The following is a 52,625-nucleotide window of genomic DNA, read 5'->3' on the forward strand; positions in this document are numbered from 1 at the left end:
GTAATTACCCCCACTATTCCCAGGGGATGATACTGTTCGTACATGCGGTGATTCTTCCTTTCAGAATGGGTGGTCATTCCATACAGCATACGGGATAATCCGGTGGCATAATCACAAATGTCAATCATTTCCTGAACCTCCCCCAGACCTTCCTGAAGAATTTTGCCCATTTCATATGAAACAAGCCTGCCGAGAACCTCTTTCTTTTCTCTCAAGGCGAGCCCTATCTGCCGAACAATTTCTCCCCTCTGAGGAGCAGGTACATTTCGCCATTGCCTGAATGCTTCATGCGCCTTGCTCACCACCATGTCATAATCTTCCCTGCTGGCCTGTTTAACGGAGGCTATCACTGCCCCGTCATTGGGAGAAACGGATGGGAGGATTTCTCCGTGGGCTTCTGCGAACCTTGTTCCCAGACTGACCCCGTGGTTGATGGCTTCAATACCCAGTTCCCTGAGAATTGAGGGTATGCCGTAAGCGGAAGAATTACTCATAGGTGTGTCCATTTAAATTAGGAAGGTTTACAGTCAGTATCCTCAACAACAAAACCTGAACAAGATATACCCCTAAGTTGAAATGTAAAACTGTATTTTACAACATATTTCAGAGCATAATAATTAAATAGTTGAAAAACAAATTATTGTAAATACATATGTGTTGTAAAATATATTTCAGGAGAAGAAAAATCATTCTTTCTTAGCGGGAGTATATAGAATTTTGGTGAAGAATAAATTTACACGATATGGCACTTGGATTTTTTAAAGTTCCGCAACCGGTCAATGAACCGGTATATGAATACAAACCGGGTTCGGTTGAACGTTCCCTGCTGAAGAAGGCCATTGCCTCCATGCGGTCGGAAGAGATTGAAATACCCATGATAATAGGAGGGGAGGAGGTAAAAACAGGAAATCTGGTAAGGATTCATCCCCCGCATGATATTGGGCATACGCTGGGGTATTATCATAAAGGAGACAGTCGTCATGTTCAGATGGCGATTGATGCGGCACTTAAGGCCAAACCTGCCTGGGAGAGGATGCCCTGGGAGAGCCGTGCGGCAATATTTCTTAAGGCGGCTGAACTTCTGGCGGGTCCGTATCGGGCAAAAATCAATGCAGCCACCATGCTGGGCCAGTCAAAAAATGCCTTTCAGGCCGAGATTGATGGAGCCTGCGAGCTGATTGATTTCTGGCGCTTTAATGTGTACTACATGGCGCAGATTTATGGCAACCAGCCGGCTTCATCAAAAGGATTCTGGAACAGAATGGAACACAGGCCTCTGGAAGGTTTTGTGTTTGCTCTCACACCGTTCAATTTTACAGCCATTGCGGGGAATTTGCCTACCGCTCCTGCCATGCTGGGCAATGTGGCCGTATGGAAACCTTCCAATACCCAGATTTACTCGGCCCGGGTGATCATGGAAGTGCTTAAGGAAGCCGGTTTACCCGACGGGGTTATCAACCTTGTGTATGTTTCAGGGCCTGAAGCAGGAAAGGTCATCTTTTCCCACCCCGATTTTGCCGGGTTTCATTTTACCGGATCCACGGCAGTGTTCCAGAACATCTGGAAAACCATCGGGAACAATATCCATTTGTACAAATCCTACCCCCGTATTGTTGGAGAAACAGGAGGCAAGGATTTTGTGATGGTGCATGCTTCGGCTGCCGTTAAGCCTGTTATCACTGCACTTGCACGGGGTGCCTTTGAATACCAGGGGCAAAAATGCTCGGCGGCTTCCCGGGCTTACATTCCACAGTCCCTGTGGCCTGCCATAAAGGAAGGGTTGCTGGCCGACATGGCTACCTTCAGAATGGGCGGTACCGAGGATTTCAGGAATTTTATCAATGCGGTAATCGATGAAGCGGCATTCGATTCCATCGTGTCGTATATTGAGAAAGCACGAAAGGATGCCGGAGTGGCAAAAATACTTGCCGGAGGAGGGTATGACAAGTCAAAGGGCTATTTCATTGAACCAACAGTAATAGAGGTAAATGATCCTTCCTATGTGACCATGAGGGAGGAAATTTTCGGGCCGGTGCTGTCTGTATATGTTTATCCTGATGAAAAGTACGATGAAATCCTGATGCTGTGTGACAAGACCTCGGTGTACGGGCTTACCGGATCCATTTTTGCAACCGACAGGACTGCAATTGACAAAGCTGTGGATATGCTGAGGCATGCTGCCGGGAATTTCTATATCAACGACAAACCAACCGGAGCGGTTGTTGGTCAGCAGCCCTTTGGCGGAGCCAGAGGTTCCGGTACAAACGACAAGTCAGGGTCCATCATGAACATGATGCGGTGGGTTTCACCCCGTTCCATGAAGGAAACGTTCCTTCCTCCTGCCGACTACCGTTATCCGTTTATGGAGGAAGAATAAGCGATATTGCCGTGCTCACCTCAGAAGGGTATTATACACTTTCAGTCCGAGAAGGCGGTCGTAATTCCGCGTTTCATCAGTATAGTACAGCAGAAAGAGGTATTCATTCCCCGTTTCCGAATGACTTCCGTTCAGTGTATAGGAGGGAGCTCTTTTTTTAGGCTTGAGGATATATTCGTAATTATAGTATCCCTGCTTGAGCAGAAGGCTGATTTCGTACCTGCGGGAACGGAAATTATACTGCATCCGGTACCTGTCGGCCAGATTCCTGTTGGTAAGTGCTCCGTAAAGGTAAACATCTTCATCAACGAACGGCTGACCGGCATTCAGCGAAAAGTGTATATACATATAATCCGCTTCATTCCGATCCTCTGTCGTTTCATTGTTTTCCACCAGAAAGTTTCCGTTGATATCTTCCGTAAAAAAATACGGGCTGTATGAATCAACCTTGTCGTCGTAAAGGTAAATGTGATAATACGGGGCTTTGAACTCCATTTCTTTAATGCGGGGTGACTGATAACGACGGCTTTTGGTGTCGAAGTTCATGTATTCGTTACCTCCCTCAAAAACACACTCTCCCGGAAGGCAAGAGGCAAAAGATTTTTTGCCGGAAGATCGTGCTTCAGGGAGTTCTTTCTCAAACTGCCAGCGAAGATTTTGAAGGACAAACAGGTAAAAATGATCAGGATTGACGTTCTTTTGTGCCGGAGCCTCCCAGCTGATTCCGAAACTCTGGCCTCCGGCTGATGGTTCGTCGGCCGGTTTGTAAAATACTTCGGGAACTGAAGAATTCTCGGATACAAAAAACCGTTTGGTCAGGACAGTCTGTTCGGGATGATCAGTAAAATATATGCGCAATACATAATTCCCCGACAGAAGAATCTGCATGTTTTCTGCCGGGAAAATAAGCCTGAAATTGCGGTACGAAACCGTTGTGTTGGATGAGGTCTTTATGTCGTAAATCCGGGTATCGGGAAATCCTTCCATGTATTCCTGCTGTGAAAGTGCTTCTTCCTCCCAGAACCGGTTGCAGTAAATCAGTTGCCATGAGAAATCGCGCTGAAGGGGAGAAAGATCATCAAACATCAGTTCAAGGTGTTCGTCAGAAGAAAGATAGATGAAAGGAATACTGAGCGGAAAACCCTCCCTGTGGAAAGAAACTGAAAAAATCTGATCATCGGCAATGGTGTCTTTTATGCAGCTTTTCCGGCTTTGGGCTCCGGCAGAGAAAACGGAAAGCCAGGCGGCAAAAAAAACTATCCGGTGAACCTGTTTACAACGCATTTGCTTATAATCCATCCAATTGTACAATTTTTTTTCGGGTTACATATAAATATATAAATATAGAGAATAGTTGATATATTTGCCGTGTTGTTATAATAAAAACAGAGATTGTAAATTTGAGTATTTTCTGAAAAATAAACGTAGTTACATGTCAGATGTTGTAAAATTACGTAAGGGGTTGAACATCAGATTGAAAGGAAAGCCGGAGCAACGGTTTTTCCCTTCTGATCCGGCCTCATTGTATGCTGTAAAACCTCCTGATTTTTACGGTCTTGTTCCCAAACTGGTTGTGCAGCCGGGAGACTCTGTCAAAGCAGGGACGCCCCTGTTTTTTGATAAGAGCAATCCGGATATTGTTTTTGTTTCGCCGGTTAGTGGCAAGGTCAATGCGGTGCGTCGCGGTGAACGAAGGGCAATCCTTGAAGTGGTTGTGGAAGCAGACGGGAATCAGGAATATGTATCCTTTCCGACGGGAGATCCTCTGGCAATGGACAGGGAGCAGATCATAAACCAGCTTCTGAAGGCCGGCTGCTGGCCATTCATCCGTCAGAGGCCTTATGGAATTATTGCCAATCCGGCTGATACTCCAAAGTCAGTTTTTGTTTCGGGTTTTGATACGGCTCCTCTGGCTCCGGATTATACCTTTGTGTTGAAGGAGTTTCAGCAGGAATTCCAGACCGGGCTGAATGCCTTGAGCAAACTCTCCCGCGGCGGGGTTTATCTGAATGTTCCCGACCCTCTTCCGGAAGATTCGGTTTACAGCAAGATTGCCAATGTGCGGATAACCCGTTTCAGGGGGCCCCATCCGGCGGGGAATGTGGGAATACAGATTCACCATCTTGATCCCATCAACAAAGGCGATATAGTTTGGTATGTCAATCCCCAGGATGTGGTAATCCTTGGCCGTTTGTTTCTTACCGGACGTTTTGATGCCACCAGAACGGTAGCTGTTACCGGCTCGGAAATACAGAAACCGGGATACTACCGCACCATACTGGGTGCAAGCATAAAGCCTCTGGTGGAAAAGAATGTGCAGGAAGGGGAGAAGCGGTATATTTCAGGGAATGTTCTTACCGGCAGTCGCATTGGTCAGGAAGGCTATATCGGATTTTATGATTCCCAGATAACGGTGATTCCCGAAGGAAAGCATTTTGAGTTTCTCGGATGGGCTCTTCCCGGTTGGAACAAATTCAGCATGTCGCGTTCTTTCTTTTCCTGGCTGCAGCCGGGGCGGGAATACCGGATCGATACCAATCTGAATGGCGGCCGGAGAGCCTATGTAATGACCGGGCAATATGAAAAGGTTCTTCCCATGGACATTTATCCGGTGCATCTGGTGAAGGCCATCATCATAGAAGATATTGATCTGATGGAGAAACTTGGCATTTATGAAGTGTCGGAGGAAGATTTTGCCCTCTGCGAATTTGTATGCACTTCAAAGACCGAGGTTCAGCAGATTATCCGGAAAGGACTTGACCTGATCAGAAAAGAAATGAGTTAAATAAAAAGACAGTAAAACAAATACGAGTAATGAACGCTCTGAGAAGATATCTCGACAAGATCAAACCTCAGTTTCAGAAGGGGGGGCGATTTGAGAAACTTGAAAGCACATTTGACGCTTTTGAAACCTTTCTCTTTGTTCCTGACAAGGTAACCACACAGGGAAGCCACATTCGTGATGCCATCGACATGAAGCGCACCATGACGGTGGTTATCATAGCGCTTCTGCCGGCTTTGCTGTTTGGCATGTGGAACATTGGCTATCAGTACCATCTTTCAATAGGTGTGCAGGCCGGCCTCTGGCAGAACTTCTGGTTTGGATTTCTGAAGATGTTGCCGCTTATTGTTGTTTCCTATGTTGTAGGACTGGGAATTGAATTTGCTTTTGCTCAGGCGCGCGGCCATGAAGTAAACGAAGGATACCTGGTAACCGGGCTTCTGATACCCCTGATCATTCCCGTAAATACTCCTTTATGGACACTTGCCCTGGCAGTTGTTTTTGCTGTGATCATCGGGAAGGAAGTTTTCGGAGGAACCGGAATGAACATCCTTAATCCTGCGCTGACAGCCCGTGCCTTTCTGTTTTTTGCCTATCCGGGCGAAATGACAGGGGACAAGGTCTGGGTGTACGGTCTGAAAAATAATCCGAATGTTGCCGACGGATTTTCCGGAGCCACCATTCTCGGAAATTTCGCCACCGGAACAACAGGACATAATCCTTCGGTGCACGATCTTTTCTTTGGCTTTATTCCGGGAAGCATTGGCGAAACGTCCAAGCTGGCTATCCTGATTGGTGCATTTATTTTGATTTACACCGGAATTGGAAGCTGGAAAATCATGCTTTCTATGGTACTCGGAGGCCTGCTGATGGGTCTTACGCTGAATGCATTTGCTGTAAATGATTACATGCGTTTTCCGGCATGGGAGCACCTTATTGCCGGGTCATTCCTTTTTGGAACGGTATTCATGGCAACAGATCCTGTAACAGCTTCACAGACCGAAACCGGCAAATGGATTTATGGTTTTCTGTGCGGGGTTCTTGCCATTCTCATCAGGGTTCTTAATCCGGCTTATCCTGAAGGAGTTATGCTGGCCATCCTGCTGATGAATGTTTTTGCTCCCCTCATTGACCATTATATTGTTGAGGCAAATATTAACCGTCGTATGAAACGGTTAAAGAAAGTAGCACAGACCGTTTAACTGATTTAACTAACTTCCGGTTATGGACGTTCAGAAAAATTCCTATACGTTTATTTATTCCACCATTATCGTGGTGATCGTAGCAACGCTTCTGACGATTGCTGCCGTTTCGCTGCAACCCGTGCAGGAAAAGAATGTGGAGATCGAAAAGAAACAGAATATTCTGGCTTCACTGCATGTACCTTCAACTCCAAAGAATGCCGAAGAACTTTATTCACGGTATATTACGGGAACAAAAGTTGTTAATGAAGCAGGTGAAATTGTGAGCGGAGTGGATGCCTTTACGCTGAACATGCGGGAAGACCTCAAACTGCCGCGAAATCAGCGGCATCTGGCAATATATGAAGCCCGCAAGGGGGATAGTGCCTTTATCGTAATACCTCTTTACGGAAAAGGATTGTGGGGCCCCATCTGGGGTTACATTTCCTTTCTGCGTGACACTTCGGCAGGAAACGAGAAACCCGAATTCAACACCGTGTACGGAGCGGTTTTTGACCATAAAGGCGAAACCCCCGGCCTGGGCGCTGAAATCAATCAGCCATGGTTCCAGAAACCTTTCCGTGGAAAGAAGATATTCAATGATCAGGGACAGTTTGTCTCCATTGAAGTTGTCAAGGGAGGAGGAACACAGAATGAACCTAACAAGGTGGATGCCATTTCAGGCGGGACCATTACCAGCAAAGGTCTGCAGGCTATGCTTGATACCTGCCTCTCTGTTTATCAGAACTATTTTAAACAACCTAAATAATTTACAGGTATGGCTTCGAGGTATTTGAAGTTACTTACAAAACCACTGAATGATGAAAATCCCATTACAGTGCAGGTTCTGGGGATTTGTTCGGCTCTGGCCGTCACAGTCCAGCTGAAACCCGCCATCGTAATGGCTTTGTCGGTTACCATTGTTACGGGGTTTTCGAATCTGATCATTGCTTCCATAAGGAATACAATTCCTCCAAGAATCCGTATTATCATTCAGCTTGTGGTCATTGCCACCCTGGTTATTCTTGTTGATCAGGTTCTGAAGGCATATATGTATGATGTAAGCAAGAAGCTGTCGGTATTTGTGGGGTTGATTATTACCAACTGCATTCTGATGGGCCGTCTGGAGGCATTTGCCATGGCGAATAAACCGTGGGACTCCTTTATTGACGGTATAGGAAATGGAATCGGATACGGGATGATTCTCGTTCTGCTGGGATTCTTCCGGGAGTTGTTCGGTTCAGGTACACTCTTTGGCTACCGGGTCATTCCTGAATCCCTGTATGCTGCAGGCTATATCAATAACGGGCTGATGATCCTGCCTCCCATGGCATTGATTACGGTTGGTGTTATTATCTGGATTCAGAGAAGCATCAACAAAAAGCTGATTGAAAAATAAGAAAAACCAACAGTGAAAAGCATTATTCATGGAAAATCTTTTTGACCTGTTTGTCCGGAACGTCTTCCTCGAGAACATGATTTTTGCCTACTTTCTCGGGATGTGTTCCTATCTGGCGGTATCAAAGACCGTAAAAACAGCCACAGGGCTTGGTATTGCTGTTCTGTTCGTTCTGGCAATTACCGTGCCTGTTAACTATCTGATTGATAATTATCTCCTGAAGAAAGGGGCATTGCAGTGGTTGGGAGAATCTTTTGCCAGTGTTGACCTGAGTTATCTGAGCTTTCTCCTGTTCATTGCAGTAATTGCCGCAATGGTTCAGCTGATTGAAATGGTGGTTGAGAAATTTTTTCCTGCCTTATACAATGCGCTTGGGATTTTCCTTCCTTTGATTGCAGTTAACTGCGCCATTCTGGGAGGTTCACTTTTTATGCAGGAGCGTGAATACGGATCTCTTGTCGAAGCATCGGTATATGGTCTGGGGGCGGGAACGGGATGGGCCCTGGCTATTATGGTACTGGCCGCTATCCGGGAAAAAACACGCTACTCGCAGATACCGGCTCCGTTGAAAGGACTGGGGATTGCTTTTATCATGACCGGTTTGCTGGCAATTGCCTTTATGGGTTTAATGGGGATCAAACTTTAACTGAACGATAAATCATTTCCTATGGGTTTAACGCAACTTATTGTACTTAGCCTGATTGTTTTTCTGAGTATCATTCTGCTTCTTGTAAGTATTTTGTTATATGCCAAATCAAAGCTTACAGCTACAGGTCCTGTAAAAATCCGCATAAATGGTGAAAAAGAACTGGTAGTGAATGCAGGAAACAGTTTGCTGGCAACTCTTTCTCAGCAGAAGCTGTTCCTTCCTTCTGCCTGCGGAGGAGGTGGTACATGCGGTTTGTGCAAATGCCAGGTGCTCGAAGGCGGAGGTTCAATTTTGCCTACCGAAGTTGGTTTCTTTACCCGAAAGCAGATTAATGAGCACTGGCGGCTGGGTTGCCAGGTAAAGGTACGAAGCGATATGGAGATTGTTGTTCCGGAGGAAGTTCTCGGTATCAAAAAGTGGGAATGCGAAGTCGTATCCAACAGGAATGTGGCTACCTTCATCAAAGAGTTTGTGGTAAAACTTCCTGAAGGTGAGCAGTTGAAGTTTAAACCGGGAGGATACATCCAGATTGATGTGCCCAGGATTGAAGTAGATTTTGCCAAAGACATCTACGTGGAGGAAGAATACCGCGACGAATGGGACAAGTACGATATGTGGTCGCTGAAGATGAAGAATACCGAGGAGACATTCAGAGCCTACTCTATGGCCAACCATCCTGCCGAAGGAAATATCATTAAACTGAACGTTCGTATTGCAACTCCTCCCTGGGACCGTGCCAGGGGAACCTTTATGAAGGTGAACCCCGGTGTATGTTCCAGCTACATTTTCTCAAGAAAACCGGGTGATAAGGTCATGATTTCAGGCCCGTACGGTGAGTTCTTCATCAAAAACACCAACCGTGAAATGATCTACATAGGGGGAGGCGCCGGAATGGCACCCCTTCGCTCCCATATTTTCCATCTGTTCCATACAGAAAAAACAAACCGCAAGGTTTCCTACTGGTACGGAGCACGGTCCAAACGGGAAGTCTTTTACGAAGAAGAATTCCGTGAAATTGAAAAAACCTTCCCGAATTTCACCTTCAACCTTGCTCTTTCGGAACCTAAGCCGGAAGATAACTGGACAGGCTATACCGGATTCATCCACCAGGTTCTCTTCAATGAATATCTGAGCAAACATCCCGAGCCGGAGGAAGTTGAATACTACCTTTGCGGCCCTCCCATGATGATTGATGCGGTGCTGAAAATGCTCTATGATCTGGGTGTTCCTGACGAAATGATTGCCTTTGATGATTTCGGAGGATAAAACCATGAGAGGTACCTGCCGAAACCGATGGCTTTTCATCATTTCACTGCTCGTTATGCTGACGGGTTGCCGACGGGGCAGGGAATACCGTTTTCTGGAAGGCTATACCCAGGGAACCACCTACCATATTACCTATTATGATCCTCAGGGAAGAAACCTTGTAAGCCAGGTCGATTCCATTCTGGAAGGATTTGAACAGAGCCTTTCCATATATCGTCCCCAGTCATTGATCAGCAGAATCAACAACAATGATTCTTCTGCTGTGGCTGATTACCTGTTTACAGAGGTATTCAACAAGGCCTCAGAGGTTTCGGAAGCAACAGGTGGCGCTTTTGATATAACAGTCGGTCCACTGGTCAATGCCTGGGGGTTCGGGAAGGATACTCTTCCCCGCATAGACAGCTCGCGGATTGACAGCCTGTTAAAGTTTGTAGGTTATAAAAAAGTACGGTTGATCAATGGGAGGATTGTAAAAGAAGACCCTCGGATTTTTATTGACGTTAATGCCATAGCCCAGGGATATACCTGTGATATTGTTGCCCGCTATTTTGAGCAACTTGGCATAAAAAATTATATGGTTGAAATCGGGGGAGAGGTACGTGCCCGCGGGAAAAATCCTAACGGACGGACATGGAGAATAGGGATCGACAAGCCGCTGACAGGCAACTATGTTCCGGGGTACGAACTGCAGGCTATTGTTCCCCTGCGGAATGCAGCACTTGCTACCTCGGGCAATTACCGGAAATTTCATGTAATTAACGGGGTTCGCTTTGCCCATACCATTGACCCCCATACCGGATATCCGGTGATGAGCAATTTGCTGAGTGCCTCCATAATTGCTGCTGACGGAATTACTGCAGATGCTTATGCCACCGCCTGTATGGTAATGGGGCTTGACCGGAGCAAGCAGTTTCTTGAGAAGAGGAAGGACCTGCTGGGGTATCTGATTTACAGCGATTCGGCCGGAAATTTCAGGATCTGGCACAGCGCCCGTTTTCCGTTGGAAGAATAAGGTTCACCTTTTAATGTAAATGTTCTATGAAATACCGTTTTTTTGGCAAATCAGGAATTCAGGTTTCCGAAATTGGTTTCGGGGGCTGGGCTATTGGCGGCAGCTGGGGACCTCAGCAGGATGCCGACTCACTGGCTGCTTTGCACCACGCTATCGACCTTGGAGTGAATTTTATTGATACTGCGGCAGGTTACGGGAACGGCCGGAGCGAAAAAATTATCGGACAGGTTATCAGGGAAAGAAAAGAGCGGATTTATGTATCCACAAAAACTCCGCCTCTACCCGGTGACTGGCCTCCTTCACCTTATGATAAGGCAGAGGAAAGGTATCCTGAAAAGTACCTGAGGGAGAATGTCGAAGAACGGTTGAAGAATCTCGGAGTCGAAACCTTGGACATTCTTTTGCTGCATACATGGACCAGGGCATGGAACCGCGATCCCAAACCGCTTCGCGTGCTTCATAAAATGAAGGAAGAAGGATTGATCAGAATGGTGGGTATTTCCACTCCGGAACATGACCAGAATTCGCTTGTTGGACTTATGCAGGAAGGATGGCTGGATGCTGTACAGGTAATTTACAATATTTTCGAACAGGAACCGGCCGCTGAATTTCTTCCTGTGGCCGAATCAAAAGGTGTTGGCGTGATCGTCAGGGTGCCTTTTGATGAAGGAGTGCTGGGGGGAAAGTATACTGAAAAGACCCGGTTCAGTGAAGATGATTTCCGGAGCAGGTATTTTGCCGGAGACCGGCTTCAGAGAGCCATTGAACGCGCCCGGCGCATTGAACATGACATTCAGGGAACCGGCTGGACCTTGCCGCGGATCGCCCTCAAATTTTCCCTTTCCCATCCGGCTGTCAGCACGGTAATACCCGGAATACGAAACGTATGGCAGGCTGAAGAGAATACCAGAGTATCCGATATGCCCGACATTGATCCATCGCTGATGGAGAGACTCCGGAAGCACCGATGGAACAGGGCTTTCTGGTATGAAGGCAAATGAAAAAATGCTAAAAACCCTTGAACAAAAGGGATTACTTCTGTTCCTTCAGTTTGGCTGCTTTCTTGCGGGCTACATTCCTTTTCGAGAGCCTTCTAACACCTGAGGTGCCTTTTACAATCTTCCCGCGACGTGAGCGTTTATCTCCTTTTCCCATATTCTTTTTATTTACTGTTTATTGAGGCGCAAAAATAATAAAACTTCCATTGAACTCAAGCCCAATAAAACAGAAATTCTTTCCGGAAGACAAAAATATCGTTCCGGTGATGAAACCTTATTGCGCATCAAAACAGCGCAAGGTGGGCCAAAAACTACTCTGATGCAACCAGCGATAGTTTTTGCTTTCCTTACATTGTTCTGCAGCACATAGGCCCACCACTGCATGTGTCAGTATCCAACGGTATGTGATGTTCGCTCTTTTTGGTATCGGAATATTTTCCGGTACTGCAGCAGCTGCTTTCAACCGTCACTTCTTTTCGGAAAAACAGACGCACCGAAAGGAGCAGCAAAGCCAGCGCTAAAATAAGGAGAGCAGTAATCAGCAGAGTTATAACAGGTGTATTCATGGTTTTTAAATTAAGATAAAAAGATATAAAAGTATGTAAATATAGGACAAATTTTTAAAATTTTAAAAAAATACAGGGATTAATCTACTCATGGCATTAAAAAAATTTTAGTGCCATACGATTAAGAAGAATCAAGCTTTTTAATTCGCTGGCGCTGAATTAAAAAACTAATTTTTCTCTGTAAGGATTAAAAATTGAGTGTCTGATTCAGGCCACATCCTGCACATCCGGAAGTGCCTTTATGGCAGGAAATTTCTTCCTGTCTTGCACAGATAATGCCTTGTTTGCGAAGGTGGGGATTGGACTCAACATGCGAGTGCCGGTAGAAATGCAGGCGGTTCATCAGAAAGGAAAGCCCGAGCCCTGCAATCGCCAGCAGAACAATAATCAGGGCAGGAATGAGCAGTTTTATCATACTTAAAAAAATATGTGGCAAAAGTAATGCTTTTTTCCAGTTAGTTTGATTCAGAAACGGAACAAAACCAGACGGAGATTGTTTGCATCAGATACGATGTGAAGGAATTGAAAAAAGGTTGTATTTTTATTTGGTCAATGTGTTAAACAAGGTGACAGATTACAACAAAATCAGCTTTCCTGAATTCAGAAAAAGGGTACTGGACGATTATTACACTGCCTGTTTAAGCCGGCAGATGAGCATTCTTGGACGGAAGGAAGTTTTGTCAGGGAAGGCGAAATTCGGAATATTCGGCGACGGGAAGGAGATTGCACAGATCGCCATGGCGCATCAGTTCAGGGAAGGTGACTGGCGTTCAGGCTATTATCGTGATCAGACCTTTATGCTTGCTGCCGGAATGACGACACCGGAAGCCTTTTTTGCCCAGTTGTACGGCGACACGGACATTGATCACAATCCCGACAATGGCGGGCGTTCGATGGTTTGTCATTATGCCACCCGGTATGTCAATCCCGACGGAAGCTGGAAAGATCTCACCACCATAAAAATCACGGCGGCTGATCTTTCTCCGACCTCCGGCCAGTTGCCACGCTTGCTCGGTCTTGCATATGCTTCTAAGTTGTTCCGTCAGAATGTTCAGCTGCATCAGTATACCCATCTTTCACGGAAAGGGAATGAAGTTGCTTTCGGTACCATTGGTGATGCTGCTACCAGCGAAGGTCATTTTTTTGAAATGATGAATGCAGCTGGGGTTTTGCAGGTGCCGCTTGCCATAGCGGTATGGGATGACGGCTACGGCATCTCTGTTCCCGTTGGTTTGCAAACCACCAAAGGCAGTATATCGGATCTGCTGAAAGGTTTTGAGGCCGATGACAGTCATCCCGGAATTGCCATTTATAAGGGGAAGGGATGGGATTATCCCGGTTTATGCCGGTTGTTCGAGGAAGGAATAAGGTTGTGCAGGGATCATCATGTGCCTGTATTATTTCACATTCAGGAAATGACGCAGCCTCTGGGGCATTCTACCTCCGGTTCACATGAACGGTACAAGCCGCCGGAACGCTTGAAATTTGAAGCGGAGTTTGACCCGATCCGCAGGATGCGGCAGTGGATTCTTGCTACGCGCATTGCCAGCCAGCAGGAACTTGACCGGATAGAAACGGAAGCTGAAGTGCGTGCGCGAAAAGCCAGGGATGCGGCATGGGAAGCTTATCAGAGGCCAATACTCGAAGAAAGGGAAAGCCTGCTGCAGATTATTGAAAGGAAGAGCTGTGTCTGCCGCCGCGAGCATATTGATAAGATTTCGCTTATTGCAGGTGAACTGCGCAAGTTGGAAATTCCTCTCTTCCGCGACAGCTTTAGTTCTGCACGAAGGATTCTGCGCTATATATGTCCGGATTGCCCTACCCGGAGTGAGTTGCAGGAGAAACTGCAGGAATGGATCTCACAAATGTCGAGGAAAATGGCCGGGCGGTACCAGAGTCATTTGTATAACGAAACCCGTCGGTCTGCCCTATTTGTTGAACCGGTTGCCCCTGTGTATGATGAACCTCCTGTTTATATTCCCGGGAGGGAAATACTCAGGGAAAATTTCGATGCTCTGTTTGCTGCCAATCCCCTGCTGGTTACCTTTGGCGAAGACACGGGCTCTCTGGGAGACGTGAACCAGTGCCTGGAAGGCCTGCAGGCAAAATATGGCCCCCTGCGCATTACCGATACCGGAATCCGGGAGACTACCATCATAGGTCAGGGTATAGGAATGGCCATGCGCGGATTGCGACCCATAGCCGAAATACAGTATTTCGACTACATTTTATATTGCCTGCAGACCCTGAGTGACGATCTGGCAAGTCTGCGGTGGCGCACAGCCGGTGGCCAGTCAGCACCTCTGATTATCCGTACCCGGGGGCACAGGCTGGAGGGGATCTGGCATTCCGGTTCCCCCATGAGCATGATCATCAACAGTATCCGGGGGATTTATGTTTGTGTACCCCGCAATCTGACGCAGGCGGCCGGCTTTTATAACACCCTGCTTGAAGCTGATGATCCGGCCCTGATAGTGGAACCATTGAACGCCTATCGCCTGAAAGAACCCAGACCTGCCAATCCCGGCAAATACCGGATTCCTCTGGGAGTGCCTGAAATACTGCGCGAAGGCAGGGATGCCACACTGGTGACCTACGGTGCCTGTGTGCGGATTGCCATGGATGCCGCCAAACAACTGTCGGAAAAGGGAATTGAAATTGAAGTTATTGATGTGCAAACACTTATTCCTTTTGACCTTCCCGGCCTTGTACTGAAATCCCTGCAAAAAACAAACCGGGTTGTATTTCTGGATGAAGACGTACCGGGCGGAGCAACCGCCTATATGGCTGACCGCATTCTTTGTGCAAGCGGAGGTTTTGAATGGCTGGATTATGAACCTGTTATGATTACAGCAAGGGAACATCGCCCTGCCTATTCATCGGACGGGGATTATTTTTCAAACCCCAATGCTGAAGACGTTTTCGACGCCATTTACCGGATGATGCATAATCTTTATCCGCAGCGTTTCCCACAGTTATCCTGATACGATTTTTGATCAGTTTAACGTTAATTTTAAGGTACGATTTTTGCGGAATGTTTTTCAGGGGAAAGCATTATGGCAAAGAACCTTAACATAGATTTTTTCCGGATCGAGGGAAGCACCCTTCAGCCGCAAAAAGGCAGAATCCTCATTGCCGAGCCTTTTCTGAACGACAATTATTTCAAACGTTCAGTGGTTCTGCTGACGGAACATGGAAAGGAAGGCACAGTAGGATTCGTGCTCAACAAACCTATTGATGTGGCGGTTCCGGATATCATTGAGGGTTTCCCTTCCATCGATGCCAGTGTTTCCATCGGAGGACCTGTTCAGACCAACACCGTTCATTATATTCACACACTGGGAGATCTGATTCCCAACAGCATTCCTGTTCTGGAAGGGATTTACTGGGGAGGAGATTTTGATGTTCTGAAGGAACTTGTTATAACGGGAGCCTGTACAGGAAGCCAGATCCGCTTTTTTGTCGGATATTCCGGCTGGAGACCAAAGCAACTGGAGGGCGAACTGGAGCAAAATGCCTGGGTGGTGGCTGATATCAGGCCCGAACTGATTATGAAATATACCTCCGAAAGCGTGTGGAAAAAAACTCTTGAAAAACTCGGCGAAAAATACAGAATCTGGATTAACACCCCTGAAAATCCCGGATTAAATTAGCCTGAGTTAAATTGTCAGGTAAAAATCGGCAGATACTTCATGAGGTTTTCATTGGGTTCGGTTTTTACCGGCTTTATTCCTGCCTTAATGGCAGCTTGGATGTCACTTTCGCGGTCTCCGATAAAAAAAGATGTATCCGGGTTGATATGAAAACGGGCAAGGGCTTTTTCAATCAGGAGGCTCTCCGGTTTGCGGCACAGACATTTCCCATAGTCGGGATGATGAGGGCAATAGTAAATTTCCGTTATATGGACCCCGTATGATTCCAGCTGGTGAAGCATTTTCCGGTGGATCTCCTCCAGGGTTTGGTGGGTATACAATCCTTTGGCAATTCCCCCCTGATTGGTAATGATGATCAGCAAATAGCCTGCGTCCTGAAGTCTTCTCAGGAATTCCCCTATGCCCTCATTGAGTATAAACTGGTCGGGGTGTGTGACATAATATAAATCCTTGTCGGAATTAATAACCCCGTCACGGTCAAGAAAGACAGCCCTGGTGGATCCGGCATGCATTAGTTGAGTCCTTTTCGTATCTGATCCGCAAAGTGAAAGATCAGTCCCGGATCCATAAACAGAGGAAAAACGAGGCCATACAGGGCGCCGATAAAATGGGCGTCATGATTGATGTTATCGTTGCTGCGCATGCTCATATACTGGGAATAAATCAGGTAGATGATTCCGAAAAGAATACCCGGCATGGGAATGATTGCGTAGAAATAGATTTTCTGAATCGGGAAAAAGAAAATGGTAAGGAACACAACGGTTGAAACAGCTCCGGATGCTCCTACGGAGGCGTAAGGAATGTTGTCTTTTTCCTTTATGAGGGTAAAGATGGAGGAGATTGCAATGGAGCTTATGTACATCAGGATGTAAACGAGTTTCGGGTGGGAAATGATGCCCTGGTCAAAGAGCTCGTCAAATACCGATTCGGCAACGATTCCGAAAGAATACAGCACAATCATGTTGACGATCAGATGAAGCCAGTCGGCGTGAATAAAACCATGGGTAAAAAGCCGGTACCATTGGCGCCTGTATACTACCATAAAAGGGCTCAGCTGCAGCTTGTTGAAGAGTCTGGGATTTTGAAAAACGTAAACTGATACTGCGGAAGTGATGATAATCAGGAGAATAGTCATAGTATGCTGGCTAATGGAGAATTTTAAAAAGAAGTTCTTTCATGAGATCGGCAGGTTCGGCTGATACATTTCCCATGCCTTTGGATTTAAGGTCATATTCGCGCAGGAGGGCAATGATGTTGCGTGCTTTGGACGGTGAATAATTGCGGGCTGCCTGGCGGTATTCTTCAACAAAGAAAGGGTTAACACGCAGGGCAGCTGCAACGGAATTTTTATCTGATTTATCGGGTATTGAATGAAAAAGGAGGACTTTGGAAAACAGATTGTACATCGAAGGGATAGCCGCAACCAGAAGTTTGTTGTCGGCCAGATACTTTCCTATCCGGTATGCTTTTACAACCTGCTTATAAGCAAGGGCTTTATTGAGTTCGAATGCATTGAAATCCTTGCTTATGCCAATGTACTTTTCAATGAGGGAAGCAGTAATGGTACGTTTATTTTCGGGTAAAATAATCAGCAGTTTTTCAAGCTCATTGACGATTTTAGACAGATCGTCACCAACAAATTCGGTCAGCAGAACGGCGGCCTCGGGATCAATGGATGCTTTGCGGGAATTCAGGTACTGTCCGATCCATTTCGGAATCTTATCTTCATAGAGTTTCGGAAAATCGGCAACGTATCCTTTCTCGTTGAGTATCTTGTAGAGCGATGTTCTTTTGTCGAGGGATTTGTACTTATAGTTAATAACCAGAATCGTACTGAGGAGAGGGGCTTTAAGATAAAGGGAAAGTTCATCGATGCTTTTAAGTGCCTGGGCTTCTTTTACGATGACCAGAAGGTAATTTGACATCATCGGATACCTGCGGGCTGTATTGATGACTGTTGCAATATCTGTATCCCGGCCATAAAAAACAAAAAGATTAAATGCTTTCTGGGCTTCATCAAGCACCGTGTTCTGCAGGTAATCGGTAATCTGATCGATAAACCATGGCTCTTCTCCCTGAAGAAAATAGACAGGCCTGTAGATCTTATTGCGGAGTTCTTCTATGATCTCCTCATACGTAAGGCCTGTTTTTTTGATTGCCATATTCTCTTCCTGAACATTTCAGCAGAATGCAAAAGTAAGGAATATTGTGTATGTTTTTTACTTTTACGCTGATGGATATGAAAAGCTTTTCAGCCTTCGAATTCAGGTTCCGCCAGAAAGACGGGAAAAAGTGGATTTTTGACCGTTTCCGCAGGAAATATGTTGTACTGACCCCGGAGGAATGGGTGCGGCAGAATTTTCTTACCTGGCTTACTACAGAAAAGGCGTACCCGGTTTCATTGCTCCGGGTTGAATCGAATCTGATGCTCGGGAAATCGATGTGGCGTTTTGATGCGGTATTTTTCCGAAAAGACGGAAGGCCGGCTGTTATAATTGAATGCAAGGCACCGGATGTACTCATAGGTCCGGAAAGCTTTGAACAGATTGCCCGATATAATCAGTTGCTGAAAGCAGATTATTTAATGGTGACAAACGGAGAAAGGCATTATTGCTGCAAAATGGATTACCATACCCGTTCGTGGGTTTTTCTTCAGGATATTCCTGACTGGAAAACCATCAGTGAATCTGCTTCTGATTGATCAATTGCAGGAAATATTCGTCTTCCCAACCGTCAGCATTGCGGTTCCATTCTTTTCGTATGCCAATAACAGAAAAGCCGGCTTTGGTAAACAGCTTCAGGCTGATCTGGTTCGAAAGGGCAATATTGCAATAAACCTGATGAAGGCAAAGAATATCAAAAGCATAGGCAATAAGAACCCTGAGGGCGTTTTCGGCATAGCCTTTTCTTCTTTCTGAGGTGTCACCTATCAGGATGCCTATGCCGGCGCGAAGGTGAAAAGGGTCAAAATCATACAGTTCAATGGTTCCAACGGGCTTATGCTCTTTTATTGTCTCGATGATGAGCCTGAGCTGGCGGACTTCGAAAAGGTCTCTGGATGCGGTATCGATAAACTGCTGAAGCATGTACCTGGAAACCGGGGCAATCGTGTTCGAAACTTTCCAGGTTGAGGGATTGTTCTCCCAGGCGTACAACAATTCAAGATCCGAAGGCTCAGGTGCACGCAAACGAACAATTTCATTAGCCAGCTGATCAGACCAGAGAAGCGGTTTGGTTGTCACAGCCATTATTGGTTCTGGAGATCTTTTAACTGGTCACCGCTCAGAATGGTAACCCGGAAAATATCCATCATATCCGAATCGTCTTTTTTTCTGGTAATATATCCGGATGTTCCGTTTCCGACAGGGAAATAGAATTTATTATCGCCTGTAGTATTGATCGGGAAGCCAATATTAACTGCCGGTGACCACTTATTATTGTCGAGTTTGGAGTAGAAGATGTCAAATCCTCCCATATTCTGGTGCCCCTGAGAAGCAAAGAAGAGTACACGTCCGGTGGAAGAGAGAAAAGGGGCGATTTCATCTGATTTGGTGTTGATATTGGGGCCGAGGTTTTCCGCCTTGCCCCAGTCTCCGTTTATTTTTTCCGAGCGCCAGATATCAAAGCCGCCAAGTCCGCCCCGTCGGTTGCTGGAAAAATAGAGATATTTTCCATCGGGAGACAGGCAGGCATAGACTTCTGATTTGGAGGAATTAATATTACTGTTAAGAGGTTGCATGATCGACCATTTGCCATTTTCCCAGCGGCTTACATAAATATGGCTGCTGCTTTTGATTTTCTTCACCAGGTAAAGCTCTGTGCCATCGGCTGAGATGCAGGTGGGATAGGATTCACCGTCAGAGCCAACCTGTGGTGTAATGTTTTCCGGTTCAGTCCACTGCCCGTCAACTTTTCGTGACATAAAAATGGCATTATAAAATTTCAGGCTGGTCATATAAATGATGACCGATTCATCGGGTGTAAGAACCGGGTCGTAATTATTGGAAGGTGTATTAATGGGCTCTCCGAGGTTATGGAGGTCAATTTCTATGGGTTTGTCCTGAATCACCTTAGCCCTTTTGCAGGCCTCAATTTCGGCATTCACTACGCCTACATTATAATTTCCTTCAAAATATCGTGAAGAGGTAAATTTATCGAGCATTTCCAGGGCCTTATCAAGCTGGTTGTTGATCCGGTATGCCTGTGCAAGGTAAAAGTAGGTATGAAACGGTGCTTTTGATTCTTCAAAAGTGCTTTTCTTGTATTGAATGGAGGCTTTTTCAATGGCCTGTTCAAAATATGGTATGGCTTTGTATTCTTCTCCGGGCATATTCAGGTAGCACATACCGATATGGTAATTGATATTTCCGTTTTTCGGATTATAGTCATGCAGTTTCAGAAAATAGTAAACAGCTTCTTTGTAGTCTTCTGATTCAAAGAAAAACATTCCGTTACTGAAAAGCTCCTTTCTTTCGGCGAGAGTCTGGCTTTTGAGCGGGAGTAGTGAGGCAAAAATAAGAATCAGGAGAATTAGCGATCCCTTTGAAAGGGATAATGCCGGTAATCTTTTCTTCATGGCTCCTGAGTTGTAAATTTCAGTATTGACCAAAATTAACAAATTGCTGTGAAATTACAAGACAAAAAACGAAAGATCCCGGAACTGGGTTTAATGGCCAGAAAAGAGGTCTGTAAAATCAGCAACTGCTCACTTTTTTAGTGAAGCTGGTATCTGCAATGGTTCGATGATGAGCATGCCATTATCACCGGCAATAATTCTGAAATCAGCCCTTCGGTTATATTTTCTGCCTTCAGGATTATCTGACCCGTCGGGATTATTATTGATAGCCACCGGCTGGCGCTCGCCCATAGAGGAAGTGGTGATTCTGGACGGGGCTATATGCCGGTTGGTCAGATACAGCTTAACCATTTCAGCTCTCTTTTTTCCGAGGTTCATATTGTATTCATCCGATCCTATGGCATCGGTGTGGCCAATAATTTCTATCCTCAGGTCGCTGTTTTGCTGCATGGCTTTTACAAGCAGGTCGAGCACGTTTCGGGTGTCTCCGGTAATCAATGCCTGGTTAAATCCGAATAAAACGGCATGAACAATAATTTTTTCCGGCAGAGCAGGAGGTATCACAACGGGGGGTTTTTCCGGCTTTCTGGCGGTATCAGGCAGAGGAACAACGGCTTTTTCTGCTTCGGCAGGTACAACCGGCGCGATTTTTTCTTCTTTTGTTTCCGGCACAAATTCAATCCGGTAAATATCATCGTCACCCAGTCCTCCTTCTTCGTAAAGGGCCATATAACCTGCTTTGCCATCCTGTACCGGATAGAAGAAAAGATCATCGTCGGTGGTATTCAGAGGATAGCCAAGGTTCTGCGGAGTATCCCATGTTCCGTCATCTTTCAGCCGGGAACAAAAGATATCGAACCCGCCCATGGTAGTATGGCCCTGCGAGCTGAAGAAAAGTTTCTTACCGTCAGGAGTGATAAAAGGACAATCTTCGTTGAGGGAAGTGTTAATTACCGCTCCGAGATTAACCGGTGGCCCCCAGTCACCGTTGGGGAGTTTGTCAGACCGGAAAATATCCATTCCGCCCAGCCCTCCGCTCCGGTTACTGGCAAAGTACATATGATTGCCATCGGCTGTAACACTGGCATGCGATTCCCAGAACTTGGAATTGATGCTTTTACCTACAGGCCGGGAACGGTTCCATTTGTCTTTCTCAAAACTGCTTGTATATACATCACTGTTGAACTGGTCTTCTTTTGTCAGGTAAAGTTGTGTCCCGTCAGGCGTAAGGTAGCAGGGAAACTGATCTCCGTCAGACTGAAGCTGTTCGGTGATGTTTTCAGGTGCCGACCATTTTCCGTTTATTTTCCGGCTCATGTAAATGGCATCATAAAATTTCAGCCGGTTCACATAAATCAGAACCGATTCATCCTGTGAGACAACGGGTTTGTAATTGGCTTCTGCAGAATTTACAGGTTTTCCAAGATTGACTTTCGATATAGTTACGGGATGTTTTTGCATCTCTGCCGCATTTTTGCAAGCGTTGATCTGCTGAAGCGCAAATTGCGTCATTTCATTCGACTCGTTCTTCATGAGCTCCAAATACTTTTCGTACGCTTTTATCGCATTGTCAAGCTGGTTGTCAATGCGATACGCATTTCCGAGGAAGAGGAACACGTCGTACGGGGCCCTGGTCTCTTTTATGTTGCCTTCTTTGTAAACAGGTGTAAGATTTTGCGATGCTTTCTGAAGGTAAGGAATAGCTTCCTTTTTCTGGCCGGGAATGTTCAGGTAGCAGATACCAATTCTGTAGTTGATGCTTGCGTTATCGGCGAACCCTCTTTTATATACTTTCATGTACTCGGGGAGTGCATCAGCGTAATATTCCTGCATGAAAAAGTACTCAGCATCATTAAAAACTTCCTTAAGGGCTTCGCCGGCAGCTTGCGGGTAAGCTTCAAACGTAACAAACAAAAGGAAGAAAAAGATACCGGAAATTTGTTTCCTCATGAGACATTGAATTTGAATCGATTAAAGAAACTATCACTTCCGGAAGGTTCAAAACCACTAACCACCTGAATACTATACAGTTCTTCCGGCAGGGTAAGCAAATTTAAAAATAAAATTTAACTTATCCGATAGGGGTTGAATTTTCCGTCTTCTTTTTTCTTTTCTTTTTTTCTGCAATTAAGAGCAGGATGATAAGAACAATGAGGAGCAGTGCTCCCAAAGCCGGAACTACAGGGAATGGCTTATGCTGCATACGTTCCGTTGCGGAAATGCGGGCAAGAAGATCCTGCAGCATATCATTGATAATTCGAACCAGCAGGTGCACAACGTCTTCCCGGCTGTATCCGTTGGCAGGGGCGTTCGTGTAAAGCCATTCGATCAGTTCATAAACATTTTTGAAGGGGTGGCCTGACCGGATCAGATGGTCAATTGTATTTTTGAGAGCACCTTCGGCATAGACAGACAGTTTTTCCTTGAACCAGGCAAGTTCTGTTTCATCATGGAATGCGAAGACGAATTGATTAATTTCTTCCGTTGTCAGCCCCAGTGCTTGTTTATTGCCAAGAATGCTGAGCAACAGTTCCTGGATGCTTTCAGTTTTTTCTTCCTTGAGTTCGAGAGGTTTTCCACTGGTTTGCTTTACAAAAAGCCTGAAGTTTTCCGCGATGTTTTCAGCCAGCATTCGCTCGTGAATCCGTCCGATCAGGATTCCAATATCCCTGTTTTCAAATTGCTGTCCGGTTGATACCTTAAACAATGATTCCAGAAGATCGGTTCTTGAATCAAAGGCTAATTTTTTTCTTCCGTTAGCTGATAAATAACCTTTCAGCGAGGGATCGGCCAGATCCTGCATTTCAGTGAACAGGTCGCCGGCTTCCTGGGAAGCAACAGCCTTCAGGAACAGATTAAAAACTTCGCCGGTGGTACTTTTCCCCCAGCGTTTGCTTTCAATTATATTTCCGGGGAAAGAAGGTGCAAGAAACAGTTTTTTGGTTTGCGCTGATTGCAAAAGGGTTTTAATGGAGCCAGTGCTCAGGGAGAGCATTTTGTCATATACGGCTGCCGGTTCCAGCTTGTCCGATAGAGCCATGGCGATGGCCTTTCTGACAGCATCGGATTTTTCGGCCGGGAGGGCTTCCGTAATGTAATTGAAATAATCGCTGCGGGCGAATTTCTTAATTATTTCATAATCGTTTTCCCTGATAAAATCAGCCAGGGTATCATCGGCCTGGAATACCATTTCATTCCAGGCACGTTCCAGCATCAGCCGGTCATCAGTTTTTTTCAGGGCCTGCAGCAATTCATCTTCACTATATCCTCCTGAAGGAGCCTGTTTGAACAGATGGTCAACCAGTGCCGGTACAGAAGCCAACCCGAGCTTATACGGATCGGTTTTTTCGAGCTGATACCGGAGATTTCCGTTTGTCAGAGGAATCATTTTCCTGAGGTACATTTCCACCTGACGGGAAGCAAGGTAATTGGCCGCCGTCTGATTGACCGTGGCGGGATTCAATCTTACAGGACTTTTCTTTGAGCCAATGAACCGCATGAGTTCCTCAAGAGAGGAAATACCGTGTTTCTGCAAATCGACCGAAAGAAGTTTTCCGGCGGTATCGGCGGGAAACATCATAGCCATCCGGTAAAGATGGTCTTCCGGATCGCCTTCAAATGCTGCAGCGGTAAGCATTCTCAGGAATTCTGATTCCGAATAACCGTTCAAAGGAGCCAGGCGCAATAGCGTGTCGGCGTACCCCTGGTTTGTATGGATTCCTGACTTGACCGGATCGAGTTTACTGATGGTGGTATGCAGGCTGTTGGTGGAATAGTGGAGAAGGACTTCACGGAATGCTGCCACATTGTTTTGCTCGCTCGTGGCCGCTCCTGTAAACATTTCCAGCAGATCGCCGGTAGTGTATTTTCCTTCGCCGGTATGATCGAGGAGATACCTGACCAGTTGTTCCGGAGAATAGAGTTTCTTTTCAAGGGAAGGCACGTTTGTGATGAATCTGCGGAGATTGCCTCCCGCATAGGGGATCAGAATCTCCAGCCATTCGTTCATCGGGTAGGTAGAAGCAGCCCTTACAAGAATCATCTGCAGATCTGACTCCGGAATTCCGCTTGCTTTTGCCTGTTCAAAAAGGTAATCAGTGATGGAAGGAATGGTTTTCAGGGACGAGGGAATCTGCAGGTTGTGCAGAAAGGCATAGCTGTTTCCTGATGCGAAGGCAGAAAGCTTTTCAATAAACTGCTGCCCCGGCACCACGTCGGAAGCAGCCACCATGGCAAGTGAATGGAGGACATCCTGCTTGGTAAATCCTTTTTCGGCAGCATGTTCGATGAGGTAATTTATCAGCTGGGTTCCTTCCGATATACCGAGTTGTGCAGGATCCATCTTTTGCAGTTCCTGTCTGAGAGCACCGGTTGAATTGGCCTGCATGCGCCTGATGAGTTCGTCAAGAGGAATGTGGGCCGACAGATAGGCCAGGCTGATGAGAAATTCTTCCTGCGAAAAACCAAGAGAATCAGCATGCATGAACAAATATCCGGCCAGTTCTCTGGCGGATGGATTCCCCATTTTCTCGGGCCGTATGTTTTGAAGGGCTTTGCGGATGTTTTCAGTTCCTGACTGGTTCAATTGATCCAGTAAGTTTTTTCCTCCGGGAGTGAACAATTGTTTATGAACATCCTTCTGCTGAACTGGTATCTGAAGGTCGATGAATACCGTATCGGAGGCTTTCTGCATGCCGGCGCCTGTGGCCGTGAGCACTACCACATTCAGGCCCGGTTCGGGATAATAGACGTAGGTAAAACGTTTCTTTTCAATGGGTATCAGATCGGATCGGACAGGTTGGTTGTCGACAAATGCATTGACTTCAAGTGTATTGGCATTTTCTGTTGTAATGGTAATGCGGACCGGCCCGGGCTGTTTCAGCGAGAATGAATTCTGGCGCACGGAAAGCTTTGGCGGTTCCGATGTGATTCTGGTTTCCGGAGCGATTGTTTTTTCTTCCGGCGGAAGTTTCAGCTGGGAAGACAATACGATATCTCCTTCTTTATAGTCTTTTGGCACAAGAAGACGCTGGATATGAGGAAGATAACCCGGCAATTTAACCAGGAGATCGTATTCACCTGCAGGAACTGTAATACTGTATTCACCGGCAGGGTTTGCGGTGGTTTTGTAAACAGTATCCCTTGTCAGGATCTGAAGAGCGTAAACGTTGGCTGTTTTAGTGCCTGCTTCCACCTTTCCGGGAAGAGCAACAATGCCCCTGATGGTGAATTTGCGGGGATGAACTCCTGAGTAAATTTCAAATCGGAAAATATCAGCGCGCCCAAGTGTGTTATTTTCCAGGTATCTTGATATGTAGGCAAATGTTCCGTTTTTGACAGGAACAAAAAACTGGTCATTGTCGGTTGTATTGATCGGATATCCTGCATTTACGGGTACTGCCCATGAACCGTCATCCAGCAGGGTGGTGTAGTTTATGTCATATCCTCCCATGTTCAGGTGACCGTAACTGCTGAAATACAATGTTTTGCCATCTTCGGTGATAAAAGGGGTGTCCTCATTGTATTTGGTATTGACTACCGGGCCGAGATTCACTGCAGGGCCCCAGTCTCCGTTGGGGGTACGGACCGATTTGTAAATGTCGAGGCCGCCAAATCCTCCTTTTCGGTTACTGGTAAAATACAGGGTGGTTCCGTCGGCTGAAATGCAGGCATGGGATTCCCAGTACTTGGTGTTGATGTTGGAGTTCAGAGCCCGCACTTTGGTCCATTTCCCGTTTACCAGTTTGCTGGTGAAGATGGTGCCAAGATAATTGTCGTTGCTGTAGAAAAATGCTTCCGTGCCATCGGCTGAAAGGGAGCAGGGGTACATATCTCCGTCCACACCGAGGTCGAACATAATATTCTCTGGCTCAGTCCATTGACCATTTACTTTTTTCGAGTAAAAAACCGCATCGTAGAACTGGAGTTTCCTGATAAAAAGCATGGAGGTTTCGTCGTGAGTTACCACCGGATTTGTTTCAGCGAAGCGGCTGTTAATGGGTTCGCCCAGGTTGACAAAGTCCAGATCAATAGGTTTTTTCATGAGTTTAATGGCGTTCCGGCATGCTTCTATCTGTTCATCAACAAGGGTAGCATCATATATTTTGGGATCAAGGATTTTTCTGAAATGGGAGTAAGCCTCTATGGCCTCATCAATCCGGTTATTGACGAGATAGGCTTTGCCAAGGTAAAACCAGGCATCCAGGGGAGCCCGGGTTTCCTTAAAGCTGTTTTCCTTATAATCTTTGGATACATTTTTTGTGGCCTGCTCAAGGTATCCGATGCTTTCTTCCTTCTGATACGGGTCATTCAGCAGGCAAACACCGATACGGTATTTCAGGTTGTCATTTTCGGGAAACAATTTTAAAAGCCGCATATAAATGGGCAGAGCTTCCTGGTATTCTTCAAAAAGAAAGTAGGATTCTGCTTCGAGGAAAGATTCCCTGGGATCAGGTTTCCGCGTTCTCTGGTCGGCTTTTTGCCCCTGAATATTCCCTGAAATCAGGAATAAAAGCAGGGATGCTACAGTCAAATATTTCATATCTTAACTGAAGGTGAATTCTCCGGTTAAAATTAATTTAATTCGTTTATTTGCCAATGATTTCAGGTATTATTTTGACATAATAAGCGAAATAAAAGACCAATAGAGAATTGGAGAAAACCAGGGCCAATACCGCCATATTTTTTGTCCGGCACAGCTTAAACAGGTATATGATTTGCAACACCTGTAATCACATCATATGGGTCGGTCGGGTGAAGCTTCTTCGAGCATTCGTGCAACTTCCCGGAGAAATTTTCCTCCCAGGGCTCCGTCAATAACACGGTGGTCGTAGGAAAGAGAAAACACACAAAGGCTTCGTATTCCTATGGACTCTTTTCCTTCCCACAGAACAACGGCCGGTTTTCTCCGGATTGCACCTATGGCAAGAATGGCCGATTCAGGCTGGTTGATGATGGGAGTACCTGTGAGGCTTTCGGCCATTCCGAGGTTGGTGATGGTGAAAGTGCCTCCGCTGGTTTCAGATGGGAGAAGCGCCCCCTGTCTTGCTCTTGCAACAAGGTCATTCAACCTAATGGCAATGCCGGAAAGGTTCAGCAGATTGGCTTTATGGAGTACCGGCACAATCAGGTTTCCGTCAGCCAAAGCAGTGGCAACCCCAATATTGATGTTCTTTTTTCTGAGGATTGTTTCTCCTTCTACCGAAACATTGATGCCGGGGAAATGGGCAAGGGTCTGAGCGACAGCTTCAATAAACAATGCGGTGAAGGTAAGAGGAACACCATATTTTGCTTCAAAGTCTTTTTTGCGGGATTCTCTCCAGTTGACCAGGGTGGTGAGGTCGGCTTCGTAAAATGAAGTCACATGCGGGGCGGTAAATTTTGACTTCACCATATTCCGGGCAATGATTTTGCGAACCCGGTCCATTGGAATTACTTCCGTATCTTCATCGCCGGGTATAGCCGCGGAAGGTTTTTCCTGATCAGCAGATATAGGGGCCTGGCCGGGGGGCATTTCTGCCGATAAATTCTCATGGCCCAGTTGCCGTGCTTTCAGGAAAGCATACAGGTCTTCCCGCGTTATTCTGCCTTCATGTCCTGTTCCTTTTATGGAGGCAAGTGATTCCATTCCGATGCCAAGCTCCTGAACGACCTTCCGTAAAAAAGGGGAAAGAAAGAAGCCCGGACCGTGATCTTTTGCAGGAGGGTACGGTTCAGAAGGGATCTTTTCTGTCGGAGTGTTTTGCGGTCGGGGGGAGAGTATTTCTGTTTCTTTTTCCGGCATCTGTTCGGAGGGAGGAGTGATTTCCCGGTCGGGAGCAGATATGTCTTCCAGAGTTCCTTCCGGTTGAAACAGGGCAATGGTTTCGCCCACCTTTGCAATATCCCCTTCTTTCTTAACAATTTTGCGGATTTTCCCTTTATGAGGTGCAAAGATTTCACTGTCAACCTTATCAGTAGCTATTTCTACCAGCGGGGTGTCCTGTTCGACCGTGCTTCCCTCACCTACCAGCCAGCGTATAATGGAAGCCTCAATGATGCCTTCTCCCATAGAGGGGATTCTTATTTCGGTAAGAGTTGCCATATTGGATGGTTATCGGCCAAGTTTTCTGAATGCTTTTGCAATTATATAAAGGTCACGGGTAATCCGGTAATCGCGGGCGTAATTTATGTTCAGCGTATCGGCAAGTTCGGCGGAAAGTTTTCCGCTTTCGTACAGATCAGCAGGGGAGAGGATTCCGGGGCGCAGGGGGGGCAGTTGGTAGGCTGAATCAGGGATTCCGGAAAAATACCCCACCCAGGTATTTTTACCTGCCAAAACACGGAATATATTTCTGAGCAGGCGGAATGGCCGTGGGATGATCCAGGCGATGAAAGGAAAAACAAGCAGAAGGAGGAAAGCTATGCCGGAATCCATCAGTCTCTTGATTCGCCGAACCGAAGGACGAGCTATCAGGTTATAGCGCAGGGTGTAGATTGCTCCCGGGGAATCAATGCTGCTGCTGCCGATAACAGATACGCCTTCTTCCGGAGCAATTTTGAATTCTGTTCGTGTTTCGCTCAGGCGGAGCATGTTTTCAATTACTTTACCTGAAGGGATATCCCGGGCACAGAAAATTATTTCGTCAACGGCATGCACTCTGATAATTTCGGGAAGCTGTTCAGGTGTTCCGAGGTAATCTGTTTTTGCATTATCGGTTCGTTTTTCAGAGACATATCCCGCCAGTTCAAAGGGCAGACCTGTTTCGTTGAGGAGGGAAGTAACCCGCTGAACTTCATCATATGACCCGGCAACAACAATTCTTTTCTTTTTCGGGAAGCTGAGGGCATTTTCTTTCCAGCCGGCCAACCGCATGATGATCCTTTCGAGAGGAAGGGCAATCAGTGTCCATAGGGTTCCCAGCAGGATAAGCGCCCTGGAAAACCGGAGTGAAGCGGGAAGAAGGGCATACACCACCAGAATGAAAAGGCTTCCTGCCAGTATTCCCCGGATAATTCTCCAGAGCCTGACCGGCGGTTCATAGCCTCCGGAATAGAACACTGTAACCAGCCATACAAAAACATAGGCCGGAACGACAAACTGCATGTATTCAGGGGGATAATAGTTCTTCTGCCCGAATTTGAATTCTTCCCAGAAAGGCCTGATCAGCATGTAGCCAAGATATATTACTGCAGCATCGGCTACCGGCAGGCTGATGCGGAAAAGAATCCGCTGCAGTGCCGAAAATCCTGCCCTGATCCAGATTGCCATGTGGATCAGCAGGGAGAAAAACCGGAAACTGCCTGAAGAAAAGTGCTTCCGGGCGAAAATCATCATGGCATTGTAAAAAGTATACACATAATTCAGGCTTCCCTTTTTGGTGCTTTCTCCCTTGTAATGAATGATAGTTGTTTCAGGAAAATAATAATTTTCATAGCCCGCCTGTTTTATCCTCCAGGAAAGATCAATGTCTTCGCCATACATAAAGAATTCCTCATCGAGCAGTCCGGTTTTTTCCAGAGCCTCTTTACGGATAAACATAAAAGCACCGGGCAGAATGTCAATGGAATGAATCTGATCCGAAGGCAGGTGGCCGAGGTAGTATCGCCCAAAAATACGTGAACGGGGAAATAAAGAGGTCAGACCTGTGATTTTCCAGAAAGAAACCATAGGAGTGGGGAATCCTCTTTTTGATTCCGGCAGAAAATTTCCTTTTCCATCGATCATTTTGACACCCATTGCTCCGGCATCCGGATGGGATTCCATGAACCGGAAACATTTTTCAAGTGTGTCTTCTTCGATAACCGTATCGGGATTGAGCAAAAGAATGTATTTGCCTGAGGCAATTCTGATGCCCTGATTGTTGGCCCTGGAAAAGCCGACGTTTTGCTGATTTTCAATCAACCTGACCATGGGGAATTTCTCCCTTACCATGTGGCATGATCCGTCAACCGAGGCATTGTCAACAACAATTATCTCTGTTGAGAGGGAATGTGATGCCTTTAATACCGAATTAAGGCATTGCTCAAGAAAATGCCGAACGTTGTAATTGACAATGATAACAGAAATATCGGTCACCGCCTGCATCGTGGTTTAGCCAGGTGAAGGTACGAAAAAAAAAGTTGCCGTCCTTTTCTCCTGCGCTTCACATTCTGATGGCCAATGGCTCGGGTTTATCCTGTTTTCTCCTCTTTCTTCAGGACGTTTTCTTTCGGGTCGAAAGCATAAAGAATTTGATTTCTGAGCAGGTCGTCGAGGGTTTCCCTCCGGGTGATGAGATAATCTTTTCCCCGATACAGCATTACTTCGGCCGGTCTGAGCCTGCTGTTGTAATTCGACGACATGCTGTAGCAATATGCTCCTGCATTGAGGAAGCAGAGAAAATCCCCCTCATGAATTTCCGGAATACGCCGGTTCCAAGCAAAGGTGTCGGTTTCGCATATATAACCTACCACAGTGTAGAGGCGTGGCTTTTTTTGCGGGCGCGATATATTGAGGATGTGATGATAAGCATCGTAAAACATGGGGCGAATCAGGTGGTTGAATCCGGAATCAACACCGGCAAAAACGGTGGAAGTTGTTTGCTTGATGACGTTCACCTTGACAAAAAAGAAGCCTGCTTCGCTGACGAGAAATTTTCCGGGTTCAAAAATCAGTTCGAGTTTGCGGCCGTATTCCTTGCTGAATTGCCGGAAACGCTTTGATAGTACCTGGCCGAACGACTGAATGTCAGTGAAATAATCATCGGGTTTATAGGGAACCTTAAAACCACTTCCGAAGTCGATATATTCCAGATCAGGAAACTGGCGGGCTGTTTCAAGCAGGATTTCGGCTCCTCTCATAAACACATCCGGATCAAGGATGTCTGAGCCGGTGTGCATGTGAATGCCATGAATCCGGATGTTATAGGCGTCTGCAATCCGGTGCACATGGGCAATCTGATGAACGGATATCCCAAATTTTGAATCAATATGGCCGGTAGATATTTTATCATGTCCGCCTGCCATAATGTGAGGGTTGATTCTGATTCCGACAGGAACGCCGGAGCCGTAGGCATCACCGAACTGTTCCAGAATGGACAGGTTGTCGATATTCACCCGTACTCCTTTTTCAACCGCTGATTTGATTTCGTCAAACGAAACACCGTTGGGTGTAAACATGATATCCTGGGGGGCAAACCCGGCCATAATTCCCAGTTCAACCTCCTGAAGGGATACCGCATCAAGGCCGGCTCCGAGCTGGTTAAAAAACCGCAATACATTCAGGTTGCTCAGCGCTTTGCAGGCATAATGAATGCGCAGAGGGCAGGTCTTGAATGCTTCAGCCAGTGCATTGTACTGGCGCTGCATGATGGAGGTGTCATAGACAAAAAGGGGGGTTCCGTATTTTTTGCACAATTCTGCGGCAGGAATCCCGTCAATTTCGTATCGGTTATTCACCAGTTCGAGTGCCATCGGCTAATTTTTTGTTAAGGTTCATAAATCAACAGGGGCAAAGATAGATAAATATGTTATACAGCATATCCCGCTGCAGGGATTAACCAGAAGGAATGTGAAAAGAGAGGAGAATGTTACTGGTTTCCTGCCTGAAAGGGCGTCCGGTTGATAATAGAGCGGGCCAGGGTGACTTCATCCGTATATTCAAGATCTCCTCCTGCCGGAATTCCTCGGGCTAGGGTGGTCATGGTTACATGGAATTCCTGAAAACGACGGTACAGATAAAATCCGGTTGTATCGCCTTCCACAGTCGCCGGAAGCGCCAGGATGATTTCTTTTATTTTCCCCTGCTGAAGCTTGTTTTCAAGAGAGCTCAGCTGCATGTCGGAAGGTCCAATCCCTTCCATGGGAGAGATAATACAGCCCAATACGTGATAGATTCCATGGTATTGCCGGGTGTTTTCTATGGCCAGCACATCCCGTACATTTTCAACCAGGCAGACTGTGGAATGATCCCGGCCGGGATCAGAGCAGATCGGGCATATTTCTTCTTCAGAAATGTTGTTACAGGATGCGCAGTAATGAATTTTTTCGCCCAGGTCAATCAGCGTCTGGCCAAGATTTTTCAGTTCTTCTTTAGGTTGTTTCAGCAAATGCAGTACAAGCCTGAGGGCAGTTTTGGTCCCGATTCCGGGAAGTTTTGAAAATTCCCTGACTGCCTGCTCGAAAATGCCGGAAGGATACTGGTATTGTGCCATGAATTGAGTTGAATAAGTGCAGCAAAGATACTACAAGCCTCCATTCAATCTGCTATTTTCTTCCGGTTTAGAGAATAAGGATATTTTTATTATCCTTGCACGGCATAGCATTTTAATATGTCACCTGCCGAAGTATTTGCAGTCCTTCTTTTTTATTTTGCCCTTCTTTTGCTGGTTGCATGGGTCACTTCCAGAAAGGCAAGCAATTTTGGTTTTTTTCTGGGAAACCGTAAGTCACCCTGGTATGTAGTAGCAATAGGAATGATCGGGAGTTCGATTTCGGGAGTTACCTTTGTTTCTGTTCCCGGCTGGGTTGCCTCCACACAGTTTTCGTACCTGCAGATGGTACTGGGGTATTTGCTGGGGTATGCCATTATAGCTGGTTTTCTGTTGCCGCTTTATTACCGCCTCAATCTGACTTCCATCTACGGATATCTTGAGCAGCGTTTTGGAAAAAAAAGTTACAAAACCGGAGCTGTATTTTTTCTGATTTCCCGCACGATTGGTTCAGCTTTTCGTCTTTATCTGATGGCCAGTGTCCTGCAGGTTACCATTTTCAGCAGGCTTCAGGTACCCTTCTGGATTACAGTGGTAATAACGCTGGCCCTGATTCTGCTGTATACTTTCAGGGGAGGAATCAAAACGATTATCTGGACAGATATGCTGCAGGCTTTGCTGTTTACAGGAGCAGTGGTTGTATGTATTATCGCCGTGGCCAGGGAAATGCATCTGGATTTTTCCGGTATTGTCACATCAATTGCAGATAGCAAATATTCCCGTATTTTCTTTTTCGATGAATGGACCGGGAAGCATTTTATTCAGCAGTTTCTCAGTGGTGCATTTATAGCAATTGCCATGACGGGGCTTGATCAGGATATGATGCAGAAAAATCTGAGCTGCCGGAATCTGAAAGAGGCCCAGAAAAATATGTACTGGTACAGTTTTGCCCTGGTTCCGGTCAATCTTCTTTTTCTTTCGCTGGGTGCGCTTCTGTATATTTATGCCGACTGGAAGAATATTCCCCGTCCGGCCCTCTCGGATGATTTCTTTCCTATGATGGTCAGTCAGGGTTATCTTCCTCATTTTGCTTCTATTATGTTTATGCTGGGGATAATAGCAGCGGCTTATTCCAGTGCTGATTCCGCCCTGACTGCATTGACTACTTCATTTACGGTTGACATTCTGAACGCCGGAGGAAAAACCGAACAGGAACTGAAACGCATACGGCAGAGAGTGCACATTTTTATTACCTTGGTATTGCTTGTCATAATTCTGCTTTTCAGGGCAATAAACAACCAGAGTGTTATCAGTGCTATCTTTACAGTGGCGGGTTATACTTACGGCCCACTTCTGGGATTTTATGCTTTCGGATTGTTGACACGGTGGAAGATCCGCGACGCCTATGCGCCCTGGGTGGCTATCGCATCACCGGTGCTTTGCCTCCTGCTTGAACGCCTTCTTTCGGTTTGGCTTACATCTTACCGGCTCGGGTATGAACTTCTCATCCTGAACGGCCTGCTGACATTTGCTGGCCTGTACCTTTTGCGCATCAGAAACCAGAAGGAATGAACCGAAGTACCATGAATTAACAAATTCAACCAGGCTATAGCAAAATTATTTTTAGAGGAATTGGGATAAAAATACAGAAACCATGATACACCAATTGGTCGAGTCTGCATACCAACCAGTTGGTGCACTCATCTTTTCCCATCAGGCTTCTTATTCCGCATGAGGATGAAGTTTTTCGGCTGTTCGGTCAGGCATCCAGAATATCATCCTTGTCGACACTGAAGATTTCGTCGATCAGGTTGCTGTATTTTTCCAGCAGGACCCTGCGCTTGAGTTTAAGGGTAGGGGATAGTTCCCCGGTCTGAGGAGACCATTCATCAGCCACCAGCCTGAAACGCTTGATTCGTTCATGTTCGCCAAGCTGCTTGTTATAGCGGGCAATTTCTTTCTGATATCTGGCAACCACCTGGGGATTGCTGATCAGGTCATTGTTGTCGTGGAAATTAACGTGATGGAGAAATGCCCAGTTGTGGAGGAACGAAAAATTCGGAGCGATGAGGGCACTGGCAAATTTCTGGTTTTCACCTATTACCATGACCTGTTCAATGAACATCGATTCCTTGAGCATGTTTTCGATAGACTGGGGTGCAATATATTTACCGCTGGAGAGCTTGAAGATTTCTTTTTTCCTGTCGGTAATTTTCAGGTATTTTCCCTCTACCAGAATACCGATATCGCCCGTATGGAGCCAGCCTTCCTCGTCAATGGCTTCCTTTGTTTTTTCCGGATCTTTGTAATAGCCCATCATTACGCAGGGGCCTTTTGTGAGGATTTCACCATCTTCAGCGATCCGTACCTCAACATTTTCAAAAACTGGTCCGACGGTTCCAACACGGACTTCGCCCGTACGCATATTGTTGGCGGCAATTACCGGAGAGCTTTCGGTAAGTCCGTATCCTTCGACGGTTGGTATTCCTGCCGCTCCGAATATCCGTGAAAGCCTTGGCTGAAGTGCTGCACCACCAACGACAATAAGCCCGAGATTTCCTCCCAGTGATGCCTGCCATTTGCTGAATACCAGTTTCCGTGCCAGGGCAAGCTGAAGCCTGTAAAAAGGACTACCTTTCAGCACATAGTCATATTTAAGTCCCAGATTGACCGCCCAGAAGAAAATTTGTTTTTTGATGTAGGGAAGGGATTTGCCTGTGCCAATAATTTTATCATAAACCTTTTCGATAAGCCGTGGCACCGAGATCATGAGTTCCGGCTTCACCTCACGCAGGTTATCGCCAATGGTTCCGAGATTTTCTGCATAGTAAATCCCAATCCCTTCCATCTGAACATGATAATTTATGGTGCGTTCAAAAACATGGCAGATGGGAAGGAAACTGAGCATTTTGTGCTGATTGTTGTACCAGTGAATATTGCGGGCTCCTTTGGCATTGGTAACAACATTCCGGTGCGACAGCATCACTCCTTTGGGGTTGCCTGTTGTGCCGCTCGTATATATAATGGTAAGAAGGTCATCAGGGGTGATGGATTTTTTTATTTCCTGAACCCTGGGCAGGTATTCTGCTTCAGACGACTCTCCGAGCCGGAGAATCTCATCGAAGTTTCGTGCTCCGGGCACATCATTGAATGTAAAGATGGTGGTCCCGGGAAGAAGGTTTTCGGCAATGGGCCGGATTTTATCATGCAGTGATTTATCAGAAACCACTATGATCTTTGGTTCGCAATGTTGCAGAATGTACTGGTATTCTTCCCTGCTGATGGTTGGATAAACCGGAACGTGCACCGCTCCGATCTGGCTCATTCCCATGTCAAGGAAATTCCATTCAGGGCGGTTATTGGAAACGCTCAGGATTCTGTCACCTTTCGAAATACCAAGTTGCAAAAGCCCACAGCTTACATAATTGGCATTTTTTACATATTCTTTGCTGCTAAAGGTTATCCACGATCCGTTTTTCTTTGCCGCCAGGGCATCCTGTTTTTCGGGAAACCTGACAAGGTAATTGTCAAGAATGTCAAAGGTGCGGGTAATTTCCATGGAAACAGATTTTGGGATAAAAATAAACAATTACTGAAATCCGGATGCTAATTTGCAAGTTTTGTTTCCACAATGGCTTTCATGCGCTGAAAGGCATTGGGTAATCCGCCGGGGTTGCTGCCTCCTGCGGTGGCGAAAAATGGCTGACCGCCTCCGCCTCCGTTTATTTCTGAAGCCAGTTCTTTAATCAGAACGGCAGCATTCAGGTTCAGTTTTTTTACCAGGTCGTTTGAAATCATGAGGGCCAGATGTGCCTTGCCGTCCAGTTCGGTTCCCAGAAGCATGATGGTTTTCTCCGAGGCATGGGCCAGGGGAAAAGCAATATCTTTCAGCAGAGCCGGAGTATCGGCCTGAATTTTTTCAGCTACCATGCTGATTTCGCCAATCCTTGCGGCTGAGGCCAGCAATTCTTTCTGAAGCCTGGCGGCCCGCTCAGCCTGGAAGCTTTCGGCTATTTTACGCAACCGGGAATTTTCATCCAGGATCTGTTCAAGGATGGTAACCGGATTTTTGGGGTTGTTCAGTTTTGAAAGCAGGGTGTCGAGCAGGTCCATTCGTTCATAGATAAAATCCTCGGCAGCTTTTCCGGTTACGGCTTCAATGCGTCGGATACCGGCAGCGATGGATGTTTCGGTGGTTATCTTGAACAGTCCGATGGAAGCAGTTGAGTCAACATGAGTTCCTCCGCATAATTCAACCGATTCGCCGAAGCGGATTACACGTACTGATGATCCGTACTTTTCTCCGAACAGCGCCATAGCTCCCATTTCCCGGGCCTTGTCCATGGTAGTGGAACGGATTTCATTCCGGGCAACGTTCCGGCGGATCATTTCGTTGACCATTTGTTCCGTTTTCCGGATCTCTTCGGGGGTCATCTTTTTGAAATGGCTGAAGTCGAAACGCAGTCTTTCCGGTTCGACAAGCGAGCCTTTTTGTTCTACATGCTTTCCAAGCACCTGCCGGAGGGCATAATGAAGAAGATGGGTGGCAGAGTGATTGCAGGCTGTCATTTTTCTTTTTTCTTCGTCCACTCTGGCATGAAAGACTGATTCGGGATGCGCCGGCAGACGGTCGGCCTGATGAATAATCAGATTGTTCTCGTGGAAGGTGTTCAGAATTCTGATTTGCTCCGAGCCGGAGATGAGGGTTCCGCTGTCGCCCACCTGTCCGCCGCTTTCTGCATAAAAGGGGGTTTTGTTCAGCACCAGGTGCACCTGTTCTTTATTCTTAGCCTTCACCACCCTGTACCTTGTTATCAGTACCTCCTCTTCCAGACTGTCATATCCGGTAAATACCCCTTCTTCGGTATTGCCATGCACAATATTCCAGTCGCCTGTTTCCACAACAGTGGCATTTCGTGACCGTTTTTTCTGTTCTTCCATGGCCAGTTCAAAGCCGGTGCGATCAACGGTAAATCCCTGTTCCCGGGCAATCAGTTCGGTAAGGTCGAGAGGAAATCCGTAGGTGTCGTAAAGTTCAAAGGCACTGTTGCCAGGGATTACCTTGCTTTCCTTTTGGAAATCCATTATTTGCTGCAGCAGGCGTATCCCGGTTGAAAGGGTGCGGAGAAAGGAATTTTCTTCTTCTTCCACGACTTTCATTACCAGTGCCTGTTGTTTTTTGATTTCGGGAAAGGTGTCGCCCATAACCGCCACCAGGGAGGGCACCAGTTTGTAAATGAAAGGTTCTTCCTGTTTCAGGAAAGTGTATCCATAACGCACGGCACGGCGCAGAATGCGTCGCAAAACATATCCCGCTTTGGTGTTGGAAGGAAGCTGGCCATCGGCAATACAAAATGAAATAGCCCTCAGGTGGTCGGCAATCACCCGCATAGCTACATCGGTCTTTTCCTCTTTTCCATAAAGAAAACCGGTAAGGCGTTCGGTTTCCGAAATGATCGGCCTGAACAGGTCGGTATCGTAGTTGGAATCTTTTTTCTGAACAACACGGCACAATCGTTCAAATCCCATTCCGGTATCCACATGCTTCATGGGCAACGGCTCAAGAGAGCCATTGGCTTTTCTGTTGAACTGAATAAAAACCAGGTTCCAGATTTCAATAACCCTGGGATCTCCGGTATTCACCAGAAGATGGCCGGGGGTTTCCTTTCGTTCCTTTTCGTTTCGCAGATCAATATGAATTTCGGAACATGGCCCGCAAGGCCCTGTATCTCCCATTTCCCAGAAATTGTCCTTACGGTTCCCCCTGATAATTTTTCCGGCAGGAAGATGTTTGAGCCAGCAGGTGTATGCCTCTTCATCGAAAGGGATTCCTTCATCGTCGCTTCCTTCAAAAACAGTCGCATACAGGTTTTCCGGGTCAAGCTTCAGGGTTTCGGTAAGAAATTCCCAGGCCCAGTCGATGGCCTCCGCCTTGAAATAGTCCCCAAACGACCAGTTCCCAAGCATCTCAAACATTGTGTGGTGGTAGGTGTCATATCCTACTTCTTCCAGGTCGTTATGTTTGCCCGATACGCGCAAACACTTCTGCGTATTTGCAACGCGGGGATGCGGTGCAGGCTGGTTACCAAGGAATATGTCCTTGAACTGATTCATGCCGGCATTGGTAAACATCAGGGTAGGATCATTCTTGAGTACTATGGGAGCAGAGGAAACAATTGTATGTCCCTTATCCTCAAAAAATTTCAAAAACTTCTGCCGAATCTCCGAAGCGTTCATCACCTTTCAACTAATTGATAATTAAATTATTTTAAAAAAATCTCATTTTAACAGAGCTTGTAAAATTAAATTTTTTCTATAGATTTGCGTTCAATATCAATAATATATATAATTTTGGTTTATAATACACTTTCCCAATCGATTAGATATGGCACGAATCAAATACCGTTTTAATCCCGAATCGCTCAGCTACGACCGTATATCTTTTACAATCAAAACACGCATTATCCAGTTTTTTACCTATTTTATGGCAAGTGTTGCCATAGCAATCATTTATTATGTTCTGTTCTCAAGTTTCTTCAATTCTCCGAAGGAAAGGAAGCTTCTGCGTGAAAATGAACAGCTGAAAGTCAGGCTCGAGCTGTTCAACAAGAAACTGGATAATTTAAATGCAGTGCTGGAAGATTTACAGCAACGGGATGACAATATTTACCGGACGATTTTTGAAGCAAAGCCCATACCTAGGTCGGTCAGGGAAGCAGGAATCGGAGGTACTGACCGGTATGCTGACATGGAGGGGTATAGTTTTTCCGATCTGTTGATTGCTACGGCCAAGAAACTTGATAAGATCACCAAAAAGGTTTATATCCAGTCGAAGTCGTACGATGAAATTATCAAACTTGCTATGCGCAAGGAAGAAATGTTAAAGGCTTTGCCTGCCATCCAGCCCATATCCAACAAAGATCTTACACGAACCGCTTCAGGTTGGGGGTGGCGCATTCATCCGGTTTACAAAATAAAAAAGTTCCACTATGGTATGGATTTTACGGCACCGGTGGGTACGGAAATTTATGCAACCGGTGATGGGGTAGTGAAAGAACTCGAAGCATCGTATCGCGGATATGGCTGGAAAATTGTCATTGACCATGGATTTGGATATGAGACCTGGTATGCGCACTGCAGCGGATTTAATGTGAAGGTAGGTCAGCATGTAAAACGGGGCGATGTAATCGGATATGTCGGAAATACCGGACTTTCAACAGCTCCCCATTTGCACTATGAAGTGCACATTAACGGGGAGCCGGTAAATCCGATCAATTACTATTTCAATGATCTCAGTGCCGAAGAATATGACAAGCTGATTGAGATTTCCACCAATTCCAATCGGACATTCGACTGAGATTTTCTGCCGGACACCTTGTTTCTCTGGTAAAAGGAAGGGATATGTTTTTCAGGCAGAAGAAGAGAAAAACTGCAGGGAAACGAGGTTTTTTTCTAACTTAGGTGGCTGAATTGCTCTAATACTGATTTACCAATGCCCTATAAGGAAGCCAGGATCGAAAAGGTTTATTATTCCATCGGTGAGGTGGCCGAAATGTTTCATGTCAAACCTTCCTTAATCCGATACTGGGAAAAAGAATTTGACATTCTTAAGCCGCACAAGAATAAAAAGGGTACCCGTTTTTTTACCCGGGAAGATATCCGGAACTTTCATCTGATTTATCATCTGGTAAAAGAACGGGGAATGACTATCAAGGGGGCCAAGCAGAAGCTTAAGGAGAACCGTGAGGAGACGGAAAGCACCTTCGAGGTTGTGCGGATTTTGCAGAAAGTGAAGGATATGCTGCTTGAAATTAAAGATTCCATTTGACTTTCAAGGGAAGGTTCTTTTGCATAGTTCAAGGTAACAAACATGAAAGTTAAAGAAGTACTTGCCTGTCTGGAAGAGAAATTTCCCCTGGCTTATCAGGAAAGTTATGATAATGCCGGTTTAATAACAGGTGACAGGGAGGCAGATGCAACCGGAGTACTGATATGCCTCGATGTATCAGAAGCCGTTGTTGATGAAGCTCTTGCTCTCGGAGCCAATGTCATTGTTTCGCATCATCCGCTGATTTTTCAAGGAATAAAAAAGCTGAACCAGGGTGCTTATCCTGACAGGATACTGATTCAGGCTGTCAGGAATCATCTGAATCTGTATGCATGCCATACCAATGCCGATAATATCAAGTACGGGGTCAATGAACGACTGGCTGAAAAACTGGGATTAGACGGGACAGAAATCCTGAGTCCTTTATCCGGCCGGTTATACAAGCTCGTAACCTTTGTTCCTCATCAGTATGCTGGGCGTGTAAGGCAGGCTATGTTTGAAGCCGGGGCGGGGCATATTGGTGCTTACGATCATTGCAGTTACAATGTCGAAGGGTATGGAACATTCAGAGGGTCCGACACAGCAAATCCTTTTGTGGGAGAGAAGGGCATTGACCATACGGAACCCGAAACGCGTGTAGAGGTGATTTTCCCTGATTACCTGCAGGACAAAATCCTCCGTCATCTGCTGGAGGCACATCCCTATGAAGAAGTGGCATATGACATAATTCCACTGGCCAATCCCTCACCCGTAGCCGGTGCCGGCCTGACGGGGCATCTTCCGGAACCCATGGATACTGATGCATTTCTGACCATGGTAAAAAAGGCACTTTCCGTTCAATCGGTGCGCTATTCTGCTCCCGCAAAAAATCAGGTTTATAAAATAGCGGTCTGCGGCGGAAGTGGTTCCTTTCTGATTCCGGCCTGTCTGTCAGCAGGAGTCGATGCCTTTGTTACGGCCGATATTAAATACCATCAGTTTATTGAGGCCGCAGGTAAACTCCTGCTGGTCGATGCCGGACATTACGAAACCGAAGTCGGTGCGAAAGAAATTTTTTATGAACTTCTTATAAAAAAATTACCTAACTTTGCAGTTCATTTTTCGAAAAGGGATTTCAATCCGGTAAATTATCTGTAACCTATGGCAACAGAGAAGACAAAGACGACTGAAGTAGCTGACATCTCCATTGAAGAGAAATTGCGTGCACTTTTTGAACTTCAGAAAGTTGATTCTGAAATAGATAAAATACGGATCCTGCGGGGAGAACTTCCTCTTGAAGTTCAGGACCTCGAGGATGAAATTGCAGGTCTTGAAACGAGGGTAAAAAATCTGGAAGGGGAAGTCAAAAGTCTTGAAACAGCCATCAGTAATAAAAAGACCGAGATTGCCCAGGCAAAGGACCTGATCAAGAAGTATCAGGAACAGCAGAACAACGTCAGGAACAACCGGGAATATGATTCTCTTTCCAAGGAAATAGAATACCAGACACTGGAAATTGAACTCTGCGAAAAGAGGATAAAGGAATTTACAGCTCAGATAGCCCTGAAAAAGGACGCGATTGATCAGGCCACTGCTCTTCTGAATGAACGGAAGAGCGATCTCGATCAGAAGAAAAAAGAACTGGAAGAGATTGTAGCCGAAACGCAGAAGGAAGAAGAACAGCTTTTGCAGAGGTCAAGGGAGATTGAGGCGATTATTGAGCCGCGTCTTCTGACAGCTTATAAAAAAATCCGGGGTAATGCCCGTAACGGTCTGGCCGTAGTTACCGTAGAACGGGATGCCTGCGGCGGGTGTTTCAATAAAATTCCACCCCAGAGGCAGCTGGACATCAGGTCGCGCAAAAAGATTATTGTTTGCGAATACTGCGGACGCATTCTGGTGGACGACGAAATTGCCCAGAAAACATCATCTGACAAAGCCTGAGATTCCTCCTGAATTTTTCAAAGATACGGAAGAACCTTTTCGAGCGCTATTCCGCGTGAACCTTTGATCAGTATCTGACATCCCTTAAGAGGATTCCTTTTAAGTTCCTCTATGAGTTCATCGGTTGAGGTAAAAGCCATTGTTCTTCCTTCTTTGGAGGCATTGAGGAATTCGGGACCCACCGTAATGATTTTTTCAGCAGGAAGCGATTCAGTGAGCCGGAGGATGCGTGAATGTTCTTCGCCGGCATAGGATCCCAGTTCAAGCATATCGCCCAGAATTACCACCTTGCGGGGGTGCGGCAGAGAAGCAAAATGGAGCAGGGCAGCTTCCATGCTCGATGGGTTGGCATTGTACATATCGAGTATCAGTTCATTGTACCGGGTTTTCTGGAACTGGCTCCGGTTGTTCCGGGGCATGTACTGTTCAATTGCTGAACAAATGTCTTTTTCAGGTATTCCAAAGTGCATTCCGGTGCAAATTGCCGCCATGGCATTGGCAAGGTTATACTGTCCGACCAGATTGGTTTTTATCGTATGTCCTTCCGAACCGCCGGAAGGATACCAGGTAAAAGATAAAAAAGGTTCTTCCGGAATCAGTTGTCCCCGGCAATCACATCCGGGCTGACTGCCGTAGGTAATTTTTTTCAGGTTCAGTGGAAGCGCCTGTTCCACCAGAAGCGGGTTGTCAGCGTTAAGGAAAATGGTTCCTCCTGTTTCCTCCAGAAAACGGTAAAGTTCGGTTTTGGCCCTGATAACTCCTTCAAAGGATCCGAATCCTTCGAGGTGGGCCTTACCGATAGTGGTAATGAGGCCATAGCCGGGCAGGGCAAGGCGGCATAAAAAGTCGATTTCACCCGGGTGATTGGCGCCCATTTCAATAACGGCAATTTCTGTTTCGGAACTGATACGGAGAAGGGTCAGGGGAACTCCGATATGGTTATTGAGATTGCCTTCGGTAAAAACCACCTTTTTTTTACGCGAAAGTACTGCAGCGATAAGCTCTTTTGTAGTAGTTTTTCCGTTGCTTCCGGTGATTCCGATTACAGGAACGGGGAACTGCCGGCGGTGGTAGAAGGCAAGTTGCTGAAGTGTTTCCAGCGCATCGGGCACCAGCAGGCATTTTTCTGAAACAACGTGCTCTTTTTTGTCCACGATGGCTAATGTGCATCCTTTGCTGAGGGCATCGGCTGCATAGGCTCCTCCTTCGGAGATGTTTCCCCTGAGGCCGAAGAAAAGGGAGCCCGTATGGGCTTTTCTGCTGTCAATGACAACAGAAGGATTGTGAAGAAAAATTTGATGGAGTTCCCTTATTTCCATATCGTTTTGTTTGCCAGGAAGGAAATAAAACAGGGCTGCTGAAAACGTATTTCTGCAGCAGCCCCGTAGATTTTATTCAGCAAACGGAATCGTATTTATTTGCCGGCAGGAGGTCCGACGCGTGTCATAGCACAGCGGAATCCGAGGTCGTCGCGCGAAGCTTTTTCGTGCAGGTACCGGCGGGTACCGGGGCTGAGCCAGTAGGCACGGTCTCTCCAGCTACCGCCTTTGTAAACACGTACTTCGTCATTGATAAGCGATGCGTAATCCTGTTCTTTCTGTGCATACATGCGCTGTGAACCAGGGCCTTTATCGGCATCTTCATTGGTGTATTCAATACTTGATGTAAAGTCGCCGTCCTGGTAATTCCTGTAATCTGAGTGGTCGTAATTCCAGCGCTGGGCAGTTTTTTCAGCGGGTACGGGATGGTATCTCAGGCGGCCGAGGCTGTCTTTCTGGGCAACTTTTCCTTCTTCATCCCTTTCCAGTTCCATGAACACGTTTCCACGGAAGGGGTTGAATTCGTCAAAATCTTCAAAAGAGAGCGGACGATAGACATCGGCTACCCATTCATTCACGTTTCCGGCCATGTTGTAAAGGCCATAGTCATTGGGCCAGTAAGATTTTACAGGAGCCGGTATTTCGGCATTATCGTTAAGATTTCCGGCAGTACCCATCATGTCGCCACGGCCACGGACAAAGTTAGCCCGCATCTCGCCTCTGTATTTTTTAACATCGTTCCGCACGTTGTGTCCGTTCCATGGATAAATACGGCGTTCATAAATTCTTTCGTCATAGGAGTTGCCAATGAGGGCAAAGGCTGCGAATTCCCATTCGGCTTCGGTCGGGAGGCGGTATTTCGGCAGGAGAATTCCGTCTTCCAGACGCACTTTTCTTTCTTCTTTGTTCGGATCAAGGGAAGGCAGGTTTTGTTTTACCAGGCCTTCGTACTGGCCGGCAAGGTATGCATCGGTATTGAAGTTTTCCGCTCCCTGCTGGTTGGGATCCCACTGAAGAATTCCTTTGTCGATCAGAATTTTTTCATTCACCCTGTCAGTTCTCCAGGCACAGTAATCATTGGCCTGCAGCCAGTTGACACCTACTACCGGATACTCATTGTAAGCGGGATGCCTGAAATAGTATTGCACGTAAGGTTCATTGTAAGCCAGCGGCCTTCTCCATACGAGCGTATCGGGCAGGGCATTTTTATAAACATCGGGGTACTGGGCAAAAACCCTGCTGATCCAGTAAAGGTATTCACGGTAGTCTACATTTCGCACTTCGGTTTCGTCCATATAGAACGAACTGACAGTAACCCGGCGGGGAACATTGTTCCAGTCGAACATGACATCCTGTTCAACCCGGCCCATGGTAAATGAACCACCTTCAATGAACACCAGGCCAGGACCTGTTGTCTGTTCATATTTGGTCACAACTTCAAAACCACCGTTTTCACGATCATTATATGCCCATCCTGTTTTTGTTGATTCCTTGCCGGATTGTGTGATGTCTCCGCCGCTTTTACAGGAGGACAAAACAAGAGTTCCAGCTACTAAAACAGCTAAAAAAACTGCCTTGATTTTCATAGGAGTTTTGATTTGATTCAGATTCAAATATACACAAAAATTTTTTTGATGTACAAACATAACTAAATTTTGGGACATTTTATTGCATGAATGGTTTTTCTTTTCTTTATCTGGTCAACTTTTAATGAACAGGTAACTTCCCAGGAACCTTTCCGGGGAAGCCGGGAAGCTGACAAAGCGTCGGCATCGTACGAAACAGCCACCTGGAGGCGTCCCGCATTCATTCCGGCAAGGGCAACCACGGTAATCCAGCTGAGGTTGGTATTGCTTCGGGCCCAGATACCGGCATAAAGCGGTTTAACTGAAAAATAGCTTCCTGTCTGAATCAGTGTCAGATTGCCCTGATGCCAGAATGTGAGGTTGGGCGAAATGCTGAGAGGCTGCAAGCTCAGAAGGCTCCGCGAAATTTCGAAGTTATAACCGGCATGGGCCGTAACACGCAACGGAATCCGGTATCCGCCTGACAGCAAAGGCCGGGTCAGATGGTGGGCCGATGCCCCAAAATACATGGACCGGTAAACTGCTGCAAAGCCTGTTGCGAAATCGGGAACTGTTTTACCGGGAGGCAGGCCGGTCTCATTTCCCGGAAGGGTTGTCAGAGTGGCCGGGTCAATCTGATCGGGGAACAGAAGCTCCGAAGTATTAAATCCGCTTTGAATTCCTCCGGCCTGTATGGCAAAACTGGCCGATAGGGCTGAGGAGATCACGGCCTCATAACTGTAAATGCATTCAGCCCGCGTAATAGAAAAAAGTCCGGAATAGTTTTCCCGAACCACCGCAAATCCTGCTGCTCCATGTATCCGTTCGACCGGCAGGCTGGCTGAAACGCCATAGTACCGGAAAGGGTTATTCAGTTGAAGCCATTGGCTCCGGTGAAAAACAGAAACCGATCCGTATCCGCGGGCTCCTGCAAAGGCGGGGTTCAGATTCAGCAACTGCTCATACGGCTGCGAATAAACAGCATCCTGAGCGGAAACCGATATATTGATCACCTGCATGACGAACAATATAAACCACCACCGGCGTAAAACAATTCCTGTAATTTTCACTAAGTTTACACCCGACAACATTGGCTTGTTGCAATAAATATACGAAGATAACGTTTAATGGTTACATTTTCTTGCCTGTTCATTCTCCGATGAAGATATTTTTTCAGCATAAAAAACGGAAGGTTCTGTTGGTTCTGTTCTCCTGCTTAATACTGGTACCGGACATATACTCCCAGCAGGTGTATTTCCGCAGGCTGCAATGGCATGAGCCGCATCAGGTGATGATTGACAGCATCCGCAAAAAGATTCCTTCCTTCGATGGGGCCGTATATCCCGACAGCCTGTTCACACTTCCTTATTTTCAGGAACTGTTTCCGGGCAGGGCAGGGATGCGGGTCAGCATTCTGCCCGGGGCAGTGTACGAGCCTGTTCCCGAAGAAGAAAGGCAGGATCTTGGTCTTCTTCCGGATACATTGTCATTTACTGTTTTTCTGTCCACTGAAAGAAAGAAGACAGTTACTGTACTTCGGGTTCTCCCGTTCAGAAAAAATCCTGACTCAGGAATCCCTGAAAGGCTGGTTTCTTTCAGGATCTACATTACTCCATCTGAACAAATGGCAGAGACAGCCCGGAAAAGTGCCGGAATCCGGAGCACTGCATCATTAATGGCAAGCGGTAAATGGTACCGGATTAAGGTTGCGGAAAACGGTATCTATAAACTGACCTATGCCCGTTTACAGGAACTTGGATTTGCCGATCCTTCCAGAGTCAGGTTATTCGGATACGGTAGCGGGATGCTTCCGGTGGTTCCGGGGCAGAGGACGCTTGATGATATGGCGGAAGTTCCCGTTTTTTTTAACAAAGGCTCTGACGGTGTTTTCGGACCCGGGGATTACCTGTTGTTCTATGCAGAGGGCCCGGTAAAGAGGTATTATAATGAGTCGCAGTCCATGTTTCGTCACACGGTTCATGGCTTCAGTAATTTTGCCTGGTATTTCATTTCCGATGTTCAGGGGCTGAGGAAAGAAATAGAAGAATATGATCCCGGTCAGGCCGGTGCGGTAAAAAGCATTACCACCTTTCCTGAACATCAGTGGCATGAGAACGAGTTGGTCAATCTGATCCGTTCAGGCTCCCAGTGGTTTGGAGAGGCATTTGATGTGAACGTATCGCGAAGTTTCAGTTTTGCCATACCTGATATAAATCCGGCCGTTCCGGTAAAGGTTTTTGTGACGGCTGCCGGACGTTACAGCAGTACTACTTCACTTTCGGTTCAGGTTAACAATGCTTTCCTTGGCAGCATCAGCTTTTCCCCTGTTAGTTTGTCGAGTTCAACCGGGAATTATGCATCGTATGGACAAGCGTCGTATACAGTTTCTGTGGCGGGATCCCCTGTTACAGTCACCCTGCAGTACAACCGGCCTGACCTTGCGGCAGTTGCGTGGCTTGACTATATTGATATCACCGCAGAAAGGATGCTTCGTATGACCGGTAATTATTTTGCCTTCCGGTCGGTTCCTCAGACCTCCTCCGGTGAACTGGCTGAATATGTTCTGGAAAATGCCACCGAAGATCTTCAGGTATGGGAAGTTACGGATATTCATCGGATACGGAAGATGAAGACTGCTTTGGCAGGATCGGTTTTGCGGTTCAGATACCCTGCCGACTCGGTAAGGGAGTTTATTGCATTCCGGCCTTCGGCAGATTTTTCCGCACCTGTTACCCAGGGGGAAGATGTGGGGCCGGCACCCAATCAGAATATTCATGGGGCTGGTCCGGCCGATATGATCATTATTACCCATCCGGCCTTCATAACCCAGGCCGAAGAACTGGCCCGGATACGGCGGGAAAATGATGGCCTGCGGGTACATGTGTTTACGGCCCAGCAGGTTTATAACGAGTTTTCATCAGGCACACCCGATGTTTCTGCTATTCGTGATGCGGTAAAATTGTTTTATGACAAAGCATCCTCGGAGGACGATCTGCCGCGATACCTTCTGCTTTTTGGCGATGGCTCCTTTGATAACCGGAATCAGAATCCGGCCAATCCGAACTATATTCTTACCTACCAGTCTCCCAATTCGATCACGCAAACTGCCTCGTATGTGAGCGATGATTTTTTTGGCATGCTGGATGACGGGGAACTGCTGACCAGCGGCATGCTGGATGTCGGCGTGGGCCGGTTGCCCGTAAAATCGGCAAACGAAGCCGATGCCGTACTGGAGAAACTGAAAAATTACCGGAATATGGCCGTTCATGGCGACTGGAACAATCTGATTACCATGATAGGCGATGATGAGGACAACGGTACCCACATGTACCAGAGTGACCTGCTTGCCACTTATCTGGACGAGAATTATCCGGAGTTCAATATTGAAAAGATTTATCTGGACGCATACAGGCAGGTTTCTTCTTCCACCGGTACCACCTATCCGGATGTGAACAAGGCGATTAATCTGCGGATGAAGAAGGGTGCACTGATTGTCAATTATGTGGGTCATGGCAATGAAAACGGCCTGGCACACGAACGGATTCTTCAGACTGCCGATATCAAAGGTTGGGAAAATACCGGAAAGTTACCGCTATTTGTCACTGCCACCTGTGAATTCAGCCGGTTTGATGATGTGAAGATCAGCGGAACCAATTACAGTGATGCTACTTCGGCCGGTGAGCAGGTTCTCCTGTGTCAGGGCGGGGGAGGGATTGCCCTGTTGAGTACCAGCAGGCTGGTTTATTCGGGTCCGAATTTTGTTCTGAACGAAAATTTCTATAAACAGATTTTCAGACGAAATGCGGATAATACGCCTCTCAGGCTGGGGGATGTCATCAGGTTTACCAAAAACAGTTCCGGTTCAGGTACGAACAAATTGAATTTTGTTCTGCTGGGCGATCCTTCTCTTGTTCTGGCCTACCCGCAGTGGAAAATTGTTGTTGATTCCCTGAACGGAATTCCTGTTCAGGACTTTGCCGATACGGTCAAGGCGCTTGGCAGCATGATGGTTTCGGGGCATATTGAAGATGCCGGGGGGAATTTTGCTCCGGATTTCAGGGGCAATCTGGTGGCAGCGCTGTTCGACAAGCCGGCCATAATTACCACACTCAACAATGACGGAGAAGGGAGTTTTCAATATTCCAGCTTCAATAGCATTTTGTTTAAAGGGCAGGCAAAAGTTGCGGAAGGGAAATTCCGGTTCAGGCTTTTTGTGCCCAAGGACATCAATTACCTGCCGGGAAAGGGGAAAATAAGCCTGTATGCAAAATCAGACGCTACGCAGGCCAACGGTGTTTTGCAGAACATTGTTATAGGCGGTATTTCTCCGCAGGCGGAAACCGATAATGAGGGCCCTTTCATTCGGTTGTATTTGAACGATACCCTTTTCAGGGACGGAGGAGTAACTTCCGAAAATCCGGTACTGATTGCCTTACTGCAGGACGAGCACGGGATCAATACCACCGGTAGCGGAATAGGTCACGATATCACTGTGATTCTTGACAATGAAGAGCGGTTTGTACTGAATGATTTTTATATAGCTGAGCCCGACGATTACCGGCAGGGACGCGTGGAATTCCCTCTTTCCGGTCTGGTGCCGGGCCTGCACACCCTTCAGTTCAAAGCCTGGGACACCTATAATAACTCGTCGGAGGCCTCTATTTCGTTTGAGGTATTCCAATCCGACGCTCCCATGATCAGCAGGCTGTACAATTATCCCAATCCTTTCAGTGATTATACGGCATTGGTTCTGGAGCACAATCAGGCAGGGAAAAGCGCGGTGCTGCAGCTTCAGATCTATTCTCTGACGGGCGAAATGGTGTATTCGTGGAGCGAACCGCTCAGTGCTTCGGGTTTTGTTACCATTCCCGTAATATGGTCTGGAGTGAGCCCTTCAGGGAGAAAACTTCCCGGAGGTGTTTATCTCTACAAGGTAACGATTGTCAACAGCCAGGGAAGAACTGATAGCAAAAGTGGCAGAATGATGGTTATCCGCTGATTTTTTTTACCGGTTGGGCAATAAATTTTATATTTGTCAGGTTTACTAAATGGGAAAGAATAAAATTGTTAATATGGCACAAATAAAAACTGCAAAACTTGTCTTTCTGAGCATTGTGTTCATGACCGTACAGTTTGTTGTTCAGGCGCAAAGCACGATTCCCATCGGACAGCTGAACGGAAGCGAACCAAATACCATTGAAACAACCGTTCCTTTTCTGACCATAGCCCCTGATTCCCGGTCAGGTGCGATGGGAGATATTGGTGCGGCAACAACTCCCGACATCAATTCCCAGCACTGGAATCCGGCCAAATATGCTTTTATTAAAGAAAAAGGAGGAGTAGCTCTCTCTTATACACCATGGCTTCGCAATCTGGTGAACGACATCAACCTGGCCTACCTGATTGGATATTACCGTATTGATCGCCAGCAGGTTATAAGTGGTTCACTGCGGTATTTTTCGCTGGGGCAGATTGATTTTACTGACAATAACGGGAATTTCATTAAGCCTTTCAATCCGAACGAATTTGCCATTGATGCCGGATATGCCCGCCTCTTTTCCGATAAAATTTCAGGAGCAATTGCGTTTCGCTTCATACGGAGCGATCTGACAGGAAACATTTATGTGGAAGGTGTGGGCGGAGAAACAAAACCCGGTGTGGCCTTTGCTGCCGATGTTGCAACATACTACCATACCCCGGTAAAGTTAAAGGATAAGGATGGAGAACTGGCGTTTGGGGTTGATATTTCCAATATCGGTACCAAGATATCGTATACTGATAATCAGCAAAAGAGCTTTATTCCCATTGACCTGCGAATTGGCAGCCGGCTGACTACTGAACTGGACGAATTCAATTCCCTGTCGTTTGCCCTCGATCTGAACAAGTTGCTTGTGCCGACAAGTCCCATCTACGATACGGCTACGGTAAACGGAAAACCAAAGATTTTGTACGGCAAAGATCCCAATGTATCGGTACCCGTCGGTATGCTCCAGTCGTTTTATGATGCCCCCGGAGGATTCAAGGAAGAAATGCGCGAAATTATGTTTTCAGCCGGGGTTGAATACATTTACAGGAGCCAGTTTGCCGTGCGGGGAGGATATTTCCATGAGGACAAGACCAAAGGCAACCGCAAGTATTTTACCGTTGGTTTTGGAATGAAGCTGAATGTATTTGGGCTCGACTTTGCCTATCTTGTGCCTGTTTCAGGACGTCAGAATCCGCTGGCCAATACGGTGAGGTTTACCCTTTCCTTCCTGTTTGAAAAGCAGAAGAAGAGCAAATAGCTGATATATTTCCAAAAAAACTGCCGGAAAGATGGCATTTGTTTCCGGCAGAACAGTTTATCAGGAAGCCACAATCAGTACAGATACATGCGGATAGGATTCGGATATGATATTCACAGGCTGAAGGAAGGAATTCCTTTGGTGCTTGGCGGTGTGAATGTTCCTTCCGACAGGGGATGTGTGGCACATTCCGACGGGGATGTTCTTCTTCATGCCCTTATGGATGCCATGCTCGGAGCGGCAGGATTGCGCGATATCGGGTGGCACTTTCCCGACAGCTCCGAAGAGTTCAGGGGTATTGACAGTAAAAAACTTCTTGTACGGGTGAGAGATCTTATTTCGGAACAGGGGTTCAGGGTTGGGAACATCGATACCACAGTACTGCTGGAAAAGCCCAGAATCAGGGATTTTATTCCCCAGATGCAGCAGGTACTGGCCTCTCTTTTGAATATTTCTCCTTCGCAGATTGGAATCAAGGCCGGAACGAATGAGGGTGTGGGAGAAGTGGGTCAGGGCCTGGCTGTTGCCGCCTGGGCTGTGGTTCTTCTGGAAGAAAAGTAAACGGTACCGCATGGCTGATATGGCGCAGGGAAATACTCAGGAGCTTCAGGTGCTGGTTTTTCAACGCAACGATTGTTCTGTTTGTCACGCTATTGAACCAAAGCTGAAGGAACTTTTCAGCCGATATGCCTTGTTGCAGGTAAAATGGATTGATGTTGAAGAAATACCGGAGATGGCGGGCCGGTATCTGGTTTTCACTGTTCCGGCGGTACTGCTTCTCTATGAAGGAAAGGAACAGTTCCGTCTTGTACGAAATTTCGCCCTGTCGGAACTGGAACAAAAAATCAATAAGGTTTTGCAGTATTTCTGACAGAATATCTTACCGTGTAAGAATATTCTGCACGGTATTGATTTCACTCTGATCATCGACAGTATAGGTAAGGGAGATCTGATCGAATCGTCCGTTCACACTTCCGCTTCCTGAGATCGAAAAACCATCTACCGTCTGGACAGGAATGCTCAGGTAATACCCCTGAATCAGGATGCGTACCTTTCTGGATTGTCCGAGCTGATAGA

Annotated in this window: 43 protein-coding genes; 21 read left to right on the forward strand and 22 right to left on the reverse strand. The window is 46.5% G+C overall.

The window, feature by feature from the left end; genetic code table 11:
* A partial coding sequence (locus GX419_09150; protein NLI24857.1) for an aldehyde dehydrogenase family protein occupies positions 1-494 on the reverse strand: 494 nt, incomplete at its 3' end.
* A 248-nt stretch (positions 495-742) separates the two neighbouring features.
* Here GX419_09150 and pruA point away from each other — a divergent pair.
* On the forward strand, positions 743-2,377 hold the full coding sequence (pruA, locus tag GX419_09155) for an L-glutamate gamma-semialdehyde dehydrogenase (protein NLI24858.1): 1,635 nt from the start codon (positions 743-745) through the stop codon (positions 2,375-2,377).
* A 15-nt stretch (positions 2,378-2,392) separates the two neighbouring features.
* Here pruA and GX419_09160 read toward each other — a convergent pair whose 3' ends face one another.
* The gene (locus tag GX419_09160; protein NLI24859.1) at positions 2,393-3,676 is read right to left on the reverse strand and encodes a DUF5103 domain-containing protein; all 1,284 of its coding nucleotides are present in this window, start codon (positions 3,674-3,676) and stop codon (positions 2,393-2,395) included.
* 133 nt (positions 3,677-3,809) lie between these two features.
* On the opposite strand from GX419_09160, the gene GX419_09165 reads away from it, so the two are divergent.
* Genes GX419_09165 through GX419_09200 form a run of 8 tightly spaced genes read left to right on the forward strand, consistent with a single transcriptional unit; the run spans position 3,810 to position 11,667 of the window.
* Positions 3,810-5,162, forward strand: a complete 1,353-nt coding sequence (locus GX419_09165; protein NLI24860.1) for a Na(+)-translocating NADH-quinone reductase subunit A — start codon at positions 3,810-3,812, stop codon at positions 5,160-5,162.
* A gap of 29 nt (positions 5,163-5,191) precedes the next feature.
* Entirely contained in the window at positions 5,192-6,361 is a 1,170-nt protein-coding gene (locus tag GX419_09170) for an NADH:ubiquinone reductase (Na(+)-transporting) subunit B (GenBank protein NLI24861.1), read from the forward strand.
* Between the two features lie 22 nt (positions 6,362-6,383).
* Complete coding sequence (gene nqrC, locus GX419_09175; protein NLI24862.1) at positions 6,384-7,109, forward strand: NADH:ubiquinone reductase (Na(+)-transporting) subunit C; 726 nt, start codon at positions 6,384-6,386, stop codon at positions 7,107-7,109.
* A gap of 9 nt (positions 7,110-7,118) precedes the next feature.
* Positions 7,119-7,739, forward strand: a complete 621-nt coding sequence (locus tag GX419_09180) for an NADH:ubiquinone reductase (Na(+)-transporting) subunit D (protein ID NLI24863.1) — start codon at positions 7,119-7,121, stop codon at positions 7,737-7,739.
* Between the two features lie 28 nt (positions 7,740-7,767).
* Positions 7,768-8,385, forward strand: coding sequence for an NADH:ubiquinone reductase (Na(+)-transporting) subunit E (gene nqrE / locus GX419_09185; GenBank protein ID NLI24864.1), 618 nt, complete (start codon positions 7,768-7,770; stop codon positions 8,383-8,385).
* 21 nt (positions 8,386-8,406) lie between these two features.
* Positions 8,407-9,654, forward strand: a complete 1,248-nt coding sequence (locus GX419_09190) for an NADH:ubiquinone reductase (Na(+)-transporting) subunit F (GenBank protein NLI24865.1) — start codon at positions 8,407-8,409, stop codon at positions 9,652-9,654.
* 4 nt (positions 9,655-9,658) lie between these two features.
* Positions 9,659-10,666 (forward strand): FAD:protein FMN transferase, encoded by a 1,008-nt coding sequence (locus GX419_09195; protein ID NLI24866.1) that lies wholly within the window; start codon positions 9,659-9,661, stop codon positions 10,664-10,666.
* Between the two features lie 26 nt (positions 10,667-10,692).
* Positions 10,693-11,667 carry an aldo/keto reductase gene (locus tag GX419_09200; protein ID NLI24867.1) on the forward strand — a complete coding sequence of 325 codons (975 nt, stop codon included), beginning with the start codon at positions 10,693-10,695 and terminating at the stop codon, positions 11,665-11,667.
* 31 nt (positions 11,668-11,698) lie between these two features.
* On the opposite strand, the gene GX419_09205 is transcribed toward GX419_09200, so the two are convergent.
* From GX419_09205 to GX419_09215, 3 genes are all read right to left on the reverse strand, one after another.
* Entirely contained in the window at positions 11,699-11,821 is a 123-nt protein-coding gene (locus tag GX419_09205) for a 30S ribosomal protein THX (protein NLI24868.1), read from the reverse strand.
* Positions 11,822-12,011: 190 nt separating this feature from the next.
* Positions 12,012-12,230, reverse strand: coding sequence for a hypothetical protein (locus tag GX419_09210; GenBank protein NLI24869.1), 219 nt, complete (start codon positions 12,228-12,230; stop codon positions 12,012-12,014).
* A 187-nt stretch (positions 12,231-12,417) separates the two neighbouring features.
* Complete coding sequence (locus GX419_09215) at positions 12,418-12,645, reverse strand: hypothetical protein (GenBank protein NLI24870.1); 228 nt, start codon at positions 12,643-12,645, stop codon at positions 12,418-12,420.
* 235 nt (positions 12,646-12,880) lie between these two features.
* Here GX419_09215 and GX419_09220 point away from each other — a divergent pair, with 235 nt between their 5' ends.
* Both GX419_09220 and GX419_09225 read left to right on the forward strand, forming a co-directional pair.
* On the forward strand, positions 12,881-15,214 hold the full coding sequence (locus GX419_09220; protein NLI24871.1) for a transketolase: 2,334 nt from the start codon (positions 12,881-12,883) through the stop codon (positions 15,212-15,214).
* A 72-nt stretch (positions 15,215-15,286) separates the two neighbouring features.
* Entirely contained in the window at positions 15,287-15,883 is a 597-nt protein-coding gene (locus tag GX419_09225; GenBank protein ID NLI24872.1) for a YqgE/AlgH family protein, read from the forward strand.
* A 14-nt stretch (positions 15,884-15,897) separates the two neighbouring features.
* On the opposite strand, the gene GX419_09230 is transcribed toward GX419_09225, so the two are convergent.
* The 3 genes from GX419_09230 to holA are packed head-to-tail and all read right to left on the reverse strand — an operon-like array spanning position 15,898 to position 18,045.
* On the reverse strand, positions 15,898-16,395 hold the full coding sequence (locus GX419_09230; protein ID NLI24873.1) for an HAD family hydrolase: 498 nt from the start codon (positions 16,393-16,395) through the stop codon (positions 15,898-15,900).
* Positions 16,395-17,018 (reverse strand): rhomboid family intramembrane serine protease, encoded by a 624-nt coding sequence (locus GX419_09235; protein NLI24874.1) that lies wholly within the window; start codon positions 17,016-17,018, stop codon positions 16,395-16,397. Before GX419_09235 ends, GX419_09230 begins: the two co-directional genes overlap by 1 nt.
* Positions 17,019-17,028: 10 nt before the next feature.
* Positions 17,029-18,045 (reverse strand): DNA polymerase III subunit delta, encoded by a 1,017-nt coding sequence (gene holA / locus GX419_09240; protein NLI24875.1) that lies wholly within the window; start codon positions 18,043-18,045, stop codon positions 17,029-17,031.
* Positions 18,046-18,116: 71 nt separating this feature from the next.
* Between holA and GX419_09245 the strand changes: the two genes are divergently transcribed.
* Positions 18,117-18,584 (forward strand): type I restriction enzyme HsdR N-terminal domain-containing protein, encoded by a 468-nt coding sequence (locus GX419_09245; GenBank protein NLI24876.1) that lies wholly within the window; start codon positions 18,117-18,119, stop codon positions 18,582-18,584.
* Here GX419_09245 and GX419_09250 read toward each other — a convergent pair.
* From GX419_09250 to recR, 8 genes are all read right to left on the reverse strand, one after another.
* Positions 18,562-19,131: a GNAT family N-acetyltransferase gene (locus GX419_09250; protein NLI24877.1), complete on the reverse strand. Its 570-nt coding sequence runs from the start codon at positions 19,129-19,131 to the stop codon at positions 18,562-18,564. The genes GX419_09245 and GX419_09250 overlap by 23 nt on opposite strands.
* Positions 19,131-20,459, reverse strand: a complete 1,329-nt coding sequence (locus GX419_09255; protein ID NLI24878.1) for a hypothetical protein — start codon at positions 20,457-20,459, stop codon at positions 19,131-19,133. The genes GX419_09250 and GX419_09255 overlap by 1 nt, the downstream gene beginning before the upstream one ends.
* Positions 20,460-20,588: 129 nt before the next feature.
* Positions 20,589-22,409: an OmpA family protein gene (locus GX419_09260; GenBank protein NLI24879.1), complete on the reverse strand. Its 1,821-nt coding sequence runs from the start codon at positions 22,407-22,409 to the stop codon at positions 20,589-20,591.
* Positions 22,410-22,530: 121 nt separating this feature from the next.
* On the reverse strand, positions 22,531-27,000 hold the full coding sequence (locus tag GX419_09265) for a hypothetical protein (protein NLI24880.1): 4,470 nt from the start codon (positions 26,998-27,000) through the stop codon (positions 22,531-22,533).
* 195 nt (positions 27,001-27,195) lie between these two features.
* Positions 27,196-28,542 (reverse strand): 2-oxo acid dehydrogenase subunit E2, encoded by a 1,347-nt coding sequence (locus tag GX419_09270; GenBank protein ID NLI24881.1) that lies wholly within the window; start codon positions 28,540-28,542, stop codon positions 27,196-27,198.
* Positions 28,543-28,551: 9 nt separating this feature from the next.
* Positions 28,552-30,525, reverse strand: a complete 1,974-nt coding sequence (locus GX419_09275; GenBank protein NLI24882.1) for a glycosyltransferase — start codon at positions 30,523-30,525, stop codon at positions 28,552-28,554.
* Positions 30,526-30,611: 86 nt separating this feature from the next.
* On the reverse strand, positions 30,612-31,892 hold the full coding sequence (gene lysA / locus GX419_09280) for a diaminopimelate decarboxylase (protein NLI24883.1): 1,281 nt from the start codon (positions 31,890-31,892) through the stop codon (positions 30,612-30,614).
* Positions 31,893-32,008: 116 nt separating this feature from the next.
* A complete protein-coding gene (gene recR / locus GX419_09285) occupies positions 32,009-32,632 on the reverse strand; it encodes a recombination protein RecR (protein ID NLI24884.1) in 624 nt (207 codons plus the stop codon).
* Positions 32,633-32,749: 117 nt separating this feature from the next.
* Here recR and GX419_09290 point away from each other — a divergent pair, with 117 nt between their 5' ends.
* On the forward strand, positions 32,750-34,201 hold the full coding sequence (locus GX419_09290) for a sodium:solute symporter (protein ID NLI24885.1): 1,452 nt from the start codon (positions 32,750-32,752) through the stop codon (positions 34,199-34,201).
* A gap of 187 nt (positions 34,202-34,388) precedes the next feature.
* On the opposite strand, the gene GX419_09295 is transcribed toward GX419_09290, so the two are convergent.
* Together GX419_09295 and alaS are read right to left on the reverse strand one after the other, a co-directional pair.
* A complete protein-coding gene (locus GX419_09295) occupies positions 34,389-36,188 on the reverse strand; it encodes a long-chain fatty acid--CoA ligase (protein ID NLI24886.1) in 1,800 nt (599 codons plus the stop codon).
* A gap of 47 nt (positions 36,189-36,235) precedes the next feature.
* Positions 36,236-38,866 (reverse strand): alanine--tRNA ligase, encoded by a 2,631-nt coding sequence (gene alaS, locus GX419_09300; GenBank protein NLI24887.1) that lies wholly within the window; start codon positions 38,864-38,866, stop codon positions 36,236-36,238.
* Positions 38,867-39,014: 148 nt separating this feature from the next.
* On the opposite strand from alaS, the gene GX419_09305 reads away from it, so the two are divergent.
* From GX419_09305 to GX419_09320, 4 genes are all read left to right on the forward strand, one after another.
* The gene (locus GX419_09305; GenBank protein NLI24888.1) at positions 39,015-39,986 is read left to right on the forward strand and encodes a M23 family metallopeptidase; all 972 of its coding nucleotides are present in this window, start codon (positions 39,015-39,017) and stop codon (positions 39,984-39,986) included.
* A 135-nt stretch (positions 39,987-40,121) separates the two neighbouring features.
* On the forward strand, positions 40,122-40,457 hold the full coding sequence (locus GX419_09310) for a MerR family transcriptional regulator (protein ID NLI24889.1): 336 nt from the start codon (positions 40,122-40,124) through the stop codon (positions 40,455-40,457).
* Positions 40,458-40,499: 42 nt separating this feature from the next.
* Positions 40,500-41,594, forward strand: a complete 1,095-nt coding sequence (locus GX419_09315; GenBank protein NLI24890.1) for a Nif3-like dinuclear metal center hexameric protein — start codon at positions 40,500-40,502, stop codon at positions 41,592-41,594.
* 3 nt (positions 41,595-41,597) lie between these two features.
* Positions 41,598-42,380, forward strand: coding sequence for a hypothetical protein (locus GX419_09320; protein NLI24891.1), 783 nt, complete (start codon positions 41,598-41,600; stop codon positions 42,378-42,380).
* Between the two features lie 17 nt (positions 42,381-42,397).
* On the opposite strand, the gene GX419_09325 is transcribed toward GX419_09320, so the two are convergent.
* The 3 genes from GX419_09325 to GX419_09335 form a co-directional block, all read right to left on the reverse strand.
* Positions 42,398-43,699 carry a UDP-N-acetylmuramoyl-tripeptide--D-alanyl-D-alanine ligase gene (locus GX419_09325; GenBank protein NLI24892.1) on the reverse strand — a complete coding sequence of 434 codons (1,302 nt, stop codon included), beginning with the start codon at positions 43,697-43,699 and terminating at the stop codon, positions 42,398-42,400.
* Positions 43,700-43,794: 95 nt separating this feature from the next.
* Positions 43,795-45,285 carry an SUMF1/EgtB/PvdO family nonheme iron enzyme gene (locus GX419_09330; GenBank protein ID NLI24893.1) on the reverse strand — a complete coding sequence of 497 codons (1,491 nt, stop codon included), beginning with the start codon at positions 45,283-45,285 and terminating at the stop codon, positions 43,795-43,797.
* Between the two features lie 62 nt (positions 45,286-45,347).
* Positions 45,348-46,334: a PorP/SprF family type IX secretion system membrane protein gene (locus GX419_09335; protein NLI24894.1), complete on the reverse strand. Its 987-nt coding sequence runs from the start codon at positions 46,332-46,334 to the stop codon at positions 45,348-45,350.
* Between the two features lie 179 nt (positions 46,335-46,513).
* Here GX419_09335 and porU point away from each other — a divergent pair, with 179 nt between their 5' ends.
* From porU to GX419_09355, 4 genes are all read left to right on the forward strand, one after another.
* Positions 46,514-50,263 carry a type IX secretion system sortase PorU gene (gene porU / locus GX419_09340; GenBank protein ID NLI24895.1) on the forward strand — a complete coding sequence of 1,250 codons (3,750 nt, stop codon included), beginning with the start codon at positions 46,514-46,516 and terminating at the stop codon, positions 50,261-50,263.
* A 73-nt stretch (positions 50,264-50,336) separates the two neighbouring features.
* Complete coding sequence (gene porV, locus GX419_09345) at positions 50,337-51,548, forward strand: type IX secretion system outer membrane channel protein PorV (GenBank protein ID NLI24896.1); 1,212 nt, start codon at positions 50,337-50,339, stop codon at positions 51,546-51,548.
* An 87-nt stretch (positions 51,549-51,635) separates the two neighbouring features.
* On the forward strand, positions 51,636-52,109 hold the full coding sequence (locus tag GX419_09350; GenBank protein ID NLI24897.1) for a 2-C-methyl-D-erythritol 2,4-cyclodiphosphate synthase: 474 nt from the start codon (positions 51,636-51,638) through the stop codon (positions 52,107-52,109).
* Positions 52,110-52,119: 10 nt separating this feature from the next.
* Positions 52,120-52,419 carry a thioredoxin family protein gene (locus GX419_09355; GenBank protein NLI24898.1) on the forward strand — a complete coding sequence of 100 codons (300 nt, stop codon included), beginning with the start codon at positions 52,120-52,122 and terminating at the stop codon, positions 52,417-52,419.
* 9 nt (positions 52,420-52,428) lie between these two features.
* Here GX419_09355 and GX419_09360 read toward each other — a convergent pair.
* Positions 52,429-52,625 (reverse strand): hypothetical protein (locus tag GX419_09360; protein NLI24899.1); only part of this gene is annotated, 197 nt, incomplete at its 5' end.

It is taken from the genome of Bacteroidales bacterium, assembly GCA_012517825.1.
GTDB lineage: Bacteria > Bacteroidota > Bacteroidia > Bacteroidales > JAAYUG01 > JAAYUG01.

Excerpts from the sequence above, each read along its gene's own strand:
- GX419_09270 (NLI24881.1), bottom strand. The coding sequence starts at position 28,542 with ATGGCAACTCTTACCGAAATAAGAATCCCCTCTATGGGAGAAGGCATC.
- GX419_09250 (NLI24877.1), bottom strand. The coding sequence starts at position 19,131 with ATGGCTGTGACAACCAAACCGCTTCTCTGGTCTGATCAGCTGGCTAAT.
- GX419_09355 (NLI24898.1), top strand. The coding sequence starts at position 52,120 with ATGGCTGATATGGCGCAGGGAAATACTCAGGAGCTTCAGGTGCTGGTT.
- GX419_09310 (NLI24889.1), top strand. The coding sequence starts at position 40,122 with ATGCCCTATAAGGAAGCCAGGATCGAAAAGGTTTATTATTCCATCGGT.
- alaS (NLI24887.1), bottom strand. The coding sequence starts at position 38,866 with ATGAACGCTTCGGAGATTCGGCAGAAGTTTTTGAAATTTTTTGAGGAT.
- porV (NLI24896.1), top strand. The coding sequence starts at position 50,337 with ATGGCACAAATAAAAACTGCAAAACTTGTCTTTCTGAGCATTGTGTTC.
- pruA (NLI24858.1), top strand. The coding sequence starts at position 743 with ATGGCACTTGGATTTTTTAAAGTTCCGCAACCGGTCAATGAACCGGTA.
- GX419_09210 (NLI24869.1), bottom strand. The coding sequence starts at position 12,230 with ATGAATACACCTGTTATAACTCTGCTGATTACTGCTCTCCTTATTTTA.
- GX419_09275 (NLI24882.1), bottom strand. The coding sequence starts at position 30,525 with ATGCAGGCGGTGACCGATATTTCTGTTATCATTGTCAATTACAACGTT.
- GX419_09190 (NLI24865.1), top strand. The coding sequence starts at position 8,407 with ATGGGTTTAACGCAACTTATTGTACTTAGCCTGATTGTTTTTCTGAGT.
- GX419_09230 (NLI24873.1), bottom strand. The coding sequence starts at position 16,395 with ATGCATGCCGGATCCACCAGGGCTGTCTTTCTTGACCGTGACGGGGTT.
- GX419_09255 (NLI24878.1), bottom strand. The coding sequence starts at position 20,459 with ATGAAGAAAAGATTACCGGCATTATCCCTTTCAAAGGGATCGCTAATT.
- GX419_09205 (NLI24868.1), bottom strand. The coding sequence starts at position 11,821 with ATGGGAAAAGGAGATAAACGCTCACGTCGCGGGAAGATTGTAAAAGGC.
- recR (NLI24884.1), bottom strand. The coding sequence starts at position 32,632 with ATGGCACAATACCAGTATCCTTCCGGCATTTTCGAGCAGGCAGTCAGG.
- GX419_09225 (NLI24872.1), top strand. The coding sequence starts at position 15,287 with ATGGCAAAGAACCTTAACATAGATTTTTTCCGGATCGAGGGAAGCACC.
- nqrC (NLI24862.1), top strand. The coding sequence starts at position 6,384 with ATGGACGTTCAGAAAAATTCCTATACGTTTATTTATTCCACCATTATC.
- GX419_09215 (NLI24870.1), bottom strand. The coding sequence starts at position 12,645 with ATGATAAAACTGCTCATTCCTGCCCTGATTATTGTTCTGCTGGCGATT.
- nqrE (NLI24864.1), top strand. The coding sequence starts at position 7,768 with ATGGAAAATCTTTTTGACCTGTTTGTCCGGAACGTCTTCCTCGAGAAC.
- lysA (NLI24883.1), bottom strand. The coding sequence starts at position 31,892 with ATGGCACTCGAACTGGTGAATAACCGATACGAAATTGACGGGATTCCT.
- GX419_09165 (NLI24860.1), top strand. The coding sequence starts at position 3,810 with ATGTCAGATGTTGTAAAATTACGTAAGGGGTTGAACATCAGATTGAAA.
- GX419_09195 (NLI24866.1), top strand. The coding sequence starts at position 9,659 with ATGAGAGGTACCTGCCGAAACCGATGGCTTTTCATCATTTCACTGCTC.
- holA (NLI24875.1), bottom strand. The coding sequence starts at position 18,045 with ATGGCAATCAAAAAAACAGGCCTTACGTATGAGGAGATCATAGAAGAA.
- GX419_09305 (NLI24888.1), top strand. The coding sequence starts at position 39,015 with ATGGCACGAATCAAATACCGTTTTAATCCCGAATCGCTCAGCTACGAC.
- GX419_09265 (NLI24880.1), bottom strand. The coding sequence starts at position 27,000 with ATGAAATATTTGACTGTAGCATCCCTGCTTTTATTCCTGATTTCAGGG.
- GX419_09245 (NLI24876.1), top strand. The coding sequence starts at position 18,117 with ATGGATATGAAAAGCTTTTCAGCCTTCGAATTCAGGTTCCGCCAGAAA.
- GX419_09290 (NLI24885.1), top strand. The coding sequence starts at position 32,750 with ATGTCACCTGCCGAAGTATTTGCAGTCCTTCTTTTTTATTTTGCCCTT.
- GX419_09350 (NLI24897.1), top strand. The coding sequence starts at position 51,636 with ATGCGGATAGGATTCGGATATGATATTCACAGGCTGAAGGAAGGAATT.
- GX419_09160 (NLI24859.1), bottom strand. The coding sequence starts at position 3,676 with ATGGATTATAAGCAAATGCGTTGTAAACAGGTTCACCGGATAGTTTTT.
- GX419_09260 (NLI24879.1), bottom strand. The coding sequence starts at position 22,409 with ATGAGGAAACAAATTTCCGGTATCTTTTTCTTCCTTTTGTTTGTTACG.
- GX419_09325 (NLI24892.1), bottom strand. The coding sequence starts at position 43,699 with ATGGAAATAAGGGAACTCCATCAAATTTTTCTTCACAATCCTTCTGTT.
- GX419_09200 (NLI24867.1), top strand. The coding sequence starts at position 10,693 with ATGAAATACCGTTTTTTTGGCAAATCAGGAATTCAGGTTTCCGAAATT.
- GX419_09320 (NLI24891.1), top strand. The coding sequence starts at position 41,598 with ATGGCAACAGAGAAGACAAAGACGACTGAAGTAGCTGACATCTCCATT.
- GX419_09235 (NLI24874.1), bottom strand. The coding sequence starts at position 17,018 with ATGACTATTCTCCTGATTATCATCACTTCCGCAGTATCAGTTTACGTT.
- GX419_09295 (NLI24886.1), bottom strand. The coding sequence starts at position 36,188 with ATGGAAATTACCCGCACCTTTGACATTCTTGACAATTACCTTGTCAGG.
- GX419_09330 (NLI24893.1), bottom strand. The coding sequence starts at position 45,285 with ATGAAAATCAAGGCAGTTTTTTTAGCTGTTTTAGTAGCTGGAACTCTT.
- GX419_09315 (NLI24890.1), top strand. The coding sequence starts at position 40,500 with ATGAAAGTTAAAGAAGTACTTGCCTGTCTGGAAGAGAAATTTCCCCTG.
- GX419_09220 (NLI24871.1), top strand. The coding sequence starts at position 12,881 with ATGAGCATTCTTGGACGGAAGGAAGTTTTGTCAGGGAAGGCGAAATTC.
- GX419_09170 (NLI24861.1), top strand. The coding sequence starts at position 5,192 with ATGAACGCTCTGAGAAGATATCTCGACAAGATCAAACCTCAGTTTCAG.
- GX419_09180 (NLI24863.1), top strand. The coding sequence starts at position 7,119 with ATGGCTTCGAGGTATTTGAAGTTACTTACAAAACCACTGAATGATGAA.